The organism is Serratia proteamaculans (assembly GCF_946227095.1).
GTDB lineage: Bacteria > Pseudomonadota > Gammaproteobacteria > Enterobacterales > Enterobacteriaceae > Serratia > Serratia proteamaculans_E.
Genome location: NZ_CAMISV010000006.1, coordinates 115,343 through 173,013 on the forward strand (window position 1 = coordinate 115,343; position 57,671 = coordinate 173,013).

Sequence of the window (57,671 nt, forward strand, 5' to 3'; positions counted from 1 at the left end):
CAGCTCACCACCAGTACGGCGTGAGATGATGTCGGTGGATTTGTCTTTCGCCAGCGTAGCGAAATCGCCGCCTTTTTTCAGTTCATCCAGTACCGCATTGGCTTCCGCCTCGGTTTTCAACTGGATCACGCTGTAGTTCTTGCGCTCAGGCTGGCCGTAGCTGCTTTTGTGCTGGTCGTAGTAGGCGCTGATATCCGCGTCGGCTACCGTTACCTTGTCCTGCATGGAAGCGGCGTCCATTGGGATATAGCTTACTTTGACCTGTTCTGGCGCAATAAAGCTGTTCTTGTTCTGGCTGTAGTAGTCTTTCAGCTCGTCGTCGGTCACGGTCTGCTTGGCCTGCAACGCTTTCAGATCCAGCGTCGCCAGACGCACATCGCGCTGTTGCAGCACCAGTGCCGTCATGTCCTGAGCTTCGGCAGGCAGAATGAAGCCTGAACCGCCGAAGGCCTGGATCACCTGCTGGTTAACCAGCTGCTGACGCATGGACTGCGCAAAGTTGTCGGCGGTGTAACCCATGCGGCTAATCAGATCGAGATATTTGGCGTTATCGAACTGGCCGTCAGTCTGGAAGTAAGGCGCTTTGCGGATAGCGTCTTTTACCTGATCGTCGCTGACGCTCAGGCCTAATTTCTTAGCATATTGGTCCAGCAGCATGTTGTCGATCAACTGTGACAGCGCCTGGTGACGCATCTGCTGCATATAGCCTTCGTTGCCCGCCAATGCGGAGAACTGGTCACCCAGCTGTTGCTGCATGCGGCTGCGTTCGCTTTGGAAAGCCTGTTCCAGCTGAGCGCGCTCGATCACCTGACCATTTACTTTCGCTGCATAATCGCCGGAACCGCCGATCAGGTAGTTACCCACCCCGGTCAAAATAAATGACAAGATGATCAGGGCCAGGATGATTTTGAGCACGACGTTATTAGCTGCCGCGCGTAAATTGTCCATCATAGTGTGACAACACTCCGCTGTGATGTGGATTAAAAACACCCTTGCGCAGGCGCGTTCCCTGCGACAAAAATAAAAAAAGCGCATCAATCTGATGCGCCTTATATCTTACCTTACCAGCACCGTTGCGTCAGGTGATTGTTTATTACAAAGCCCTGTAACGCTAAACGGTTAGACGCAAACAATCAGTTTACTGCGTCTTTCAGAGCTTTCCCTGCACGGAAGGCCGGAACTTTGGCTGCCGCGATGGCGATCTCTTTACCGGTTTGCGGATTACGGCCAGTACGGGCCGAACGCTCACGCACGGTGAAGGAACCGAAACCTACCAGGGCCACATCATCCCCTTCCTTCAAGGATTCAGTAACAGATGCAATCACTGCATCTAAAGCACGCCCAGCTGCCGCTTTGGAAATATCAGCACCTGCGGCAATTTTGTCGATCAGTTGTGACTTATTCACTCTATCATCCCCTCTAGAATTCAATCGTCGCACCGAAAAATCCCTACGGCGCGACAGCGCAGCTGTTATATCAATCCCATCGTGCCTTGGCAAGCCACCGAAAGCGTGACAAAACGCGGGCCGACAGCTGTCTAACTTAGCGGTACAAAAAAAGACTGGCAAGTCCGAAATGACTTGCCAGCATAAGTTTTATCAATGGTTTTTGCGATACGTCACTATTTTGCCGCTACCGGCAGTGCGCCGAAGGCCGGATTCAGCAACGCAAGGTTCAAAACTTCATCAATTCGTTGTACCGGATGAATATCCAGATCGGCGATAACATTCGCCGGGATCTCTTCCAGATCGCGCTTGTTTTCATACGGGATCAGCACGGTTTTGATACCGCCGCGATGGGCCGCCAGCAGTTTCTCTTTCAGGCCACCAATCGGCAGTACCTGACCACGCAGCGTGATCTCGCCGGTCATCGCCACATCGGCGCGAACCGGGTTGCCCGTCAGACAGGAAACCAGCGCGGTACACATCGCAATACCGGCGCTCGGGCCATCCTTCGGTGTAGCGCCTTCCGGCACGTGCACGTGGATGTCACGCTTCTCGTAAAAATCAGGGTTAATGCCCAATTTATCCGCGCGCGCACGCACTACGGTCAATGCAGCCTGAATCGATTCCTGCATCACTTCACCGAGCGAGCCGGTGTAGGTCAGCTTACCTTTGCCCGGTACGCAGGCGGTTTCGATTGTCAGCAGATCGCCACCCACTTCCGTCCACGCCAGGCCGGTAACCTCACCCACCCGGTTTTCGGTATCCGCACGGCCGTAGTCGACACGCTGTACGCCTAGGTAGTCTTTCAGGTTGTCGCCGTTGATCTCAATATGCTTGATCTTCTTGTCCATCAGCAGCGTTTTCACCGCTTTACGGCACAACTTGGAGATTTCACGCTCCAGGCTACGCACCCCAGCTTCACGGGTGTAGAAGCGGATAATGCCGGTGATGGCGCTATCGTCGACCGTCAGCTCACCTTTCTTCAGGGCGTTACGCTCAAGCTGCTTCGGCAACAGGTGCTGCTTGGCAATGTTAAGCTTCTCGTCCTCGGTGTATCCAGACAGACGGATCACTTCCATACGGTCCAGCAGCGGCGCAGGAATGTTCATCGAGTTCGAGGTAGCCACGAACATCACGTCAGACAGATCGTAATCCACTTCCAGATAGTGATCGTTAAACGCCACGTTCTGTTCCGGATCCAGTACCTCAAGCAGTGCAGAGGCTGGGTCACCGCGCATGTCGGAAGACATCTTGTCGATCTCATCCAGCAGGAACAGCGGGTTTTTCACCCCAACCTTGGCCATTTTCTGGATCAGCTTGCCCGGCATGGAACCGATATAGGTACGACGGTGACCGCGAATTTCCGCTTCGTCACGCACGCCACCCAACGCCATACGCACGTACTGGCGACCGGTCGCTTTGGCGATCGACTGACCCAGCGAGGTTTTACCTACGCCAGGAGGCCCTACCAGACACAGGATAGGCCCTTTGATTTTGCTGACACGGCTCTGTACTGCGAGATACTCAAGAATACGGTCTTTGACGCGCTCCAGGCCGTAGTGATCGATATCGAGCACTTCCTGCGCCTTGAGCAGGTCTTTCTTAACCTTGCTGCGCGCATTCCACGGCACCTGCAGCATCCAGTCGATGTAGCCGCGTACCACGGTGGCTTCCGCAGACATTGGCGACATCATTTTCAGCTTTTGCAGTTCCGCTTCGGTTTTTTCACGCGCGTCTTTCGGCATTTTCGCCGCTTCGATCTTGCGCTTCAGCGCTTCATGCTCGTCTGGCGCATCGTCCATCTCGCCCAGTTCTTTCTGAATCGCCTTCATCTGCTCATTCAGATAGTACTCGCGCTGACTTTTTTCCATCTGTTTTTTGACGCGGTTACGGATACGTTTTTCAACCTGCAGCAGGTCGATTTCCGATTCCATCATCGCCATCAGGTATTCAAGACGTTCAGTGATATCGAACATCTCCAGTACCGACTGCTTGTCGCTGAGTTTCAGCGGCATGTGCGCAGCGATGGTATCCGCCAGGCGTGCAGCATCGTCGATGCTGTTCAATGACGTCAGCACCTCCGGTGGAATTTTCTTGTTCAGTTTGATGTAGCCTTCAAACTGATTGATTGCAGTGCGCACCAGCACTTCTTGTTCACGCTCATCAATCGCAGGTGACTCAAGATATTCGGCCTGGGCAGCAAAATGCTCTCCGCTGTCGGAAAGCGTAGTAATACGCGCCCGCTGCAGCCCTTCGACCAGCACTTTTACCGTGCCATCAGGCAATTTCAGCATTTGCAGGATCGACGCTACGGTGCCGACAGAGAACAAATCATTAATGCCAGGTTCATCCGTTGAGGCCTCTTTCTGTGCCACCAGCATGATCTTCTTATCATGATCCATTGCTGCTTCGAGGCACCGAATTGATTTTTCCCGGCCAACAAATAACGGGATCACCATGTGCGGATAAACCACCACGTCGCGCAACGGCAAGACGGGGATTTCTATGCGTTCGGAACGCTCAGGGTTCATAGAGCTCTCTCTTAAGTTTAACTTCCGCCAGGTTGAGGGGGAATCTCATGAGACGCAAGCATCAAACGTTTCATAAAATCTGGTTAATGAGTATATGGGGATGAATCTCTTACATTCAACGGCAGAATGCAGGAAATAAAAATGGGGGATAAAATCCCCCATTTTGACATTAACTTTCTGGTTTGACTGGCGAATTATTCGCCTGAAGCCTGTGCTTCCGGTTTGCCGTAAATCAGCAAGGGTTTGGACTGGCCGGCGATGACCGACTCGTCGATCACCACTTTGTCGACGCTGTCCATTGATGGCAGGTCATACATGGTGTCCAGCAGCGCGGCTTCAACGATAGAACGCAGACCACGTGCACCGGTTTTACGCTTCATGGCCTTCTTGGCGATGGCGTTCAGTGCTTCTTCGCGGAACTCCAGCTCCACACCTTCCAGATTGAACAATGCCTGATACTGTTTGGTCAGGGCATTTTTCGGCTCTTTCAGGATCTGGATCAGCGCATCTTCGCTCAGCTCACTCAGCGTGGCCACTACCGGCAGACGACCGATGAACTCAGGGATCAGACCAAACTTGATCAGATCTTCCGGCTCGGCTTGCAACAGCAGTTCGCCTTCGGTCGCTTTCTCAGCCTCACCCTTCACGGTGGCGCCAAAACCAATACCGGAACCGGTATTCACGCGCTGACCGATCACCTTATCCAGGCCGGCAAAGGCGCCGCCACAGATAAACAGGATTTTCGAGGTATCAACCTGCAGGAATTCCTGCTGTGGATGCTTACGGCCACCCTGCGGCGGAACGGCGGCAATGGTGCCTTCGATCAGCTTCAACAGCGCCTGCTGCACGCCTTCACCCGAAACGTCACGGGTAATCGACGGGTTGTCTGACTTACGAGAAATCTTATCGATTTCATCGATGTAGACAATGCCGCGCTGGGCTTTCTGCACGTCGTAGTCACACTTCTGCAGCAGCTTCTGGATAATGTTTTCCACGTCCTCGCCCACATAACCGGCTTCGGTCAGCGTGGTGGCATCGGCCATGGTGAAAGGCACATCCAGGAAGCGTGCCAGCGTTTCCGCCAGCAAGGTTTTACCGCTACCGGTAGGCCCAATCAGCAGAATGTTGCTTTTGCCCAACTCGATACCGTTGCTGGTATCGCCGTTGCGCAGGCGTTTGTAGTGGTTATACACCGCGACTGCCAGCACTTTCTTCGCCGGTTCCTGACCGATGACGTAGTCATCCAGGTGATGGCGGATCTCGTGCGGCGTCGGTAGCGCACTGCGCTCACGATGCGGTGAAACTTCTTTAATCTCTTCGCGAATAATGTCGTTACACAGGTCAACACATTCATCGCAGATATACACTGACGGACCGGCAATCAGCTTACGCACTTCATGCTGGCTTTTGCCGCAGAAAGAGCAGTACAGCAGCTTTCCTGAACCGTCTTTGCGCTTATCTGTCATCAGTAAACCTCTTCTTTAGTCTTTGTCCCGCAGGAAAATCACGGCGGCCGTGCGCCCCGAATTCATACCGGGAATGCCGATAATGCTCACCAGAGCGAGCCACGCCCGCTCTGATTACTATAGTCTATCGGCTCGCACAATTATCTCGCCAGCCGCGTGGTGTTACTTGCGGTGCGTCAGAATACCGTCAACCAGACCATATTCTACCGCTTCTTCCGCGGTCATAAAGCGATCGCGCTCGGTATCGCGTTCGATCTGCTCCAGTGTCTGGCCGGTGTGTTCTGCCATCAGCTCATTCATACGCGCCTTCACCTTCAGGATTTCACGCGCATGGATTTCGATATCCGTCGCCTGGCCCTGATAGCCGCCCAGCGGCTGGTGGATCATCACGCGTGAATTCGGCAGACAGAAGCGTTTGCCCTTGGCACCGGCAGTCAGCAGGAAGGAGCCCATCGAGCACGCCTGGCCCATACAAATGGTGCTGACGTCCGGCTTGATGAACTTCATGGTGTCATAGATTGACATGCCTGCGGTGATCACGCCACCCGGGGAGTTAATGTAGAGGAAAATGTCTTTTTCCGGGCTTTCTGCTTCGAGGAACAGCATCTGCGCCACAATCAGGTTGGCCATGTGATCTTCGACCTGGCCGGTCAGGAAAATAATGCGCTCTTTCAGCAGGCGGGAATAAATGTCGTAAGAACGCTCCCCGCGTGAAGTCTGCTCTACCACCATCGGCACCAGGGCCATGTTAGGTGCAAATTGATCTCGTTCGCCACTGTATGACATTACCGTCTCCTAATAGAAATTGCCTTGGCGGCCAGGGTTACACCCTATTACACCGATTCTACTTGAGAACGGTCATGATGACTATGCTCAAGCATTCGACCCACGCCACACGTACCCGACGGTTTATCTTATCCCGCGCACTCTGGCAAACAGCCTAAATATATACATTTTACAGATTGGGGCCACTGTCAGAATTTCAAGCCCGGCGGCGTATTTTTAGCGGTTATCCTGCACACCTTCGCGGCGGGTGATAACCATCATGCCAGACTGTTACAAGATCAACAGTGTAAATATAGTGCATATTGTCACGCTTAACCTGAGATTAATCAGCAACGTGGCAAAAAGAAAAGCCCGCAACCGAAGGTTACGGGCTTTTTTAACGCCGGGACCGACCAGGCGGCCCCGAGAGCGCAACGAGTTGCGCCCTGGCGTACAGACATTACGCCTGTTGAGTCTGGTTCATCAGCTCGCTGAAGGTAGTGGCTTTCTCAGTCACTTTCGCTTTTGCCAGCAGGGCTTCAACCGCTTGTTCTTCCAGAGCAACGTTGCGCATATTGTTCATCAGCTCTTTGTTTTTGCTGTAGAACTCAACAACTTCACTTGGATCTTCGTAAGCAGAAGCCATTTCTTCGATCAGCGTTTTAACGCGATCTTCGTCAGCTTTCAGATCGTTGGTGCTGATCACTTCGCCCAGCAGCAGACCGACAACGACGCGACGCTTAGCCTGCTCTTCGAACAGTTCGCGTGGCAGTTCCAGCGCTTGCTTCTCGTTGCCGCCGAAACGCTGTGCAGCCTGACGGCGCAGAACGTCAACTTCGCCGTCGATCAGCGCAGCAGGAACGTCGATTTCGTTAGCGCTGACCAGGCCGTCGATTGCCTGAGTCTTGATGCGGTTACGCACTGCGCCTTTCAGCTCGCGCTCCATGTTTTTACGCACTTCAGCACGCAGGCCTTCGGTAGAACCATCAGCCACGCCGAAACGCTTGATGAATTCTTCAGTCAGCTCTGGCAGTTCACGCTCTTCCACTTTCTTCAGAACGATGTCGAACTTAGCCGCTTTACCCTTCAGATTTTCAGCGTGATAATCTTCTGGGAAGTTAACGTCGATAGCGAATTCTTCACCGGCTTTATGACCGACCAGACCTTCTTCAAAGCCTGGGATCATGCGGCCCTGGCCCATGGCCAGTACGAAATCAGAGGCTTTGCCGCCTTCGAATTCTTCACCGTCGATAGAGCCTGAGAAGTCAACGGTCACACGGTCTTCAGCCTGAGCTGCGCGATCGGTCTCTTTCCAGGTCGCCTGCTGCTTGCGCAGGGTGTCCAGCATGGTGTCAACGTCAGCGTCGTTAACTTCAACCACTGGCTTCTCAACTTCGATGCCATCCAGGCCTTTCAGCTCAACTTCCGGATACACTTCGAACTCAACGGTGAAAGTGAAATCTTCACCTTCTTTGTACTCGCCCGGCACGTAGTTTGGTGCGCCAGCCGGATTGATCTTTTCTTTGATGATCGCATCAACGAAGCTGCGTTGCATCGCATCGCCCAGTACGTCTTGACGAACGGAAGCGCCATAACGTTGCTCAACGATGTTCATCGGTACATGGCCTTTACGGAAGCCATCGATACGAACGCTTTTTGCAGCGTTGATCAGCTCTTTTTTAATAGCCTGCTTGATTGTATCAGCGGGTACAGTAATAGAGAGACGGCGCCCAAGGCCTTGAGTGGTTTCTACTGAAACTTGCATCTTGTTACCTCAAAAAAATCACAGTGCTCGGTCAACTCCGTTCCAAGAACCAGGACGGCTACATTACAGAACCGAGTTTCCTGATGACAGAAGCGTCCCGAAACCATTCCGGAAAAATAAGACGCGACATTATAGCGGCGCATGCGGAGCGAGTCGAGGAAAGCAAGGCGGCGGCGGCGCGCTAAAACTCACACTTTTGCCGATTTGATCGCCAAAAGGCCGCCGAAGCCGACCCGGCCTTGGCTGCATTGCGCATCGGCTGTGTCGTCGTCAAAAACAGAAACGGCCCGCAGGCCGTTCCAAAATTCGTCTGTAGTAATACCCCAAATCGTGGTCAAAGTTCCACTGATACCGCAAATTTAGCCATCAGGCCAGGGTACCGGCCCCACGACAAGGGGGAGAAGCCGGCACGGTATCCTGCAACCCTTCCCACTCTTTCAGGGTATAGGTGTGCAGCGCCAGCGCATGCACGCCATCGGACAACTCTTCCGACAGGACGCCGTAAATCGAGCGATGTCGTGTCAGGAAACGTTCGCCGACGAAGCGATCGCTGACCAACACCACCTTGAAATGGCTTTCTGAACCCGCCGGAACGTTATGACGATAGCTTTCATCAACGACTTCCAGATACGCGGGCTCAAATGCCGCCCTTAACTTTGCTTCTATTTGCTCGCGAATCATAGGATCTCCTTACTACACCGGCAGAGGACCGTCCCCATCTATTTCAATATTAGCCGCTTTCTCCCCGTTTAGACCATTCCTCAGCTAAATTTCTCTTCTTTGCGGGCAAAAAACGGCCAACATCCGTCGCCGCTTGAGGTTTTTCTGATTGAGACGCTCAAAAAAGCATGTTTTTATCAACGGCAGGTAAAAATTTGTCACTCCGGTGCGTTCTGCGCTTCCTCCGGCCGGCGGCGATGCTATGATGTCGACAATTTGTTGTTGGCTATCCCGCTCTGATTATTACAGAAAGCTTGCTCAAATCGGCCTCTCTGTCATGGGCTGTTTGCGTCGGCTTAAAATCCATCGAGAATGAGACAGTAACTATGTTAAAGAAACTTTGCCTTCCACTGTTGGCCGCATTGATGCTGGCCGGCTGTGCTACCAGCAGCAACACCCTGAACGTCACGCCGAAGATCGTCTTGCCACAGCAGGATCCGACGCTGCAAGGTGTGACCATCAGCATTAACGGCGCGGATCAGCGCCAGGACCAGGCACTGGCGAAAGTGAACCGCGACGGCCAGTTGGTGACCCTGACCCCATCCCGCGATCTGCGCTTCCTGCTGCAGGAAGTGCTGGAGAAACAAATGGGCGCACGCGGCTATATGATCGGTGCTGACGGTGCCGTTGACCTGCAAATCGTGGTCAATAACCTGTATGCAGACGTCTCCGAAGGCAACCTGCGCTACAACATCACCACCAAGGCCGATATCTCTATCACCGCCCAGGCGAAGAACGGCAACAAGCAGGTGAAGAACTACCGCTCAACCTATAACGTGCAGGGCGCCTTCACGGCGACCAACGAGAAAATCACCAACGCGGTTAACACCGTTCTGGGTGACGTTATTGCCGATATGGCGCAGGACACCAGCGTCAACGACTTTATCAAGCAAAACGCACGTTAAGCCACGAACGCCTTGTGCCGCCCAAACCATCGGGCGGTGCAGACAGGGAACTCATGTCGAAAAACTATCTGAATATCTTCACCCAGCGTAACTCCGCTATCCTCCTGCTGCTGGGCTTTGCGTCGGGTCTGCCGCTGGCATTGACCTCCGGCACGCTGCAAGCCTGGATGACCGTCGAAAACATCGATCTGAAAACCATCGGCATCTTTTCGCTGGTCGGTCAGGCCTATGTGTTCAAATTCCTGTGGTCACCCTTTATGGACCGCTACACCCCGCCATTCCTTGGGCGGCGGCGCGGCTGGCTGCTGATCAGCCAATTGCTGCTGGTGGTGTCGATTGTGGCGATGGGCTTTATGCAACCGGCGCAGCACCTGTGGTGGTTGGCGGCGCTGGCGGTGCTGGTGGCGTTCTGTTCTGCGTCGCAGGATATTGTTTTCGACGCCTATAAAACCGATCTGTTGAGCGCTGAAGAACGTGGCACTGGCGCTGCGGTCTCGGTTCTGGGTTACCGGCTGGCGATGCTGGTGTCCGGCGGGCTGGCGCTGTGGCTGGCGGATCGCTATTTCGGCTGGCAGTCTACCTACTGGCTGATGGCCGGGTTGATGCTGATCGGTATCGTCGCCACCCTATTGGCACCGGAGCCGGACAACAGCATTCCTGCACCGCGCACCATGGAGGAGGCAGTCGTCGCCCCGCTGCGTGATTTCTTCGCACGTAACAACGCCTGGCTGATCCTACTGCTGATCGTGATGTACAAGATGGGCGATGCCTTTGCCGGCAGCCTGAGCACCACTTTCCTGATCCGCGGCGTCGGCTTCGATGCCGGGGAAGTCGGGCTGGTGAACAAAACTCTCGGCCTGTTTGCCACCATCGTCGGTGCGCTGTTTGGCGGCGTACTGATGCAACGCCTTAGCCTGTTCCGTGCCCTGATGCTGTTCGGCATCCTGCAGGCGGTCTCCAATCTCGGTTACTGGATACTGGCGGTCACCGATAAAAACATCATGACCATGGGCAGCGCCATCTTCCTGGAAAACCTGTGCGGCGGCATGGGCACCGCTGCCTTCGTCGCGCTGCTGATGACGTTGTGTAACCGGTCATTTTCCGCCACCCAGTTTGCCCTGCTGTCGGCGCTGTCGGCGGTCGGACGCGTCTATGTTGGCCCGATTGCCGGCTGGTTTGTCGAAGCACACGGCTGGCCGCTGTTCTATTTATTCTCGATTGCCGCTGCCTTGCCTGGTCTGCTGCTGTTGCGCCTGTGCCGTCAGACGCTGGAATACACGCAGCGCACCGATAACTTCATGCCACGCACCGAATTTCGCCAGTTTTACCGCTGGGCATTGCGCATGCTGACCCTGGGCTGCTCACTGCTGGGGCTGTGGTTGATTCTGCTGATCACCAACGCGCTCGACTGGAGTGCCTTGCCGAACCTGGCCGATCGGTTGTTGCAGATGGGTGCCGCGTTAAGTCTGGTCGGCATTGTGATGGGCAGTTTGCTGGACTATCTGGCACTGCGCCGCACTAAACTTGCCTGATATCGTCGGCCGGTGGTCACACCGGTCGGCAAAAATGCATCAGCGTGATGAGTTTATTTCGGATAAAAGAACATAAATGGCGGAAGGATTATTTTTTTATCCGACTAAAGCACTCGGAAATAAAATTAAATTCACCTTAAATACACAATTATTTTACATTAAATAAACCTTTCCAGCGTATTTAAAAACGGCAGCTAAATCTGCCAAACTCAGCATACCTTTAGTTTTCCTTAACATAGGGGATGCTCGTCACGATTCAGCGAGCCAACGCTTTGTTGCCATTAGTAAATTGTCACGCAACGTGACATCTGTGACCCCCTTAACAGAAAGTGTCAACAAGGCGCTGACACTCCCTTAAGCATGTTTACAGTACTGCAACCTTCCCGTAAAATGCCCTCACACATGAAACGACAATATAGAGCCTTTGTAATTGGGGTCGTTAGATGAGACTTAAGAAATACAATAAAAGTATTGGGATGTTGTCATTAATTGCTTCCACTGTAATGCTCAGCGGTTGCAATATGGTATTGATGAATCCCAAAGGAGCAATTGGTGTTGAGCAACGGACACTGATTATCACTGCAATCGCCTTGATGTTGATCGTGGTGGTGCCAGTCATCTTTATGGCGTTCGCCTTTGCCTGGAAGTACCGTGCTTCCAACAAAGATGCCAAATACAGTCCGAACTGGTCACACTCCAACAAAATCGAAGCGGTCGTCTGGACCATTCCTATCATTATCATCGCCATCCTTGGCACCATTACCTGGAAGACTACCCACGAGCTGGATCCGTTCAAGCCGATTGTCACTGACAAGAAGCCGATGACGATCGAAGTGGTGTCGCTTGACTGGAAATGGCTGTTTATCTACCCAGAACAAGGCATCGCAACGGTTAATGAACTGGCTTTCCCGAAAGATGTTCCAGTTGAATTCAAAATCACCTCTAACTCGGTAATGAACTCGTTCTTTATTCCTCAGTTAGGTGGGCAGATTTATGCGATGGCCGGGATGCAGACCAAACTGCACCTGATCGGCAATGAAGCAGGCAAATACGACGGTATTTCCAGCAGCTTCAGCGGTCGCGGGTTCTCCGGCATGAAATTCACCGCCATTGTCACCCCAACCGAAGGCGACTTCGATCAGTGGGTTGCCAAGGTGAAAGCATCGTCGACTAACCTTAACGCCACCAGCGACTTTAACAAACTGGCAGAGCCGAGTGAAAATAACCCGGTCGAGTACTTCTCCAGTGTCAAACCTAATTTGTTCAAAGAAACTATTGGCAAATTCATGGGCGATATGAACATGCACAAGGGCGCTACCACGCACGAAGGTATGGACATGAGCCAGGGTATGGACATGGGTGAACATGCTGCTCACGCCGGAGCCGAGGAATAAAACTGATGTTGGGAAAATTAACGATTGATGCGGTTCCGTACCACGAACCGATCATCATGGTCACCGTTGCTGCAATTGTTATCGGGGGCCTGGCTCTGCTGGCGCTGATAACCTATTTCGGCAAGTGGAAATGGCTATGGAGCGATTGGCTGACTTCGGTCGACCATAAAAAAATTGGTATCATGTACATCATCGTGGCAATGGTTATGTTGCTGCGTGGTTTTGCCGATGCCATCATGATGCGTAGCCAGCAGGCGCTTGCGTCCGCCGGCGAGGCCGGATTCCTGCCGCCGCACCACTACGACCAGATATTTACCGCCCACGGCGTAATCATGATCTTCTTCATGGCGATGCCTTTCGTGGTCGGCCTGATGAACGTGGTTGTCCCCTTGCAAATCGGTGCGCGTGATGTTGCCTTCCCGTTCCTGAACTCCCTGAGTTTCTGGTTCTTCGTGGTGGGTGTCGTACTGATCAACATCTCTCTGGGGGTCGGTGAGTTTGCGCAGACCGGTTGGTTGGCGTATCCGCCGCTGTCGGGCAAGGAATACAGTCCTGGCGTCGGGGTCGATTACTGGATCTGGAGTCTGCAGATTTCCGGTCTGGGTACCCTGTTGACCGGTGTGAACTTCTTCGCCACCATCATGAAGATGCGTGCTCCTGGCATGCCTCTGATGAAGATGCCGGTGTTCACCTGGGCGGCGCTGTGTACTAACGTCCTGATCATCGTTTCTTTCCCAATTCTGACTGTTACCATCGCGTTGCTGACCCTGGATCGCTACCTGGGCTTCCATTTCTTTACCAATGATATGGGCGGCAACATGATGATGTACATCAACCTGATTTGGGCCTGGGGTCACCCAGAGGTGTATATCCTGGTTCTGCCAGTGTTTGGTGTGTTCTCTGAAGTCACCGCGACCTTCTCAAGAAAACGTCTGTTCGGCTATACCTCACTGGTATGGGCAACCATCGCGATTACCGTTCTGTCGTTCATCGTATGGCTGCACCACTTCTTTACCATGGGGTCCGGCGCGAACGTTAACGCCTTCTTCGGTATCGCCACCATGATCATTTCCATCCCTACCGGGGTGAAAATCTTCAACTGGCTGTTCACCATGTACCAGGGCCGCATTCAGCTCAACTCCGCAATGCTGTGGACCATCGGCTTCATCATCACCTTCTCCGTGGGTGGGATGACCGGCGTTCTGCTGGCAGTACCGGGCGCGAACTTCGTGCTGCACAACAGTCTGTTCCTGATTGCCCACTTCCATAACGTGATTATCGGCGGTGTGGTGTTCGGTTGCTTCGCCGGCCTGACCTACTGGTTCCCTAAATCCTTCGGCTTCACGCTGAACGAAACCTGGGGTATCCGTGCGTTCTGGTTCTGGATCATCGGTTTCTTCGTGGCCTTTATGCCGCTGTATGCTCTGGGCTTTATGGGTATGACTCGTCGTATCAGCCAGAACATCAACCCAGAGTTCCACCCACTGCTGCTGGTAGCGGCTGGCGGCGCGGCTCTGATTGCCTGCGGTATCCTGTGCCAACTGATTCAGATCTACGTCAGTGTGCGTGACCGTGAGCAGAACCGTGATCTGACCGGTGACCCATGGGGCGCTCGTACGCTGGAGTGGTCTACTTCGTCTCCACCGCCGTTCTATAACTTTGCCGTAGTGCCACAGATTCATGACCGTGATGAATTCTGGGACATGAAAGAAAAAGGCAACGCTTATAAGAAACCGGCGAAATACGAGCCGATTCATATGCCGAAAAATACCGGTGCCGGTGTGATTATTGCTGGCTTCAGCCTGGTATTTGGTTTCGCGATGATCTGGGATATCTGGTGGATGGCGATCGCTGCCTTCGTAGGTATGATCGTGACCTGGATTGCCAAGAGCTTCGATCAAGATGTTGATTACTATGTGCAGGTTGATGAAATCGAGCGCATTGAAAACCAACACTATGAACAAATCAGCAAAGCAGGCGTGAAACATGTCAACTGATACTCTGACTAAGCATGATGCAGCCCATGCAGAGCATGGGCACCACGACGCAGGAGAGACCAAAGTCTTCGGATTCTGGATCTACCTGATGAGCGACTGTATTTTGTTTGCGAGCTTGTTCGCGACTTATGCAGTACTGGTGAACGGGACCGCTGGCGGTCCCTCTGGCAAAGACATCTTCGATCTGAAGTTTGTTCTGGTTGAGACCTTCCTGCTGTTGTTCAGCTCCATCACCTACGGTATGGCGATGATCGGCGTGAACAAAGGCAAGGTTGGCAGCGTGAATACCTGGCTGTTCCTGACCTTCCTGTTTGGTCTGGGCTTCGTAGCGATGGAAATCTATGAGTTCCATCACCTGATCGTTGAAGGCTATGGCCCGGATCGCAGTGCGTTCCTGTCCGGCTTCTTCGCACTGGTTGCTACCCACGGGCTGCACGTGACTACCGGTCTGGTTTGGATCGTTATCATGATGATTCAGGTCAGCAAGCGCGGCCTGACTTCAACCAATAAAACCCGTCTGATGTGCCTGAGCCTGTTCTGGCACTTCCTGGACGTGGTTTGGATCTGCGTATTCACCGTTGTTTACCTGCTGGGGGTTATGTCATGAGTCATTCATCCCATGAAACTTCTCACGGCGGCGCAAGCCACGGTAGCGTCAAGACCTATCTGATCGGCTTTATTCTGTCGATCATCCTGACGGTGATTCCATTTGCGATGGTGATGAGCGGCACCGCCTCTCACTCAACTATCCTGGCGGTTGTAGTCGGCATGGCGGTGATTCAGGTGGTTGTTCACCTGGTTTACTTCCTGCACATGAATACCTCATCGGAAGAGCGCTGGAACCTGGTGGCATTGCTGTTCACCGCTATGATCATCGGTATCGTTGTTGTGGGTTCACTCTGGATTATGTACAACCTCAACATCAATATGATGGTCGATTAAGAGCAGAGCTGGACGTGATGATTAAGCAATACCTGCAAGTAACTAAACCAGGAATTATTTTCGGCAATTTAATTTCTGTCGTCGGGGGGTTCCTGCTCGCCTCTAAAGGGAGCATCGACTATCCCCTGTTTCTCGCCACCCTGGTGGGTGTCTCGTTGGTTGTCGCTTCGGGCTGTGTGTTTAACAACTACATTGACCGCGACATCGACAAGAAAATGGAGAGAACGAAGAATCGGGTGCTGGTTAAAGGCCTGATCGCGCCGAGTGTAAGCCTGGTTTACGCTACCGCTCTGGGTATTGCGGGCTTTGCGTTGCTGTATATCGGCGCCAACCCGCTGGCCATGTGGCTGGCGGTGATGGGCTTTGTGGTTTATGTCGGCGTCTACAGCCTGTACATGAAACGCCACTCGGTCTATGGCACGTTGATCGGCAGCTTGTCGGGCGCTGCGCCGCCGGTTATCGGTTATTGCGCAGTCACCAACGAGTTCGATGCCGGTGCGTTGATCCTGCTGGCTATCTTTAGCCTGTGGCAGATGCCGCATTCCTATGCGATTGCCATCTTCCGCTTTAAAGATTACCAGGCAGCCAACATTCCGGTCCTGCCGGTAGTGAAAGGCATTTCGGTGGCGAAGAACCACATCACGGTCTACATTGTGGCGTTTATGATTGCCACCCTGATGTTGACCCTAGGCGGCTACGCCGGCTACAAATACCTGATTGTCGCTGCGGCAGTAAGCGTATGGTGGCTGGGTATGGCGCTGCGTGGTTACAAAACCGAAAATGACAGCGTCTGGGCACGTAAGCTGTTTGTGTTCTCGATTGTTGCCATCACTTCGCTGAGCGTAATGATGTCTATCGACTTCAGTGCGACAGCCGCGCCGGAAGCGCTGATGACGTACGTCTGGTAAGCCAAATCGTCTGTGAATGGGCCGCTTTAGCGGCCCATTTTATTTGTCTCGCCAAAAAGCCGACGAACTGTAATATCTGTTAAACAACATTAGATTTACCCCCCCTGCCCTTCACACTAAAATGACGCAGCTTTGACAGAAGCTATCCCCTCAGGCGCTATCACCGATAGCCTGACGGAATGGCTTTTAATGAGGTTTTAATGAACGATAATGCAATGACCCCGCTGGAACGACGAGCGACCTGGGGATTAGGAACCGTATTCTCACTGCGCATGCTGGGCATGTTTATGGTGCTGCCGGTACTGACCACCTACGGTATGGCGTTGAACGGCGCCAGCGAAACGCTAATCGGTATCGCCATCGGTATTTATGGACTAGCGCAGGCGGTGTTCCAGATCCCCTTCGGCCTGATCTCCGATCGTATCGGCCGCAAGCCGCTGATTGTCGGCGGCCTGCTGATCTTTGCGCTGGGTAGCGTAATTGCCGCCGCGACCGACTCCATCTGGGGCGTGATCCTTGGCCGAGCATTACAGGGCTCCGGCGCTATCGCCGCGGCGGTGATGGCACTGCTGTCCGACCTGACCCGGGAACAGAACCGCACCAAGGCGATGGCGTTTATCGGCGTCAGCTTCGGTATTACCTTTGCCATTGCCATGGTGGTGGGCCCGATCGTCACCCACGCCTTTGGCCTGCATGCGCTGTTTTGGATGATTGCAGTGCTGGCATTGGCCGGCATCGTGATCACTCTGGCGGTGGTCCCTTCTGCCAGCCACCACGTGTTGAACCGTGAATCCAGTATCGTGCGCGGCAGCTTCAGCAAGGTGTTGAGCAACTCCCGCCTGCTAAAGCTGAATTTCGGCATCATGTGTCTGCATATCCTGCTGATGTCCAGCTTCGTGGCGCTGCCGCTGGCGATGGAGAAAGCCGGTTTGGCCCCGAGTGAGCACTGGATTGTCTATCTGGTCACCATGCTGGTTTCTTTTGCCGCCGTGGTGCCGTTTATCATTTATGCCGAGAAAAAACGCCGTATGAAGCAGGTCTTCATGGGTTGCGTAGCGGTGTTATTCTGCGCTGAAGTGCTGCTGTGGCTGTCTGGTGCACACCTGTGGGGCATCATTGCCGGCGTGCAGCTGTTCTTTATGGCGTTTAACGTGATGGAAGCGATCCTGCCTTCGCTGATCAGTAAAGAGTCTCCAGCTGGCTACAAAGGGACGGCGATGGGGGTTTACTCCACCAGCCAGTTTATCGGCGTGGCGATCGGCGGCAGCCTGGGTGGCTTGCTGTATGGCCTGCAGGGTGCAGGACTGGTGTTTATTGCCGGGGCGGTATTAGCTGCCGTTTGGTTCCTGGTCAGCAGCACCATGCAAGAACCGCCTTACGTCAGCAGCCTGCGTATTACGCTGTCGGAACTGGCAGTGAAAGATTCGGCGTTGGAAAGCCGCCTGAAAGCCCAGCCGGGCGTGGCAGAAGCGATAGTGGTGCCGGAAGAGCGCAGTGCCTACGTCAAGGTCGATACCAAACAAACCAACCGCGGCCAATTGGAAGCGCTGGTGAATTCACTGTAAAGAAAAGGGCCAGCAAGCTGGCCCACGTTTGATAACAAAGTTGTTTTTAGCCCGCGATACCCGGGCCTAGCGCACCGAGGGGCGCTCCGGCAACTAAAGTTGCTACGACCCCTTCGGCACGCTCTCCCTAATAACTGGCTTTGTCAGTAGTTAGATAAACCTTAATCGCGGAAGTTCTTGAACTGGAAGGGCTGTCCCAGATCGGCACCGCGCACCAGCGCCATCACGCCTTGCAGATCGTCACGTGACTTGCCGGTTACCCGCACTTCATCACCCTGAATCTGAACCTGGACCTTCAGCTTGCTGTCTTTGATCAGCTTGACGAGTTTCTTCGCCTGGGCACTTTCAATCCCCTGCTTCAGCTTGGCGTCCACACTGTAGGTTTTACCGCTGTGAGTCAGTTCGTCCGGGATCTCAAGCGCGCTGCCTTCGATGCTGCGTTTGCTGAGTTTTTCACGCAGAATATCGAGCAACTGCTGCACCTGGAAATCAGACTCGCTGGCGACTTTAATGCTTTCGTCTTTTTCGTTCAGCTCAAAGCTGGCCGGTACGTTACGGAAATCCCAACGGGTGCCAAGATCGCGCGTGGCGTTCTCGACGGCGTTACGCACTTCCTGCATATCAATTTCGGAAACAATGTCGAAAGATGGCATACTTCTTCCTCCTGAATGAGAGCCTAATACGATAGGCGATTTCGATGCCGAGCATGATAACCGCTTTAGCGTCTCAGACAAAATCTGCTGAAGCTACCGGTGGATAAGCCGTCGAACAGCAGAAAAGTCTATAATTATAAGACCGTCATTGAGCGATATTCCCGTTACCCCCAGGAGTCTGGATGAAAATAACTATTCTTGGTTGCGGTGCGCTCGGACAACTGTGGCTCTCCCGGCTTTATCAGCAGGGTCACGATGTTCAGGGATGGTTACGGGTGCCACAACCCTTCTGCGCAGTGAACGTGATTGAGCCGGAAGGCGCCTCGTTCAACCGTAATTTACCCACCAACGATCCCGAACATTTAGCCCAGAGCGAACTGCTGCTGGTCACCTTGAAAGCCTGGCAGGTATCCAGCGCGGTCAGTACGCTGCTGCCTAAGCTAAACCCGCGTTGCGCCATCCTGCTGCTGCACAACGGCATGGGCACTCAGGATGAACTGCCTGCGAACAACCAACCGATTCTGCAGGGCACCACCACCCATGCGGCGCGCCATGACGGCAGCACTATTATCCATGTCGCCGGTGGCACCACCCATATCGGCCCGACCTCCCCGGCGGCGCAATCCCTTAGCCACCTGGCGGAAGTGTTGCATCAGGCCCTGCCTGACGTCGCCTGGCACAACAATATTGCCTCGGCGAACTGGCGCAAGCTGGCAGTCAACTGCGTGATCAACCCGCTAACGGCGTTGTATAATTGCCGTAATGGCGATTTACAACGCTATCCGGAGCAAATCGAGGCCCTCTGCCGCGAGGTCGCCAGCATCATGGAAATGGAGGGCTACCACACCTCATGCGAGGGCTTGCTGCAATATGTCATGGAGGTGATCCAAAGCACCGCAGACAACATCTCTTCGATGCTGCAGGACATCCGCACCCAGCGGCACACCGAGATCGACTACATTACCGGCTACCTGCTGCGCCGCGCGCGTAGCCACGGCGTGACTCTGCCAGAGAACGCACGACTGTTTGAATTGATTAAGCGAAAGGAAAATGAATATGAGCGTATCGGCGCTGGTCTGCCTGGCACCTGGTAGCGAAGAAACCGAAGCCGTCACCACCATCGATCTGCTGGTGCGGGCGGGTGTCAAAGTCACCACCGCCAGCGTGGCCGGCGATGGCGACCTGACTATCGTCTGTTCACGCGGGGTAAAACTGCTGGCCGATGCGCCGCTGGTGTCGATTGTGGACGATCCCTTTGACGCTATCGTGCTGCCCGGTGGCCTGAAAGGCGCCGAATGCTTCCGTGACAGCCCGCTATTAGTGGAGAAAGTGCGTCAGATGCACCTGCAGGGCAATATCGTCGCAGCCATCTGCGCGGCACCGGCACTGGTGCTGCAACAGCACGATCTGTTCCCCATCGGTAATATGACCGGGTTCCCGGGGCTGAAAGAACAGATCCCGGCCGACAAATGGATAGAAAAACGTGTGGTGTTTGATCCGCGCGTTAACCTGCTCACCAGCCAGGGGCCGGGAACCTCGATGGAGTTTGCGCTGAAGCTGATTGATTTGCTGCTGGGTAAAGCCAAAGCGGCAGAGATTGCCGCTCAGTTGGTGTTGATACCGGGGATGTACGATTTCCGCGACTAAGTCAGGGGGCGGCATGCCGCCCCCTGACTTAATTATGGACGGTAGACCTTCACGTTGGTAAAGCCCTGCTCCAGCAAATACAGCGCCTGCAGGCGGCTCATCACGCCACGCTCACAGTACAGCAGGTAGGTTTTGCTCTGATCCAAATCGCCAAACTGGCTGCTGAGCTTGTAGAACGGCAGCGGTTTCACCTCAACCTGCTCCAGCTTCAGCGGCTTGTCTTCCTGCTCATCGTTAGAACGAATATCCAGGATCACCTGGTCAGCGTCAAACTCCGCCACGGTTTCCACTTCGGCAACCTGCTCCTGCGCCTGTTCGGCGATGGTGCGGATATCCACGTTCTTGGCTTCGCTAACCACGCGATCAAGAATGCTGAAATCAAAGTGGCCTTCTTCCTCTTCGATCTTGGCTTTAATCGCCTTCACCGTCGGGCTTTTCGAGATCACGCCGCAGTATTCCGGCATGGTCTTGGCAAAGTCTTCGGTGCCAATCTCACGTGCCACTTTGATGATGTGCTCTTTGTCGTGAGAGATCAGCGGACGCAGGATCAGCGTATCGGACGCGTTGTCGATCAAGCGCAAGTTAGTCAGCGTCTGGCTGGAGACCTGCCCCAACGCCTCACCGGTCACCAGTGCCTGCACGCCATAACGTTCGGCTATCTGTGAAGCAGCACGCACCATCATGCGTTTAAGCACCACGCCCATCTGGCCGTCTTCAACCTTTTCCAGGATCTCGCCAACCACAGGTTCAAAATCGATCGCGATAAAGCGCACCTTGTGCGAACTGGCAAAGCGGTTCCACAGGTAATGAGCCACCTGCCGCACGCCAATTTCATGCGCGGCGCCGCCCAGATTGAAGAAGCAATAATGCACGCGGCAACCGCGGCGCATCAGCATATAGCTGGAAACGCCCGAGTCGAAACCGCCGGAAATCAGCGACAGCACGTCTTCCTGAGTCCCTACCGGGTAACCGCCGATGCCTTCACGGCGAGCTTTAACCAGCATCAGTTTGTCGTCTTCGATCTCCAGGTTGACCGTCACCTGCGGATGCGACAGCTTAACGCGCGCGCTGGCAATGTGCTGGTTAAGACCGCCGCCGACGTAACGTTCTACGTCCTGCGAATTGAAGTCCTGCTTGCCGCGGCGCTTAACGCGCACACAGAAGGTTTTGCCTTCCAGTTGCTCGCGATAGGCTTCCAGCGTCTGCTCAAAAATGTGGTGCATATCGGTATAGTCGCGATCTTCCACTTCCAGGATGTGGTGGATGCCAGGAATGCGCGTCAGCGCGTCGGCAATCACCGGTCGCTGGTTTTCATCTTTGGCGCGAACTTCGATATGATCCCAGTGACGGACAACCGCCAGTGTTTCATCATACTGCTTCAGGACGTTGCGAATACTGGTCGAGAGGATCTTGATAAAGCGCAAGCGCACAGATTGGCTCTTGATGGTGATTTCCGGGAACAATTTAATGATAAACTTCATGGCGGTCTTTATTGTCAGAATTACGAGGGAAAAGGATTTACAATGTATATGCGATTGATAAAACCAACGGGGTTGCCGAATGTTTTATCAATCGCATTTGCGGCGCAGAGTATACCACTATCTGGTGGGGCTCGGTGCACAAAACCACACATGCGCGCCATGATTTGCTAATCAAGATCCGCTAGGATAGGCTCTGGCGCCACTGTTCACATGATGATGTAAAAAGAAAATTATGCCAAAAAAACCTGCACAATCAGACAGTACAGAGCAAAGCGTCAGCTTTGAAAACTCCCTCAGCGAGTTGGAAAACATCGTGACGCGTCTGGAATCGGGTGAGCTACCGCTGGAAGACGCGCTGAATGAATTCGAACGCGGCGTACAGTTGGCGCGTCAGGGCCAGCAGAAATTGCAGCAGGCGGAGCAACGCGTACAGATTTTGCTTAACGACAGCGCCGATGATGCCGCGCTGGCGCCTTTCACACCGGATGCCGAGTAATTACCATGTCCGAAACTGTCCAACAGACCGCTTTTTCTGACCAGTTGCAGGCCTTGCGCCAGCGGGCCGACCGCACGCTGCTGGATTTTATCGCGCCGCTGCCGTTCAACGATGGCAATATGGTGGCGGCAATGCGTCATGGCGCGCTGCTGGGCGGTAAACGCCTGCGTCCGTTCCTGGTGTACACCACCGGGCAGATGTTTGGCGTATCACTGAATAATTTGGATGCGCCCGCCGCTGCGGTAGAATGCATTCACGCCTATTCACTGATCCATGACGACTTGCCGGCCATGGACGACGACGACCTGCGTCGCGGTCAGCCGACCTGCCACATCAAATTTGGTGAGGCCAACGCCATTTTGGCCGGCGATGCACTGCAGACGCTGGCATTTTCCATCCTGGCCGATGCCGAGATGCCCGACGTGGCTCTGCGCGATCGGCTGGCGATGGTCTCCGAACTGGCAACCGCCAGCGGTGTTGCCGGCATGTGTGGCGGCCAGTCGCTGGATCTCGAAGCCGAGGGTCGACAGATTGGTCTGGAAGCGCTGGAGCAGATCCACCGCCACAAGACCGGCGCGTTAATTCGCGCAGCCGTTCGCCTCGGGGCGTTAGCCGCCGGTGAACCTGGCCGAGCCGCGCTGATGCAGCTTGACCGCTACGCCGCCGCGATTGGCCTGGCGTTCCAGGTACAGGATGATATTTTGGACGTGGTCGGCGAAACCGAAAAAATCGGTAAACGCCAGGGGGCGGACCAGCAACATGGAAAGAGTACCTATCCAGCTTTGCTCGGGCTTGACAGCGCGAAAGCAAAAGCGTGGGATCTCTATCAGGAAGCTTTAGCTGCATTAGACACTTTGGCAGCGCAATCTTATAACACAGCGCCATTGCGAGCGTTAGCCAGCTTCATTATTGAACGCGACAATTAACGTGTGACGTTAACTCCTCTGATATGAGTATCGAATGAGTCTTGATATAGCCAAATACCCGACCCTGGCGCTAGCGGAAAATCCCGATGAACTCCGTTCGCTGCCAAAAGAGAGCCTACCGAAGCTGTGTGACGAACTTCGGCAATACCTGCTGGACAGCGTTAGCCGCTCCAGTGGCCACTTTGCCTCCGGGCTGGGTACCGTTGAACTGACGGTGGCGTTGCACTATGTGTACCAAACCCCCTTCGATCATCTGGTCTGGGACGTTGGTCACCAGGCTTACCCGCATAAAATCCTGACCGGGCGTCGCGATAAAATCGCCACCATTCGCCAGAAAAATGGCCTGCACCCTTTCCCGTGGCGTGCAGAAAGTGAATATGACGTTCTGTCGGTTGGTCACTCATCCACCTCGATCAGTGCCGGTCTCGGCATGGCGGTAGCCGCAGCGCGTGAAGGCAAAAATCGCCGCACGGTCTGCGTGATTGGCGATGGTGCCATCACCGCAGGTATGGCGTTTGAAGCCATGAACCACGCCGGTGACATCGATCCGGATATGCTGGTGGTGCTGAACGATAACGAAATGTCGATTTCGGAAAACGTCGGCGCGTTGAACAATCATTTGGCGCAATTACTGTCCGGCAAGCTCTACTCCACCCTGCGTGAGGGCGGTAAAAAAGTGTTGTCCGGCCTGCCACCAATCAAAGAGTTGGTCAAACGTACCGAAGAGCACCTGAAAGGCATGGTGGTACCGGGCACGCTGTTCGAAGAGCTGGGCTTTAACTACATCGGCCCGGTCGACGGCCACGATGTCCAGGGGCTGGTCGCCACGCTGAAAAACATGCGTGACCTGAAAGGCCCGCAGTTGCTGCACATCATGACCAAAAAAGGCCGGGGTTATGCCCCGGCGGAAAAAGACCCAATCAGCTTCCACGCGGTGCCAAAATTCGATCCGGCCAGCGGTACCCTGCCGAAAAGTGCCGGCGGCCAGCCGACCTATTCAAAAATCTTTGGCGACTGGCTGTGTGAAACCGCCGCCAAAGACAGCTCGCTGATGGCCATCACCCCGGCCATGCGCGAAGGCTCGGGCATGGTGCAGTTCTCCCGCGACTATCCACAGCAGTATTTTGACGTGGCGATTGCCGAACAGCATGCGGTGACCTTCGCCGCCGGCCTGGCGATTGGTGGCTATAAGCCGGTGGTGGCGATTTACTCCACCTTCCTGCAGCGCGCTTACGATCAGTTGATCCACGACGTCGCCATTCAAAAACTGCCGGTGATGTTTGCCATCGATCGCGGCGGTATTGTTGGCGCTGACGGCCAGACTCACCAGGGAGCCTTCGATCTGTCATTCATGCGTTGCATCCCAACCATGGTGATCATGACGCCAAGCGATGAGAATGAGTGCCGCCAAATGCTGTACACCGGCTATCACTATAACGAAGGCCCAAGCGCCGTACGCTATCCGCGTGGTAACGGTACCGGGGCGTCGCTGGAACCTCTCAGTGCACTGCCGGTCGGTAAAGGTATTGTCCGTCGTGAAGGCGAAAAGCTGGCGATCCTGAACTTCGGCACTCTGTTGCCGGAGGCTGCGCAGGTAGCGGAAAACCTCAACGCCACGCTGGTGGATATGCGCTTCGTGAAACCACTGGATGAACAGTTGGTACTTGAACTGGCAGCCAGCCACGACACGCTGGTCACGCTGGAAGAAAACGCCATTATGGGGGGTGCCGGCAGTGGCGTGAACGAGCTGCTGATGGCCAAGCGCCGCGTAGTTCCGGTGCTGAATATCGGCCTGCCAGACTACTTTGTCTCCCAGGGTAGTCAGGAAGAGGTCCGTAGCGATCTGGGCCTGGACGCTGCCGGTATACAGCGGCAAATTGAGGTCTGGCTGGCGCAATAATCCTCGCGCCGGAAGTGGTGTTCAAGGGCGCAGTATTGAACTGCGCCCTTAATTATCAGAACAACCCAAGCGGCCAGTGGTGGCCAATCAGGTAGATAATACCGGCGGAAAACACCCCGGCGACGATGTCGTCGACCATGATCCCCATACCGCCATGCACATTGCGATCAAACCAACGGATTGGCCATGGCTTCCAGATATCCAAAATACGGAAAATCACGAAGCCCGCCGCGACCCACTGCCAGTCATTGACCGGCAACGCCATCAGCGTGATCCACATACCGACAAATTCGTCCCAGACGATGCTGCCGTGGTCGTGCACCTTCATGTCTTTGGCAGTCTGGTGGCACAGGTAGACACCAATACAGATGCTGAACATCACCAACAGCGAATACAGTTGCCATGGCAATTGGATCAGCAGCAGCCAGAACGGGATCGCCGCCAATGACCCCATGGTGCCCGGCATCACCGGCGACAAACCACTGCCGAAGCCGGTGGCCAACAGGTGCCACGGATTGCTCATCCGCAAGCGGCGTTTAGCTTCATCCATGTTACGCCTGCCCTTCACTGAAATGATCGAAACCCTGCCATGGCAACTCTACCACTTCATCGTTGCGGTAGAACTTGATGCCTTCGGACAGCGGGCCAATCTGACCAATACAAGTGTAGTCAGCACCCAGATGACTCAGCGCCACTTCCAGCGCGCCGCGGTTGATTTCCGGCACGGTGAAGCACAGTTCGTAATCCTCACCGCCGGTCAACGCCCAGCGCAGTGCCTGATCAGCGTCTGTATGGCTGCTTAACGCCTGCGACAGCGGCAGCTCATCCAGATTGATGCGCGCTCCGCAATCGGAAGCTTTCAGCACGTGCTTCAGATCGGAAATCAGGCCATCCGAAATATCAATCGCCGAGCTGGCCAGATCGCGCAACGCCTGCCCCTGCAATACCCGTGGCTGCGGCCGCAGATGGCGGCCAAGCAGGTAATTGCGTGCTTCGGCATCTGTCACCTGCAAACGGTCCTGCAGCACAGCCAGGCCCGCGGCGCTGTCACCCAGCGTCCCTGTGGTGTAGATCCAGTCACCGATGCGCGCGCCGCTGCGGGTCAATGCCCGCCCGGCCGGGATCAGGCCGTGAATGGTTAACGTCATGCTTAACGGACCGCGAGTGGTATCGCCGCCAATCAACTGCATGCCGTAATAATTAAGTTGCTCGAACAGGCTGTCGCTGAACGCCTTCAGCCAGGGCTCATTCACATCCGGCAGGGTTAGTGCCAGTGAAAGCCAGGCGGGATCGGCGCCCATGGCCGCCAGGTCGCTAAGGTTAACTGCCAGTGCTTTGTAGCCGAGATCGGCGGGATCGATATCCGCCAAGAAGTGAACGCCCGAAACGAGAGTGTCGGTACTGACGGCCAAAAGCTGTTTTTCTGCCACTGTCAGAAGTGCGCAGTCATCTCCAATGCCCAACTGTACATCCCGGCGCAGACTCTTAAACCGGTCAAAATAGCGGGCAATGAGGTCAAATTCGCCACATGCCATGGTCGATATTCCAATAGAAGAAATTAAGGCCGGGGATACCGGCCTTAATTTTTTATTTTTTCTTGCGGATGCTTGGTGCCACTTTATCCAGCACGCCATTCACAAACTTGTGGCTGTCTTCAGCGCCGAAGGTTTTCGCCAACTCGATCGCTTCGTTGATTGCCACCTTGTAAGGCACATCCTCACGCATTTTCAGCTCGTACAGCGCAATGCGCAGAACGGCCCTTTCTACCTGTCCCAGCTCTTCGAGCTGACGCGACAGGACAGGTGCCATCAGGCTATCAAGCAGACCTGCATTCACCGCCACGCCGGACAGCAGCTCCCGAAAATAGGCGATGTCTGCATCTTTGACATCTTGCTCCGACAGGAACTGGTGTTCAACATCGGCAATGTCATTTTTAGACAACTGCCAAGAGTAAAGCGCTTGAACAGCGCACTCACGAGCGCGGCGACGAGCAGCAGGTTTCACGGAATTCCCCTTAACTAAATTCAGGCTTTAATAGCTTTGATAACATTAATCATTTCAAGTGCGGTCAGAGCCGCTTCAGCGCCTTTGTTGCCCGCTTTGGTGCCGGCACGCTCGATAGCCTGTTCGATGCTTTCGGTCGTCAACACGCCAAAGGCAACCGGGATTTCAGTGTTCAAAGAAACACTGCCCAGGCCGGAGCTGGCTTCGCCCGCGACAAATTCGAAGTGCGCGGTGCCCCCACGGATAACCGTGCCCAGTGCGATCACTGCATCGTATTTGCCGGTGTTAGCCAGCACGCGTGCAGTCAACGGCAACTCGTAAGCGCCCGGGACCCAGACAACGGTAATGTTGTCGTCAGCAACCTGACCAATGCGCTTCAGTGCGTCGATGGCACCTTGCAGCAGGCTGTCATTGATGAAATTGTTAAAACGTGCAATTGCAATCGCCACACGGGCATTTGGAGTAGCAACAACACCTTCGATAACTTTCATGGGCTTTCCTTAAAAATGGGTTCAATACCCCGCAGGGGGGCGGATTCTATCACATTCTTTACCTGCCTGCGCGGGCGGTTTTGTAAAACGATAACCGACCCGGCAAGCGGACGTTACATTCAGTATTTTGCCTTCAATCGCAGCCGTAAATCAGGGCCGACTTGCCGTACTTCGCTGAAGACAAACTCCGGTGCGTCAGCCAGGCGCTCAAGGCCCGGCAGGTGACACAGGCCGCGGCCATTATCACCCAACAATTTTGGCGCGATATACAAAATGAGCTCATCGACCAACCCGGCCTGCAGCAAGGCACCGGCCAACTGCGCGCCGGCCTCGACCCAGATGGAATTCACCTGACGTTTCGCCAGTTGCATCATCATCACCACCAGATCGATCCCGCCACCGTGCGCCGGGAAGGTCAATTGCTCGACATCCTGCGGCCAAACTTGCTGATCCGGCTGCAGGCGTGCCAGCCAGGTGGATCCCGGCTGTTGCACTACCCGATGCTGTGGGGTAACGCGATTTTGGCTATCCAGAATAATACGCAGCGGTTGACGCAGGTTTTCACGCGGATAAATGCTTTGCGTCTCAGCGTCCAGCTCATCCCAACGCACCGTCAGTGACGGATCGTCCGCCAACACGGTGGTACTGGTGCTGAGAATAGCGGCGCTTTGCGCCCGCAGACGCTGTACGTCCTGACGTGCCTGCGGTGAGGTGATCCATTGGCTTTCGCCGGAAGCCATCGCCGTGCGGCCATCCAGTGAAGCGCCGAGCTTGAGTTGTACATAAGGAAAGCCGGTGCGCATCCGTTTGAGGAAGCCCAGATTCACCGCTTCGGCCTCCGCCAGCATCAAACCGTGGCGAACATCCAGCCCCGCCTGCTGCAATTTATACAGCCCACGACCGGCAACTTCCGGGTTGGGATCCTGCATCGCCGCCACAACCCGGGCTACGCCGGCAGCCACCAGCGCATCGGCACAGGGTGGCGTGCGGCCATGATGGCTACAGGGTTCCAGCGTGACATAAGCGGTGGCTCCACGCGCCTTTTCGCCCGCCATGCGCAGCGCATGCACTTCCGCATGCGGTTCACCGGCGCGCAGATGGTAACCCTCACCAACGATTTCGCCGTCGCGCACGATAACGCAGCCGACATTGGGATTCGGTGCGGTAGTAAAACGGCCCAAGCGCGCCAGTTCAAAGGCGCGTGCCATATACAATTCGTCGTTATGCATCAAAGCCCCTTTAGTCCTGCAGACGGGCGATCTCTTCGCCGAATTCGCGGATATCTTCAAAGCTGCGGTAGACCGAAGCAAAGCGAATATAGGCCACTTTATCCAACTTTTTCAACGCGTCCATCACCAGGTTGCCGACCAGTTTAGTCGGCACTTCACGCTCGCCGGTGGCGCGTAACTGGGATTTAATGTGGTTGATCGCATTCTCCACGTCGTCGGAACTGACCGGGCGTTTTTCCAACGCCTTCAGCATGCCGCGACGTAGCTTGTCTTCGTTGAAAGGCTCACGTACTTCATCGCTTTTGATTACCCGCGGCATCACCAGTTCAGCCACTTCAAAGGTGGTGAAGCGTTCATTACAAACCAGACACTGGCGGCGACGGCGCACCTGCGAACCATCACCCACCAGACGGGAATCAATGACTTTGGTATCAACGGCGGCGCAGAAAGGGCAATGCATAACACGTCCTGATAAACGTTTTCATAGTTAAGAACAGTTTACCCCGAAGTGCGGTTACAACAAAGGCCGTCGGTTATTTGTTGCGGGGCCCCGTTCTCAACGGCGGCCAAAACGGGGGCTAACATGACTTTCCCGGCCAGGCGGGCTAAGCTGATAACAGGAGATGTTGAATAGGAAATCCCCGCCATGACAACCCGTTACCCCAAGATTTTACTGCTCAGTACACTGGTACTGTTGGCTGGCTGCGCGCAAACTCGCGAAGTGCCAAAGCTGCATAATCAGGTGGTTGCACTGAATCAGCAATTAACCACCCTGACTAACCAGGCTACGGCGCTGGAGCAGCAAAACCAGTTGAACCAAAACTCCACCAGCGGCGTTTATCTGCTGCCAGCGGCCAATAATGGCGCTCGCTTGCACAGCAGCCTCGGTGAACTGAGCGTGTCACTCAGCCACGTGAAGAGCGAGGCTAACGGCACCCAGGCCATGCTGCACGTCCGCACGCTTTCGCAAGCCTCCCTGCCGGCGTTCAGGGCCATTGTGGAATGGGGCCCATTGGATGCGACCACCGGCAAGCCGCTGACGGCCGACGCGCTTTCCCAGCCGATCGCCAGTGCGGACTCGCTGCTACCCAAAACGGAGCACAGTTTTGAGCTGCGTTTCAGTGGCCTGACGCCAGATCAACTGGGCTATGTTCGACTGCACAGCGTAGAACCCACTGCAGCGGCAGCCGCAGCAAACTAAGCAGGCCAGGCCCACACTCAACCCTTCACGAGAGTGGGCCATCAGCTTAACCCAGCCGTTGCAGCCTGGCCGGTAGCCCCTGGCGCACCGCTGCCCCGCTGACCCAGTCAAGCCAGCTATTGCTGATTTCTCTGGTTGGATCGGGCAATCCAAGGTCGTTTAAGTTGATACCGGCGGCAATGCGCGCATCGGCTGCCAGCGGCTGACCATCCAGCAGGTGCGCACGCGCCCCCATCTCGCGATGGCCATAACCGTGCTCAATAGCAATCACGCCGGGCATCACGCCATCCAGCAAACTGATCTGCGCCTCAACGCTGCCGCCCGGGGTCTGCAACCGCACCCGATCGCCATGCTGTAGAGCATAACGCTCAGCATCGGCCGGATTAAGCGCCACCAGATTAACCGGTTTCACCGCGCGCAGGCGATCGATCGGCGCCGTTGAGCTGCTCATCAGGTGCGACTTAAACGACATCAGGCGGAACGGCCATGCCTGTGCTGGATAGTGCTCCCCGACGTCGGAACCGTCGGCAAAGCGTGGCGGATAATAGGTCGGACAGCCGCTATAACGTTCTCCGGTCATGGCATGGCGATGGCGCGCCACCTCTTCATTCCAGATATTCAGCCCTTTCTTCCACTGCGGTCCGGTTTCATTTCCTCGCCAGGCTTGTTCATAAGGCGCGAAGCGCCCACCCCGCGCCAGCATATAGCCGACCCGCAACCGCTCATCCGTCTTCAAGATCCTATCCAACGCCGGTTGCAGGCGATCCACCCCGGTCAGCCGCAGCTCGCTTTCCGTCGCTTCCGGCAGTGGCTCACCGGCAAAGGCCACGTTGGCCGCAGCACGCAGATAATAATCTTCGGCGTTGTGCAATCCGCAGGCATTCCCCTGCGCATCCTGCAAAGCGGCATCGCCAAACCCCGGCAACTGCATCGCCTTCGACAACGCAATAACAAAGCTTTCCAGTGCCACCGGCTGACCGTCCGCCGTGGTCGCAGTCCGCGACGCAACCACTGGCCACCGCGCGGTGCTTGCCCGCACCATCACGCCGGACCAGGGCGCGGTAAAGCCCCAGCTCTCGAAGTTATGAGTGTCCGGCACGATGTAATCCGCCAGGGCGCTGGTCTCGTTAATAAAGGCGTCGATCGCGATAAACAACGGCAACTGCCGGGGATCTTTCAGCCGGCTTTCGACCACCTCGCGCAGACCGGCAACGCCGTACAGCGGGTTGCCCATATGGCTGATCCAGGCCTTCAGCGGATAAGGGTATCCCATCAGCGCCGGGGCCAGTTGCTCAGTGAACTGGCCCGCGACAAACGGGTACCAGGGCCCGCGCGCCGGATAAGGTTTTTCACCCCGCTCAAGTTTGCGGCGATATTCGTCCGATTGCTCATACGCCTGTTTGCTGCGCGACAGCACCAACCCTTTCGGTTTCACCATGCCGGGGAAGCTCTTCAGGTTATAGCGGGGCCCATCGGCAAACTCCTTGAACTTACCGCCACCGACCGAGACGCCGCCCTTAAGATTCAGGTTACCGATCAGCGCATTGAGCATCATCACCGCCCAACTGTTATAGAAGCCGTTGCCGCTCATCATGCCACCATGGGCGATCACCGCCGCTTGCCGCTGATAGGAGGTAAACTCTTTGGCCAGCGCGGCAATGGTCTCGGCACTGACGCCACAGCGGGTGCTGTACTCAGCCAGCGTGAAGCGCTCAGCCGCCCGCTGCAGACAGAGAAAGCTCGAACGGACCTGGACCTGTGAACCGTCGGCCAGCCGCAGCTGTTGTTCCACCCGCAACGCGCCCCGTAGCGCCTGGTCGGCCGACACCGGTTCAGCCCGCTGCGTATCCCAGACCAAAGGCGGGCTTTCGGCCTCTCCGGTTGTGCCGCCGTCCAAATGTACCTGGCGCAAAAACTGGCCGCACAACGGATGATCGTCATTCATCACCACCAGATGTGTGGCATTGGTCCAGCTCTTTTCACCGGCTGCCTGCATGGCTGTCTCGCCGGGCAGTGCCAGGTAGTCAGCGTTATAACGCTCCTGTTCGATGATCCAGCGGATCATGCCCATCACCAGCGCGGAATCGGTACCCGGCAACACCGGGACCCAACGGTTGTGATCGTTGGCCATCGTGGTGGTTAATGGCAACGCCGGTGCCACCACCACGTAACGGAATTCATCGCGCAGACGGGCGTTGGCCAACTGACGCCCCTGGCGTTTGAACGGATTGCCGGACTGCGCCGGCGAGGTACCGAGAAACAGTCCAAAACGTAAATGGTCCCAATCCGGTTTAACGTGCGCATTGGTTTCCAAATCGCCCATTAATGCCCCGGATCCCGCCCGGTAGGCCAGTCCGCAATAAGCGCCATGATGGCCGAAGTTACGTGTCCCAAAGGCATTCTGCGCAAAACGTTTGATAAAAGCGTCCCGCCCTTCATCACCGGCGTTGGTGACCAGCAACTGATTAGCCTTTGGCCCCAGCGAAGGTTGCTCAGGGTCGAGCGGCGTTTCGAGATCGCGGATCGCTCTCAGCCCCTCAACCGGCCCCTCGCCGAACAGATCGCCGCCCTCGACCACTTCGTGGATCAACTGTTCAAAACTGATGCGTTGCCACTGCCCGCTGCCGCGTGGCCCTACCCGCTTCATCGGCTCCAGCACGCGATAGGGGCTGGTCAGCCCTTCCAGCAAGGTCGCGCCACGGGCGCAGGCGGTGGAACGCTGTTCAAGACCTTCATCGCCCCCCAGACGGTTGAGTGCATCACTCACCGGTAAAGAGTAGGGAAAGTGGTGGTCGTGAGACAGCGGATGATAAGGGTTGCCCGCCACGCGCAAGATCTGATTGCTGTCGCGATCCACCCTGACCCGCAGGCCGCAAAGCGTCCAGCAGCCAAAACATTGGGTCATGGACACCGCCTGCTGTGGATTGGCCTGCCAGCCATCCGGGTGCCGACAGCCTTCTGTCGGCAACGAGTTGGCGCTGATTCGATCAAGCGTCAGTTTGCCGCTGCTGCCGTCGCGCAGGTCGGTAAACACTTTCTGCACCATCTCACTGTAACTGGCTCCAAACAGGGTCAATCCGCCCAGCGCGAGCCCCCCCTTCAACCACTGACGCCGCGTTGACTTAGCCATAGTGTTTTTTCTCCATCAGCCCATGCTGTAGTTCACGAATTCCAATGATTAAAGCTATCCACAAGCCCAGGGTGCCCAGGATCGCCAACAGCCCTTCGCTGCCGAGGGGTAACACATAGGGATTGGTTAATACGTTGAACTTGGGCAGCGTTTGAGTTTGCATCAGCAACATCCAGCGCACGCCCCAGCACAGCAGCAACGCTGCAGCGCACTGCACCCGTAGCCCATTCGAGCCCAACACCTGAGTGCGTGCTCGCCATGCCAACGCCAACAGCAACAGGGTCAAGCCGACAAAAGCGATACCTGCCCAGAGCCAGACGGCCCCCTGAGTCGCCAGCGAATGCAATGCGACGGAAGACCTGCTGCCATCCAGCCACCAACCAAGAGCCGAGAGACACAGCAACAGCAGGCTGATGATCTGATAGCGAGCCAGGCGCGACTGCCATTGCGGCTCCTGACGCAGCCAATAAGCCAACAGCGACGGAACGGCCTGGATGGCGGTCAGTAACAGTAGCCAGGGTAACCAGAGGCTGTACCACAGCGGCTGCGCCCGCAGCACCGAAACCTCACGCCCGGTATAGAGCAGGATGCTGAACGCCGAAAGCAAAGTGGCCAATGCCACCCCGCGCAGCCATTTATCTTCACGCCATGCCGGCCGGAACTGTAGCCAACGCGCCCACAACGGCAGGCTTTTCGTGCGCAGTTGCCCTCGTAACAGCAGAACGAAATAGCTGACCACCAGCAGGGTAAACAGCGGTAAAAACAGTGAGCCGAGCGACATCCACGACCAGGGGGTAAAGTAGGCGTAAAAATGCCAGATGCGAGCGGGCTGATGTAAATCTGCGCTCAGGGCCATCGGTGCCACGGTGCCGCTCACCAGCGCCAACGAGACGGCGGCCAGTTCCAGCCGTGACGTATTCTGCGGATCGCGCCAGCGCAGCCAAAAGGCAATCATGATGCTGCCGCAGGCCAGACCGATAAAGAAAAAATACTGTACCGCCCAGGGCAACCAGGCGATCTCCTGCGGGCGGGCCATAATTTCGCGGATCATGGGTGTACCTCCTGCCACAGCGCCGGTTGTCCCCGGACGTGACTGACAAAAGCCTCATCCAGCCCCAGATAGAACACCTGAGGGTGGGTCCCCTGTTCGGGTTTCAATACCTTGAGCTGCGCCTGATGCTCATCCAAAGCACGCCTTAATGCACCTTGCCGATCGTTGAGATCGCCGATCATCCGGGCGCCACCAACACAGGATTCAACACAGGCGGGCAGCAGCCCGGCATCCAGCCGGTGCACGCAGAAAGTGCATTTGTCGGCGGTCTGGGTTTCGTGGTTGATAAACCGCGCCTCATAAGGGCAGGCCTGCACGCAATAGGCACAGCCGACGCAGCGGGTGTTATCGATCACCACGATGCCGTCCTGACGCTGAAAGGTCGCCTGCACCGGGCAGATCGGTACGCAGGGCGGATTGTCACAGTGATTGCACAGCCGGGGTAACAACACGTTGGTGGTCGAATCCTGCCCCGTCAGGCTGACCTGATATTGCTGTACACTGGTGCGGAATTGCCCCTGTGGCAGCCGGTTTTCCACCGCGCAGCTGACCGTACAAGCCTGACAGCCGATGCAACGACGCAGGTCGATCAACATAGCCATGCGCTTTTTGCTGTCACCTTCCCGCCGGGCCGGTTGCAACTGCCACCCTGACTGCGCTAATGGCACCAAAGCGGCACCGGCGGTCAGCGCACCGAGTCGTTGTAAAAACTGCCGTTTCCCACTGTCCATTGATTTCTCCCAATAAGTATCCGCCGGGGAACTGATACAAAGGAGTGTAAAAACGACGACCGACCGCCAATATTGTGGTTTACCACATTCCCGACGGCGGCTTGATCCAGGACAATTCAACCCGGTGATGTGGATCATAAAAGCGGAGACGATGTGAAAAGAGCAGTGCTAATTCTGTTGCTGGGCGGTTGGTTAAACACGGCCTGGGCAGGACAGTGGACCATTGCGGTGCTGGCGCTACGCGGCGATGCCCATGCACTGGCCCAGTGGCAACCCTTGGTCGACCACCTCAATCGCCAGTTTCCCGACGACCATTTCCAACTGTCGCCGCTCAGCCTGACCGGCATCGATGACGCGGTCCGTAACCAACGCGTGGATTTTTTGCTCACCAACCCGGCGCAATATGTTCAGTTGGATAACCGCTACCCGTTGCGCTGGCTGGTTTCACTGCGATCCGCCCAACAGCCGCAACAGGCCTCAGGCAACGTGGTCGGCAGCGTCATACTGGTGCGCCACGACAGTCCAGTCACCACGGCCAGCCAGTTACTCGGTAAAAAGGTTGGTGCCGTCGCCGCTGACGCCTTTGGCGGCTACCTGCTGGGGTATAAAGAACTGCTTGGTGCCGGCCTGCAGCCGGAGAAAGACCTGCAACTGCACTTCAGCGGTTATCCGGCGGATGCCCTGCTTTATCAGTTGCGCGATCGGGCGCTGGATGCGGTGATAGTACCGGTTTGTCTGTTGGAGAAAATGCAGGCGGAAGGCTTGCTACAGGCCAGCGATTACCGCGCCCTGTTGGCGAAGCACAGTGACCAGCGCTGCCTGACCAGCACCGAGCTGTATCCCAATTGGTCATTTGCCGCCTTAAACCACGTCCCGGATCGGCTGGCAGATGAGTTAACCCGTCAGTTACTGCAGATAAAGGCTCCCGGCCTGCCGGTTTGGGGTGCCCCGGCGTCATCCCGCCAGGTTAATCAACTCCTGAGCGATTTGAATATCCACCCAACCCAGCGATCGCTCTGGCAAGAGGTGTCCCTTTGGGCGCAGCAACACCTGCTGCTGCTCGGTGCCATTTTCGGCGGAATGCTGCTGCTTGGTACTAACCATCTGTGGATTGGTCATCTGGTCCGCCGTCGCGGGCGTCAGCTCGAACAGATGCATCAGACGCTGCGCGCCAGGGAAACCGCCCTGGCCCAGGCGCAACGCCTCAGTACCCTGGGGGAGATGGCTTCCGGCTTTGCTCATGAGCTCAACCAACCGCTGGCGGCGATCCGGCATTATGCGGAGGGTTGCCGCATTCGTCTTGAGCGCAGCGATCGACAGCATGAACTGCTGCCGATCCTCGAACAGATTGGTCAACAGGCACAGCGTGGCGCGGAAAGTATTGTCAATTTACGTCGCTGGGCCAGCAAGACTCCGCACCATGAAAACGCGCAGCCCCTGTTATTGCGACCGCTGGTGGAACACCTGATTAAACTGATGCAGATAGAACAGCAGTACCCGCAGTGCCAGATAACCCTGGCCATCCCGGACCAAAGCCAGTTGTATAGCCAGACGACGTTATTGGAGCAGGTGCTCGCCAATTTGCTGAGTAACAGTCTGCAAGCGGGTGCCCTACACATCACCCTGCGACTGGAAACCGACTCCCATCAGCAACGGCTGATGGTTGAAGATGACGGCGGCGGTCTGAACACCGAACAGCTGACACTGCCGTTCGTGCCGTTTCGCAGCAGCAAGCAGGAAGGCCTCGGCCTGGGGCTGGTGATCTGCCAGCGGCTACTGAAGAACCAGGGCGGTGAGCTGACACTGGAAAATTACTTTTCCACCCCTCAACGACAGGGGCTGCGCGTGACTCTGCACTTCCCCGTGATCCAAAAGGAAACCCGCCATGGCGCTAATACATCTGGTCGATGACGACTTAGCCGTCACCGACGCCTGTCGCTTTTTACTCGAGGGACTTAACTATCGGGTGCAGATCTGGCACGACAGCCAAAGGTTCGTCGATCAAGTCAGTCTTTATCAATGCGGTGTGGTGATGCTGGATATTCGGATGCCGGGCATGGACGGACAACAGGTTCATCAGCAACTGCGCCGACAGGAAAGTACGCTGGCGGTGGTGATTGTCACCGGTCACGGCGATATTGCCATGGCCGTGGCGGAGATGAAGCTGGGGGCCGTGGATTTCTTGCAGAAACCTATTGCTGCCGCGCCGCTGATCGAAGCGCTGGATCGCGGGATCGCCCATTCTCAATGCCGGCTGGAACGCCACCAGTTGCAGCAGCGTTTCAGTGCGCTGACGCCGCGTGAACGCGAGATAGCCCGCGCCGTGGCCGCCGGAATGACCAATAAGCTGATTGCCGATCGTCACTTCATTGCGGTGCGTACCGTTGAGGTACATCGGGCCAGAGTGATGGAAAAAATGCAGGCTGACAGCCTGGCAGAGCTGGTGAACTCACTCAACCAATTGACGTTAACCGAACGCCCGGAGAGTGAAGTCAGCCGCCTATAGGCAAAAAAATGCCGGTCGGGATAAGCCGACCGGCATGATATTTTCAACTTACGGGCAAATCACGGCATAATCGAGGGCTGATCTGCGCCCTCTTTTTCCACTTTCTGCTGCAGCATGTGTTCGCGTTTCATACCCAGTTTCAACGCCAGCGCGGACGCCACGTAGATAGAAGATATGGTACCGATAGACACACCAATCAGCATAGCCAGAGAGAAGCCGTGCAGCATCGCGCCGCCGAAGATGTACAGCATCAGAACCACCATCAGGGTGGTACCGGATGTCATCAAGGTACGGCTCAGCGTCTGGGTCAACGACACGTTCATGATTTCGTAAGGCGTCCCGCGGCGGATCTTGCGGAAGTTCTCACGAATACGGTCGGAAACCACGATGCTGTCGTTCAACGAGTAACCGATAACCGACATCAATGATGCGACGATGGTCAGGTCAATCTCGATACGGAACAACGACAGCACGCCCATGGTGATAATCACGTCGTGCGCCAACGCGATAACCGCCCCCAGCGCCAGGCGCCATTCGAAGCGGAAACCGACGTAGATCAGAATACAGATCAACGCCACCAGCAGCGCCATGCCGCCGTTTTGCGCCAGTTCGGTGCCCACGCTCGGGCCGACGAACTCAATCCGCTTCACGGTGGCGTTTTTATCCACCGTGTCGTTGATCACGCCGATCACTTTGTTACCCAGTTCCTGGCCTGCGGTGCCGATCGCCGGTGGCATACGCACCATCACGTCACGGCTGCTGCCAAAGTTCTGAATCACCGGGTCCTGGAACCCGGCTTTTTCTAGCGTATCGCGCATCAGATCGAGGTTGGCCGGTTGTTCCAGGCTGATTTCAATGACGGTACCGCCAGTGAAGTCCAGACCCCAGTTAAAACCACGCACCGACATAATGGCGATTGACGCGATCAGCAGCACCAGCGAGATGCCGAAGGCCACGTAATCCCAGCGCATAAAGTCATAGACTTTACGGCCGTAGTTGAGTTGTTCAACAGTATAATCCTGTGCCACAACGCACTCCTCAGATAGACAGCTTGTTAATGCGTTTGCCGCCGTAAAGCAGGTTGACGATGGCACGGGTACCGACAATCGCGGTGAACATGGACGTCGCCACACCGATTGCGGTGGTAATCGCAAAGCCTTTAATCGAACCGGTGCCTACTGCGTACAGAATAATCGCGGTGATCAGGGTGGTGATGTTGGCATCAACGATACTGGAGAACGCGCCTTTATAGCCCTCATGGATCGCCTGCTGAACGGAACGTCCGTTCTTCAGCTCTTCCTTGATACGTTCATTGATCAGTACGTTGGCGTCGACCGCCACCGCCAGCGTCAGCACGATACCGGCAATACCCGGCATGGTCAGCGTCGCCCCCGGCAGCAGGGACATCACGCCGACAATCAGCACCAGGTTGGCGACCAGCGCCGTGGTCGCGATCATGCCGAACTTACGGTACCAAACCACCATAAACACGATGGATGCCACCAGGCCCCACAAACAGGCTTCCAGGCCTTGGGTGATGTTCTGTTGTCCCAAGGTCGGACCGATAGTACGCTCTTCCACGATCTGGATAGGCGCAATCAGCGCACCGGCGCGCAGCAGCAGCGAGAGCTGGCGTGCTTCGTTCGGGTTGCCGATACCGGTAATACGGAAGCTGTTGCCCAGACGCGACTGAATGTTCGCCACGTTGATCACTTCTTCCTGTTTCACCAGGATTGCACGGCCGTTAGCGTCTTTCTTGCCGCTGTCCTTGTACTCCACAAACAGGGTCGCCATCGGCTTGCCGATATTGTCCTTGGTGAAGTTGGACATTGCGGTACCGCCGGCACTGTCCAGCGAGATATTAACCTGCGGCTGGTTATATTCGTCGGTGCTGGAGGTGGAGTCGGTAATGTGGTCACCGGTCAGGATCACTCGCTTGTACAGCACAACCGGCTGGCCATCACGGGTGTCTTTTACTTCGGAGTCGCCCGGCACGCGGCCGTTGGCTGCCGCAGTGGTATCCGCGTTGGTGTTAACCAAACGGAATTCCAGAGTCGCAGTGGCACCCAGAATCTCTTTGGCGCGTGCGGTATCCTGAATACCCGGCAGTTCGACCACGATGCGGTCAGAACCCTGGCGTTGTACCAGCGGTTCGGCAACGCCGAGCTGGTTAACACGGTTACGCAGGATAGTGATGTTCTGCTGCACCGCATACTCACGCGCTTCGCTCAGGCGGGCATCCGTCAAGCTGGCTTTCAGAGTATTGGTGCCATTGGCCGAGAGCACCATATCGCGCTGACGCGAGCTGATGTAGCTGATGGCCTGATCGCGGGCAGCATCGTCACGGAAACGCACTTCCACGCCGTTGTTGTCCAGCTTGCGGATAGACGCATAAGGAATGCCCTTTTCACGCAGTTCACTGCGCAGGGTGTCCATGGTCTGTTCCTGCAGCTTGCTCAGTGCAGTGTCCATGTCCACTTCCATCAGGAAGTGCACACCGCCACGCAGATCCAGACCGAGTTTCATCGGTTCGGCGCCCAGCATGGCCAACCAGGTCGGCGTTGCCGGGGCCAGGTTCAGTGCCACCACGAACTTGTCGCCCAGTTCTGCCATCAAGGCTTCACGGGCGCGCAGCTGAATATCAGGATTGCTAAAGCGAGCCAGGATGGCGCCATTTTCCAGCGCAATCGACTTGCTCGCGATCTTGTCTTTTTCTAATACGGTACGGACTTGGTCCAGCGTAGTTTCACTGGCGGCGACACCGCGCGCGCCAGTGATTTGTACAGCCGGATCCTCACCATAGAGGTTGGGAAGCGCATAAAGCAGACCGACGAGGATCACGACGATCAGCATCAGATACTTCCACAAAGGATAACGGTTTAGCACGGCAATTCCCTTCGGGAAAACAAAATTACAGGGCCTTCATGGTACCTTTCGGCAGAACGGCCGCCACGAAGTCACGCTTGATCATCACTTCCGTGGTGTCGTTCAGCGCAATAGCGATAATGCCGGTGTCAGCCACTTTGGTCACGCGGCCAATCAGGCCGCCGGTGGTCAGCACTTCATCACCCTTGCCGATCGAGTCCATCAGTTTCTTGTGCTCTTTAGCGCGTTTCTGCTGTGGACGCAGGATCATGAAATAGAAAATCAGGCCAAAAACCACCAGCATAATGATCAGAGAGTACGGGCTTCCCTGAGACGGAGCTCCTGCGGATGCGACGGCGTCAGAAATGAAAAAGCTCATTGAAATTCCCTCATTAAGTTATCAATTATTAATTCAAGCGTTTAAAGGTGGAATCGGTTTACCGATCCGACCGTAGAAATCCGCAACAAACAGCTCTAATTTACCCTGTTCAATGGCCTCGCGTAAACCCGCCATCAGGCGTTGGTAGTGACGCAGGTTATGAATGGTGTTCAATCGGGCACCCAGTATTTCGTTGCAACGATCGAGATGATGCAAGTAGGCGCGGCTGTAATTGCGACACGTGTAGCAATCACAGTCTTTATCCAGCGGAGAAGTATCATCCTTGTGCTTGGCATTACGGATTTTTACCACACCGTCAGTCACGAACAGATGACCGTTACGGGCATTACGCGTTGGCATCACGCAGTCGAACATATCGATACCGCGACGCACGCCTTCAACCAGATCTTCCGGTTTGCCCACGCCCATCAGGTAGCGTGGCTTATCTTCCGGAATTTGCGGGCAAACATGTTCAAGAATGCGATGCATATCCTCTTTTGGCTCACCGACTGCCAAGCCGCCCACAGCGTAACCATCAAAACCGATATCCACCAGCCCTTTTACTGATACATCACGTAAATCTTCGTAAACACCGCCCTGAATAATGCCGAATAAAGCGTTCTTATTATTCAGTTCGTCAAAACGCTGACGGCTGCGCTGCGCCCAGCGCAGGGACATTTCCATCGAGCTCTTGGCGTAGTCCCAGTCTGCCGGGTACGGCGTACATTCGTCGAAGATCATGACGATATCGGAACCCAGGTCATACTGGATTTCCATCGATTTTTCCGGGCTGAGGAACACTTTATCGCCGTTAATCGGATTACGGAAATGAACGCCTTCTTCTTTAATCTTGCGCATCGCGCCCAGGCTGAACACCTGGAAGCCACCGGAGTCGGTGAGGATCGGGCCATGCCACTGCATGAAATCATGCAGATCGCCATGCAACTTCATGATCTCCTGCCCTGGGCGCAGCCACAGGTGGAAGGTGTTGCCCAGCAGGATCTGCGCACCGGTCTCTTTCACTTCTTCCGGCGTCATACCCTTTACCGTGCCGTAGGTGCCGACCGGCATAAAGGCTGGGGTTTCCACCACGCCACGTTCAAAGATCAGGCGGCCACGGCGAGCGCGGCCATCGGTTGTGTCTAATTCGTACTTCACAAAGCCTCCAGCATCAGAGAAACAGTCTGATGTCGTTAAAACAGGGTTGCGCCAGATGCGCAGCCCAGGAAATCAGGCGCCTACGGACTCTTGCTCCGCCTGCGGGTTACGGCTGATGAACATCGCATCGCCATAGCTAAAGAAACGGTACTGCTCGGCCACCGCCTGCTGATAGGCATGCATGGTGTTTTTATAACCGGCAAAAGCGGAAACCAACATAATCAGCGTCGACTCCGGCAGGTGGAAATTGGTCACCAGCGCGTCGATCACCTGATAGTGGTAACCCGGGAAAATAAAGATGCTGGTATCGCCGAAGAACGGGGCAATTAATGCCTCTTTGCTGGCGTTGGCGGCGCTTTCCAGCGATCGCACCGAGGTGGTGCCTACTGCCACCACACGTTTACCACGCGCTTTACAGGCTAAAACTGCGTCAACCACGTCCTGCGGCACCTCTGCGTATTCGGCATGCATGACGTGTTCTTCGATAGTTTCCACCCGCACCGGCTGGAAGGTGCCCGCGCCCACGTGCAGGGTGACAAACGCCATCTCAATACCCTTATCACGCAGCGCTGCCAGCAGCGGCTCATCGAAGTGCAGCCCGGCGGTCGGTGCCGCCACGGCGCCCGGTTTCTCGCTGTAGACCGTCTGATAAAGCTCACGGTCGGCGTCTTCGTCAGGACGGTCGATATACGGCGGCAGCGGCATATGGCCGACGGCATTAAGGATAGTGAAGACGTCGCGCTCATCGTTAAAGCGCAGTTCGAACAGCGTATCGTGGCGCGCGACCATGGTCGCGGCGATGCTTTCGTCGTCGCCCAGCAGCAGATCGGTGCCCGGTTTGGGAGCCTTCGAGGCACGAACGTGCGCCAGCACCCGGTGGTCGTCCAGCACCCGCTCGACCAGCACTTCAATCTTGCCCCCGCTGACCTTGCGGCCAAACATGCGCGCCGGGATCACCCGGGTGTTGTTGAACACCAGCAGATCGCCGGCTTCCAGGTTATCCAGCAGATCGGTGAATACGCCATGCTTAAGCTCCCCGCTCGGCCCGTCCAACTGCAGCAAGCGGCAAGCGCTGCGCTCTGGTTGAGGGTAGTGGGCAATCAGGGACTCGGGAAGTTCAAACGAAAAATCGGCGACGCGCATGGCTCTATTCACTTCTTCAATATAGGACGGGTTGGTAAAAAACAGGCGGCCTAGTCTAAAGCTGCGGGCGGTCAGCGGCAAGAAATAAGGAGGATTTGCATGACTTCAGGTATAGTTGCCGGATGAATTTTCTCGCTCATCTCCATTTGGCCTCGCTGGCGGAAAGCTCGTTGCTGGGCAATCTGTTGGCCGACTTCGTGCGCGGCAACCCCGCAGGCGAGTACGATCCCGCCGTGGTGGCCGGCATTATGATGCACCGCCGCATCGACGTCCTGACCGACAGCCTGCCGCAGGTAAAGGCCTGCCGCGCGTATTTCTCTGATGAGCACCGGCGCGTGGCCCCCATCACGCTGGACGTGGTGTGGGATCACTTTCTGGCGCGCCATTGGCAACAACTGGAGCCCTCTCTCAGCCTGCAGGGGTTTACCCAGCACGCCCGCAGCCAGATCGTGCCGCATTTAGCGCTGACGCCGCCGCGTTTTCAGAATTTGAACGGCTATTTATGGCCGGAACGCTGGCTGGAGCGCTACGCCGAGCTGCCGTTTATCGGCAACGTGCTGGCAGGTATGGCCAGCCGTCGTCCGCGCCTTGCCGCACTGGCCGGTTCTTTCGCCGACGTGGAGCGCAACTATCATCAGCTTGAAACACAATTCTGGCAGTTTTACCCACAGATGATGCAGCAAGCCAAAGACAAGCAGCTGTGAGGCCAAGCCAAAGCCTTTGAAAATGCGATGCTTTACAAGAAATTGCTTTTTAACCCTTGCCCTTTTATGGGAAAAGGTTATTTTTAAAGACTGCTAAATTTAATCACCGACTTTGATAGGTGAAAGCTATCTCATTGATTGGTCTTTTACCCTTTCTTCACCAAGTCGTGGCCCCTATACTGGCCCTTGCTTTTACATCAACCCCTTAACACCTATTACAGGAGTAATTATGGTCCTGGTAACTCGTCAAGCCCCTGACTTCACTGCAGCTGCCGTGCTCGGCAGTGGCGAAATCGTTGAAAACTTCAACTTCAAGAAGCACCTGAACGGCAAACCAGCCGTACTGTTCTTCTGGCCGATGGACTTCACCTTCGTATGTCCTTCTGAGCTGATCGCTTTCGATCACCGCTATGAAGAATTCCAGAAGCGTGGCGTTGAAGTGGTTGGCGTTTCATTCGACTCAGAATTTGTCCACAACGCATGGCGTAAAACCCCAGTCGAGAATGGCGGCATTGGGGAAGTGAAATACGCAATGGTTGCTGACATTAAGCGTGAAATTCAGAAAGCTTACGGCATCGAGCACCCAGAAGCGGGCGTTGCCCTGCGTGGTTCTTTCCTGATCGACAAAGACGGTGTGGTTCGCGCTCAGGTTGTTAACGACCTGCCAATCGGCCGTAACATCGACGAAATGATCCGTACCGTTGACGCGCTGCAATTCCACGAGCAACACGGCGAAGTTTGCCCGGCTCAGTGGGAAAAAGGCAAAGCAGGTATGGGCGCATCACCGGACGGCGTAGCTAAATACCTGTCTGAGAACGCTTCCAAGCTGTAATTTCAGCCTGCAAGTGTATCAACCGGCCCTCACGGCCGGTTTTTTTTGCCCTTTTTTAGGGCAGCCGCCTCCATTATGTGCTTCATTTCCTTGTTTCCGCTCACATTTACCTGGCTGTTCTCCGCGCTATCCCTGAACTCTGACTAGTATCAATAACGCTGGCCCGCTCTTTGCACAGCTGGAGAGGCAAGCCAAACACAATAAGAAAACTGACAGGGTAGGAATAACTATGTTTTTACAAAAATGGAGCAAACCGCTGACCATGGCGGCGCTGCTGGTCAGCAGCAGCCTGTATGCCGCATCCAATCCGGCGGTCGAAGCCAAAAACGGCATGGTAGTGACATCGCAACATCTGGCCTCGCAGGTCGGCGTGGATATATTGAAACTGGGCGGCAATGCGATTGATGCCGCCGTAGCCGTCGGCTATGCACAGGCAGTAGTTAACCCTTGCTGCGGCAACATTGGCGGCGGTGGTTTTATGACGGTGCACCTGGCCGACGGCACCGACACCTTTATCAACTTCCGTGAAACCGCGCCAGCAGCGGCCAGTGCCAATATGTATCTGGATGCCGCAGGCAACGTGAAGAAAGGCGCCAGCCTGTACGGCTATCTGGCTGCGGGCGTGCCGGGCACCGTGTTGGGCATGGAAACCGCACGCAAAAAATACGGTAAACTGAGCCGCGAGCAGGTGATGGAGCCGGCGATCAAACTGGCACGCGAGGGCTTTGTTTTGACCCGTGCCGATACCGATATCCTCGATACCACCATCGCACGCTTTAAACAGGATCCGGAATCTGCCCGGATCTTCCTGCGCCCGGACGGCACGCCGTTACAGCCGGGCGATCGCCTGGTGCAGAGCGACCTGGCCAATACGCTGGAGGCCATTGCCAAAAACGGCCCGGATGCCTTCTATAAAGGCAAAATTCCACAGGCGGTTGAGGCAGCCGCCAAACAGGGCGGAGGCATCCTGACCGCAGCCGATTTCGCCAATTACAAAGTCACCGAAACCCCACCCATTACCTGCAGCTATCGCGGTTATAAATTTGTTTCGGCCCCGCCACCCAGCTCCGGTGGCGTGACGCTGTGCGAAATCCTCAACGTGGTTGAAGGTTACGATCTAAAAAGCATGGGCTTTAATTCGGCAGCGGCCATCCACACCATGACCGAAGCGATGCGCCACGCCTATATGGACCGTAATACCTACCTCGGCGACCCGGAGTTCATCAAAAACCCGATCGACAGGCTGGTCAGCAAGAGCTATGCCGAAGAGATCCGCAAGAAAATCGTCGCGGATAAGGCCACACCGTCAGAGAACGTGCAGCCCGGCATGGAACCCCACGAGAAGCCGGAAACCACCCACTATTCGATTGTCGATCATCAGGGTAACGCCGTTTCCACCACCTATACCGTCAACGGTCGTTTTGGCGCGGTGGTGATCGCCCCGGGCACTGGCTTCTTCCTCAACGATGAAATGGACGATTTCACCGTCAAAGTGGGTGAGAAAAACCTCTATGGGCTGGTGCAGGGAACCGCCAACAGCATTGCCCCCGGTAAGCGCCCACTATCGTCAATGAGCCCGACACTGGTGACCAAAGACAATAAAATCTTTATGGTACTCGGCTCACCGGGCGGATCACGCATCATCACCATCACGCTGCAGACCGCACTGAACGTGATCGACCACGGCATGGCACCGCAGGAAGCTGTCGATGCGCCGCGCATTCACCATCAATGGCTGCCGGATGAGGTTTATTACGAACAACGTGGGGTTTCTGCCGATACGTTGAAAATTCTCAGCGGTATGGGTTACAAAATGGTCGAACAAACACCCTGGGGCGCCGCCGAACTGATTCTGGTTGGCCTGCCAGGTGCGGCAGGCGTCAGTCCGGCTAACTCAGGCAATGACTCTGCGGTGTCCGGCAAGGTGCGCGAAGGCTACCTGTACGGTGCCAACGACGTTCGTCGCCCGGCAGGTTCCGCCGTAGGCTATTGATCTGACTGGGCGTGTAAACGCCTACTAACTTATCCAGGGGCCGGAAAATCGGCCCCTGTCAGCCTTACCCTACCCGCCGCCACAGACTCACCGATTCCTCGCCCAACAGCAGCGAGATCGCGTTCAGCTCATTATTCAACTCGCCGTCCCCTTCCAGACGTTGCCATTGGCCTTTGGCCAGCAGTGGGCTGTGCGGCAAGGTCACTTTGCCGCTCCCGCCACGCTGTAACGCCACCAACACCTGTTCCTGCTGATAGAGACGCACAAATATCAGTGTTTCTGCCGCAGCATGCAACACCTGACAGCCGCCGCGACGCAGTGCCAGGCTCTGTTTACGCAGTGCTGCCATACGCTGGCACAGGGCCAACAGGCTGTGATCCCACTGGCTTTCGTCCCACGGGAAAGGCTTGCGGCAGAACGGATCGTTGGCACCATCCAGGCCAATCTCGTCGCCGTAATATAAGCAAGGCACGCCGATCCAGCTCATCAGCCACACCGCCGCCATGCGCATCCGCGCCTGATTGCCCTGCAGCAGTGTCAGAAAGCGCGCAGTGTCATGACTGTCTAGCTGGTTGAACTGAATCAACTGGCGGCCATGCGGCAACCCGGCCCGGTAGCCATCCATCCACTGGGCACAGTCCGCCGCATCCATCTGCACCGGGTGGTGCGCCACGTCCAGCCCGGCGAGGAATCCCCGCACCGGCAGGGCAAAGCCCATGTAGTTCATCGCGGCATCTTCCACACCGGCATGCAGCCAGCGACGCGCGTCGCCAAAATGCTCGCCCAGCACGTAAGCCTGCGGGTTTTCCTGTTTAACCGCCTGATAAATGCCCGCCAGATGTTGCAGGTTGCCGGTGGCACCGCCGTTTTCACCCAGCATATGCACCACGTCCAGCCGCCAACCGTCAATGCTGTACGGCGGCCGCAGCCAGTGACGCACCACGCTACCGTCGCCGCGATAAATCGCCTCTGCCACCTGTGGCTCGGCAAAATTGAGCTTCGGCAGGCTGGCATTGCCCTTCCAGTCGAGCGCGCGGCCATCGGGGTAGAAATTGAACCAGCCGCGGTACGGTGAATCCGGGTGATGGCAAGCGCCGTTATCACCCTGCTGGTGACGGTCAAACCAAGGATGCGAATCACCGGTATGGTTAAATACCCCGTCCAGCACCAGTTTCATTCCCACCTTGTGAGTACTCACTCGCAAACGCTGCAGGGCGGTGTTACCACCGAGATAGGGATCGACCTGGTAATAGTCTTCGGTATCGTATTTATGCACGCTGGGTGCGGTGAAAATCGGATTCAGATACAGCGCCGTCACGCCCAGCTGCTGTAGATAAGGCAGTTTTTGGCTAATACCCTCCAAATCGCCACCGTAGAAGGTGGACGCGGCATGGTGGTCTTCCAGCGGATGCTGCCAATCGTGGCGCACCACATCGCAACCGGCCGCATGATGACGATAGCTGCCGCTCTGAATGCCATATTCCCCCCCGCTACTGGCAAAACGGTCGGGGAAAATTTGATAGAAAACCTGATCCGCCACCCAGGCTGGGCTGCTGTCGGGCATATCAACAGCAAACTGTGCCAGTTGCCCCGGCGGCGTCACCGACCAGCCCTGGGGGCCGAACCATTGCTGACGATCGGCCCAAACCAGCTTGAAGCAGTAACGGCGGGTCGGCTCGCCCTCATTCAGCGTCAGGCTGGCCTGATAGCGATGCAGCCCGTCAATCTGCTGCACTTTCATCGTCAGCAGCCATTCTTCATTATCCGGTTCGGCACGTAAAAATACCCGTTCGGGCACATCATCCCCCTGTAACCACAACGTGATATCAAGGCGCTGCCCCTTCTTCACCACGAAGGGCGGGACCGGTTGATGCCAGGCGTTAAACATGACTTTCCTCCTGCTGTACAAAACGAAATCGACGACGTTATTCAATGCCACGAACAATGCCACGTTGAGTGCCAGTCCCCCTCCTCTCTGGCCGGTAAACTCGGGGAGGAGCCGGGGGGTGGAGATAGTCAGTCAGCGGCAAGCCTATGTAAAAAAGGGTAAAAAGACGCACATTATGGCCCGCAGCCATTAGGCTAACCTGTTTTGAGTCTATTGGATATTTTTTGCACATTTTTTAAAGGAGCGGCAATGCAACAACAGATAACCCTGTGGCTGGAGAAGTTCGGGCTGGAATTTAGCGGGGTGATGTCCCTGCTGATGGTGCTGGGACTGATCGTCCTGATTTCTGTGGTGATCCATCTGGTGCTGCACCGCGTGGTACTGAAGGCGATCCAGCGCCGTGGTCAGCAATCGCAGCGCGTATGGCAACAGGCAATCACCCAGTACAAGCTGTTCCAGCGCATGGCGCTGTTACTGCAAGGGGTGATCATTAATCTGCAGGCCGTGCTGTGGTTGCACGCCGGTGGCCAGACCCAGGCAATTATCGTCACCGCCGCCCAGGTGTGGATCATGGGCTTCGCGCTGCTGTCGTTGTTTTCCCTGCTGGATACATTGTTGGCGATGCTACGCCAAAGCCCGATTTCAAACCAGTTGCCGTTGCGCGGGATTTTCCAGGGGCTGAAGCTGGTCGCGGCCATTCTGATTGGCATCATGATCGTCTCCCTGCTGATGGGTAAGTCACCCCTGCTGCTGCTCAGCGGCCTGGGTGCGATGACCGCCGTACTGATGTTGGTGTTTAAAGATCCGATCCTCGGCCTGGTGGCCGGTATTCAGCTGTCCGCCAACGATATGCTGACCATTGGTGACTGGCTGGAGATGCCGAAATACGGCGCGGACGGCGCGGTCACCGACATCGGCCTGACCACGGTAAAAGTGCGCAATTGGGATAATACCGTCACCACCATCCCGACCTACGCCCTGATCTCCGACTCCTTTAAGAACTGGCGCTCAATGTCCGAATCCGGCGGACGCCGCATTAAGCGCAGCATCAATATCGACACCACCAGCGTGCATTTCTTGTCGGATGAAGAGCAGCAACGGCTGAACCGCAACCCGCTGCTGCAACGCTATCTGAACGATAAAACGCAGGAGCTAAGCCAACATAACCAGCAGATTGCCGTCGATCTCAGTTCTCCCCTCAACGGCCGCCGCCTGACCAACCTGGGTACGCTGCGCGCTTATCTGGTGGCGTATCTGCGCGCCCACCCGAATATTCATCAGAATATGACGCTGATGGTGCGCCAGCTGGCACCGCTGCCGGAAGGATTGCCACTGGAGATTTACGCCTTCACCAACACCACGGTGTGGGCCGAATACGAAAGTATTCAATCGGATATTTTTGACCATATTCTGGCGGTGATTAACGAATTCGATCTGCGGGTGCACCAAACGCCAACCGGCAACGACATGCGCAGCATGCTTAGCCAAATGCGACAGACGGCGGAGATTTCCTGACGCAGGCTGACGTAACTGTTTCAGCCGGTAATGACTATCAACCCAGGGGCAACGGATGTCTCGGCCCGCTTCTCTTTCGGCCTAAAAACAGCGTTAATGCATTGATTATCGCCCGCTGAAGGAAAAGAGGATTGCTGAAACCATTACGCCACCGGCTGTTTGCTCTGTTGGCCGCCCTGATGTTTATCGGCTGCTTGCACAATGCTTCACTGGACGAAAGCCGTATGAGTCAGACCTTGCAGCCGGCACTGAGTACCCTGAGCCGCAACATGCAGGATATCCGCGAGATGCTGGCGCGCGCAGCAGGTGAAGAGAAGGAAGATCAGTTGAATGACGGCAGCCTGCGTATCGAAGCCCGAGCCTCCGGCGACGATGAGCCCGAGGAAAAACGTTAAACGAAAGAGGTTACAAAACAGTCAAATTCATTGCGTCATACGCGGCACAGAACTATGATGCGTATAGCGCAACACCCAAGGAGCCTTCAGGATGATAAAAAGCTTCAGGCATAAAGGACTAAAGAAATTTTTTGAAACCGGTTCAACGGCGGGTATCGATACCAAACAGGCGAAAAAAATCAGCCTCCGTTTGAGCGTGCTGGACCTGGCCAAGGAAATCAATGATGTAGATCTCCCTGGTTTCTTTTTGCATTCGTTAACAGGCGATCGAAGCGGGCTCTGGTCAATAACTGTAACCGGTAACTGGCGAATCACTTTTGAGCTGACAGAGGGTGACGTCTATATCGTTAACTATGAGGATTACCATTAATGACTCAAATGTTTAACCCGCCGCATCCCGGAGAGCTGATAAAAGAAACCATGGAGACATTAAACCTCAGCGCTCGTGGTCTGGCTAAAGCGCTGGACGTAGCGCCATCAACGGTACAGCGCCTTATTACCGGCAAATCAGATATTTCCCCAGAGATGGCTATCCGTTTGTCGATAGTCATTGGCAGTTCAGAACGGGTATGGATGGGAATGCAGGATGCTTACGACCTTTGGCACGCCAGGCAAACTATCGATGTATCAAAACTACGTAAACTGGATTTTGCGTAACGGGCACGATTGAACTTACGATAAAAAAACACCGGCGCATGGCCGGTGTTTTTATTTTTAATCCTGCTGCTGCGCCAGCACCGCCAGCTTCTTCTGGTGGTTAAGCTTGAAGTAGTAACCCGCCAGCAACACCACGACCCAGACCAGACCGGCGTACAGTGATACACGGGTGGTCGGGAAGTAGCCAATCAGACCGATGATAAACACCAGGAAGATGATCGCCACCACCGAGGTAAATACGCCACCGCGCAATGGGAAGGCCAGGTTTTTCACCTGCTCTTTGCTCAGGCTGCGACGGAAGGCAATCTGTGAGAACAGGATCATGATCCATACCCACACGGTGGCGAAGGTTGCCAGGGAGGCAATCACCAGGAACACGTTTTCCGGCATGATGTAGTTGAGATACACCGCCAGCAGCAGTGCCAGCATCATCACCACTACCGTGACCCACGGAATACCGCGTTTGGAGACCTTGCTGAACATCTTCGGCGCGTGGCCCTGTTCGGCCATACCGTGCAGCATGCGGCCAACGCCAAATACATCGCTGTTAATCGCGGACAGTGACGCGGTAATCACCACAAAGTTAAGGATACCCGCCGCCACGGTAATGCCCATGTGCTGGAAGGTCAGCACGAACGGACTGCCGCTGGTGCCCACCTGATTCCACGGGTAAATCGACATGATGACGAACAGCGTACCGACGTAGAACACCAGGATGCGCCAGGGTACTGAGTTGATGGCCTTGGGAATCGAGATTTTCGGATCCTTGGCTTCACCGGCGGTGATACCGATAATTTCGATGCCACCGTAGGCAAACATCACCAACTGCAACGACAGGATCATGCCGATAAAGCCGTTACTGAAGAAGCCGCCGTTAGACCACAGGTTATGGATACCGGTCGGCTGACCGCCGTTGCCAATCCCCCAAATGATGATGCCGATACCGGCAGCAATCATGATGATGATGGTGGCCACTTTAAAGAACGAGAACCAGAACTCCAGCTCACCGAACACCTTCACGCTCATCAGGTTGATGGCACCAATCACCAGCACCACGCTCAGTACCCAAATCCAATGCGGTACCTCAGGGAACCAGACGCCCATATAGATACCAAAAGCGGTCACGTCGGCAATGGCGACAATCAGGATCTCAAAACAGTAGGTCCAGCCGGTGATATAGCCGGCCATCGGGCCAAGGTAGTCCTGCGCGTAGCGTGAAAACGAACTGGCCTGCGGGTTGTTGACCGACATCTCGCCCAGCGCACGCATAATGATAAAGGCGACGATGCCGCCAATCAGGTACGCCAGCAAAACGCTTGGACCGGCCATTTTAATCGCGTCCGCCGAGCCATAGAACAGACCGGTGCCGATAGCCGAGCCCAAAGCCATAAAGCGAATGTGACGCGTGCTGAGACCGCGTTTCAGCTTATTGGCCGCGGGAGCGGCGGGTGACTGTTGTTGCATGAAAATAACCCGTGGTTTTTAAACGTAAAAAAGCCACGGACAAGTCCGTGGCCCAAAATTTAGCCGGGGAATCAGGAGTGCGCGGTCACTTCGGAGCGCGTACAAACCCGGTCATAAATCGCGACCAGCACCAGCATCAACAGCGACGGCGGCAACCATGCCAGTCCCTGACTCGCCAATGGCAGGTGATTGGTCCACTCCGGCAAGAAGTGCTGGAAGGTAGACGCTTTCACTGCGTCAAGGATACCAAACAACAGGCTGACTAACATCACCGGCGCAATGATGCGCGGTGCGCTGTTCCACCAACGCAGGGTGAAACTCAGCACCACCAGCACGATGCACGGCGGATAAATCGCGGTCAGCACCGGGATGGAGATCTGGATCAGATGGCTCAAGCCCAGGTTGGAGACCAGCATCGAGAACAGCCCCAGGATGAACACCAGCGTCTTGTAAGAGAACAGCAGGTATTGGGCAAAGAACTCGGCGCAGGCGCAGGTCAGGCCGACCGCAGTTACCATACAGGCGATGAAGATCAGCGCCGCCAGGAAGAAGCTGCCCAGCCCACCGAAGGTATTCTGTACATAAGCATGCAGGATCACCGCGCCGTTGGTTGCATCAGGCACCAACACGCCGCTGCCGGAACCCAGCTTGAACAGGCTCAGGTAAACCAGCGTCAGGCCCACACCGGCGATCAATCCCGCCAGAATGGTATAACGCGTCAGCAATTTGGCATCCTTCACGCCACGGGAACGCGCGGCGTTAACGATGACGATGCCGAATACCAGCGCGCCCAGCGTATCCATAGTCAGATAGCCATTAATGAAACCGGTAGAGAATGGGACGTTCTGATAAATCTCGGTCGCCGGAATTGGCGTACCTGCAGGCCAGGCCAGCGCGGCGATGCCGAGCGCGCCCAGCGCAACAATTTTCAGCGGTGCCAATACGTGGCCCACGGTATCGAGCAGGCGGCCCGGATACAGAGAAATGCCGATCACCAGAGCGAAGTACACCAGACTGTAAATAAACAGTGGCATGGCACCATCACCGGTCAGCGGTGCAATCCCCACTTCGAAGGAGACGGTCGCGGTACGCGGGGTGGCGAACAGCGGGCCGACAGCCAGATAGCAGACGGTCGCCAGCAGCAGACCGGCGCGACGGCCAATCGGCGTGCTCAGGGCGTCAATACCGCCACCGACGCGTGCCAGCGCAATCACGGTCATCACCGGTAGACCGACGGCGGTGATCAGGAAGCCGATAGCTGCGGTCCAGACGTGACCACCGGACTGTAAACCGACCATCGGCGGGAAAATGATATTCCCGGCGCCGACGAATAAGGCAAAGGTCATAAAACCCAATGCGATAATATCTTTTGACGTTAAACGATGACTCATACGATGTCGTGTTGCCTGTTCAAATGAAAAAAAGTGCCCGATGCGTGGTGGCGTTATGCCCCACCCGGTTGCCGGCTTGCCATTTCATCGCGAGACCAATAAGAGCAGAAAACGCATAACGTCCGGCGTTTTGTCCTTATTCGAAAGTGACCACTCATGATGATGGGCAGAGTTTTAAGAGTTATAAATGGAGGTTTAGTCCGACAACGGAGGCTAAGTTAAACGTTTATAGCGTTGAAAGGCAAGGCGCATGACAAAAAGCAGAGTTATAGACCAGATAATCTTTCGGGGCCAGTCGATCGTAGTGGCTATCAATAAATATACAATACATGATTTGTATCATTTTTGAGCGACACATTCACAAAACGTGAATCCTAAGGTGAATGACCGCGCGAAAACGCCAACAAACAGCCAATTTCCGCGCGGTCTGGACGGTTTTTTCGCCGCTACCAAACCTGCCGGGCGATGCTCACCACGCTTTGCAGTTTATTCCACTGCTGTGATTCACTCAGGCTGTTACCCTCTTCGGTCGAAGCAAAACCGCACTGGGTGCTGAGGCAAAGTTGGCGGCGATCGACAAATTGCGCGGCCTCCTCAAGACGCTGTTTCACCTACTCAGGATTTTCCAGCTCGCCGTTTTTGGTGGTGATCAGCCCCAGCACCACCTGCTGTTTACCCGGTTTGATAAAACGTAACGGCTCGAACCCGCCGGAGCGCTCATTGTCGTACTCCAGGAAGAAGGCATCGATATTCACCTGACCAAACAAGATCTTCGCCACCGGCTCATAGCCGCCTTCGGAGATCCAGGTGGAGCGGAAATTACCGCGGCAAACGTGCAAACCAATGGTCAGATCGTCCGGCTTGTCGGCGATCGCCGCATTCAACACATCCGCGTAAATACGCGCCAGACGATCCGGATCCTCTCCGCGCTCGCGGATCTGCCGCCGTTGATCGTCCGAGCACAGATAGGCCCAAACGGTGTCATCCAGTTGCAGGTAGCGGCAGCCGGCGTCATAAAACGCCTTGATCGCATCGCGGTAGGTCTGCGCCAGATCGCCAAAATAGGCGTTCAGATCCGGGTACACCTGGCTGTCGATGGCCTTGCGCCCGCCGCGAAAGTGCAGCACGCTCGGGCTGGGAATGGTCATTTTCGGCACCGCATCACCGGCGGTCGCCTTCAGGAAACGAAAATCGGCCAGCATCGGGTGTTGCGGGTTAAAGCCCAGCTTGCCGACCACCTTGATACTGCGCGCCCGGGTTTGCACACCGTTAAACTGGATCCCCTGCTCCGCGTCATAGCCTACCACACCGTCCAGCCCTTCCAGAAAATCAAAATGCCACCACGCCCGACGAAATTCCCCGTCGGTCACCACCGCCAGGCCGAGATCTTTCTGTTTGGCCACCGCCAGACGGATCTGCTCGTCTTCCACCGCGCGCAGTTGGTCAGCATTAATTTCATCCCGCTGGAACTGTTGGCGAGCGGTTTTCAGCGCCTCAGGGCGCAACAGGCTGCCGACAACGTCAGCGTGAAAAGCGTGGTTGCAATCGCACATATTTATGACTCCCGGTAGCAGGCAAAAGATCGGGCCTTTGCCGCAGTAATTGACAGTTTGAATTATTACGCCAGGTTACAATGGACATCCAGACGTCTAAAACCAATGAGCAGCATGCTGTCATACCGACTGCCGGGCAGCAATAGAAGAAATTTCATCGGTAGTGAGAGAAATTCATGTTGGGCGCGTTGTCGCACCCGGGAGAAGTTTATTTCAGGCCCAATGCCAGGCGGGTTTTCTGCAGGGTAGCTGACGGCAGCGGCAAATAGCCGTCGTGGTTCACCAGGTTTTGTCCGGTATCAGACAGCACGCGATCGAGAAATGCCGCGGTCAGCGGCTCCAACGGCTGGTTGGGGGCTTTGTTGATGTAAATGTACAGATAGCGCGACAACGGGTAACTGCCGTTACGCACGTTAGTATCGTTGGGGATAACATAATTCTCGCCGGACTCTGCCAGGGGCAACAGCCGCACGCCGCTGGCACGAAAACCGATGCTGGCGTAGCCAATACTGTTCAACGAACCGGCCACCGCCTGTACCACCGAGGCCGAGCCGGGCAGCTCATTGACCCGTGGCATAAAATCACCGCCACACAGCGCACGCAGTTTGAAATAACCGTAGGTGCCTGATGCCGAATTGCGACCAAAGCGCTGCAGAGTGCGCTGCTGCCAATCGCCACTTAGCCCCAGTTCCCCCCAGCGCGTCAATGGCCGGTTTTCGCCACAGCGTAGAGTCGCGGAGAAAATCCGGTCAAGCTGCTGCAGGTTAAGACCCCGCAGCGGGTTGTCCTGATGCACCAGTACCACCAGCGCATCCACAGCAACCGGTACTGCCAGCGGTGCATAGCCATAACGGTGCTCGAAAGCCGACACCTCCGCCGCTTTCATCGGGCGGCTCATGGGGCCAAGCTGCGCGGCACCTGCCGCCAATGCGGTAGGTGCGGTCGAGGAACCCGCAGCCTGGATCTGCAAATTAACGTTGGGGTAATGCTGACTGAAGTCCTGCGCCCACAGCGCCATCAGATTGGCCAGCGTATCGGAACCGACGCTCGACAGGTTGCCGGACAGCATGCCATCCGGCTGTGCTAACGCGCCACGGCTCGCCAGCAGCGCCAGGCAAAGCAACAGCCCTCGGATCATTCGGTTCATACCAGCCTCTCCGCGTTAATTTTTCACCGCATTCTCTGACAAAGCTGCGGGAACAATCAACCGGTTAGGCAAGGTAAAGATGAATCGGGTGCCGATGCCCTGCTCACTGAGGATCTCCAGCCGCGCGTCGTGGTGGCTGAGGGCATGCTTGACGATCGCCAGCCCCAACCCACTGCCGCCGGTCTGGCGTGAACGGGCCTTGTCGACGCGATAGAAGCGTTCCGTCAGGCGCGGAATATGTTCGGCAGCAATACCCGGCCCATTATCACTGACCTGGAACTGCGCTCCATTTGGCGTCTGTTGCCAGCTCACCTCAATATTGGTGCCGTTCGGCGTATGATTGACGGCGTTATACACCAGGTTTGATACCGCACTGCGCAGTTGATCATCGTTACCGAAGACCTTGAGCTGCTCGTTTACCCGGAAAGTAATCTCATGGTTGCCCCCGCTCAGCGACTGAGCTTCACGTTGCAGCACCCGTAACATCAGCGGAATATCGACCCGTTCGTTCATTTCGACATTAGGCGCTGCCTCAATCCGCGACAGCGTCAGCAACTGCTTGACCAGCCCGTCCATTCGTCGGGTCTGCTCCTGCATGGTACCCAGCGCCTTGCCGCGCAGCGAGCCATCCAGCTCTTCGTCGCTCATCATCTCCAGATAGCCCTGCAACACCGTCAACGGAGTGCGAAGCTCGTGGCTAACGTTAGCGAAGAAGTTGCGTCGCGCACCTTCCAGTTGGCGCATCTGGGTGACATCACGTGCCACCATCAGCAACTGCCCTTCGGAATAAGGCATCACACGAAATTCGACGTAATGTTCATTGTTCAACTGCAAGGTTAACGGCCGGGAGAACTCCTGCTGTTGCAGATAGTGACTGAATTCCGGGTAACGCAGCAGGTTAAGGATGTGCTGACCATTGTCTTCCGGCCAGCGGAAACCCAGCAGATGCTGCGCCAAACCGTTACACCAGAAGATATTGCCTTCGACGGTGGTCATCACCACCGCATCGGGCAGCGATTCCGCCCCGCTGCGGAAACGTTTGATCAACAGCGCCAGCTCACGACGCCGGCGACGGTTGCGCTGCTGCATCTGGTACAGGCCGTAAAACAGCGGTTCCCAGCTCCAGCGGCCAGGGGGGGGCGTCATGCTGCGGTCGACCCACAGCCAGTGGGAAAGTTTGAGTTGGTTGTAGAAATTCCATACCAG

The 57,671-nt window shown here is 55.7% G+C and carries 52 protein-coding genes and 1 pseudogene (2 of these 53 running past the window's edge); 23 read left to right on the plus strand and 30 right to left on the minus strand.

Going from position 1 to position 57,671, the window contains the following annotated elements:
- The 8 genes from ppiD to bolA form a co-directional block, all read right to left on the minus strand.
- Window positions 1–951 carry the 5' portion of a peptidylprolyl isomerase gene (ppiD, locus tag OC597_RS13930; RefSeq protein WP_261251700.1) on the minus strand. Its footprint begins 936 nt before the window's first position, so only the first 951 of its 1,887 coding nucleotides appear in the window; it begins with the start codon at window positions 949–951; its stop codon lies off the left edge, out of view.
- A gap of 182 nt (window positions 952–1,133) precedes the next feature.
- On the minus strand, window positions 1,134–1,406 hold the full coding sequence (gene hupB, locus OC597_RS13935) for a nucleoid-associated protein HU-beta (RefSeq protein WP_085115462.1): 273 nt from the start codon (window positions 1,404–1,406) through the stop codon (window positions 1,134–1,136).
- Between the two features lie 215 nt (window positions 1,407–1,621).
- Complete coding sequence (gene lon, locus OC597_RS13940) at window positions 1,622–3,976, minus strand: endopeptidase La (RefSeq protein ID WP_085115461.1); 2,355 nt, start codon at window positions 3,974–3,976, stop codon at window positions 1,622–1,624.
- A 194-nt stretch (window positions 3,977–4,170) separates the two neighbouring features.
- Window positions 4,171–5,442, minus strand: a complete 1,272-nt coding sequence (clpX, locus tag OC597_RS13945; protein WP_085115460.1) for an ATP-dependent protease ATP-binding subunit ClpX — start codon at window positions 5,440–5,442, stop codon at window positions 4,171–4,173.
- 162 nt (window positions 5,443–5,604) lie between these two features.
- Window positions 5,605–6,228 carry an ATP-dependent Clp endopeptidase proteolytic subunit ClpP gene (gene clpP, locus OC597_RS13950; RefSeq protein WP_012005535.1) on the minus strand — a complete coding sequence of 208 codons (624 nt, stop codon included), beginning with the start codon at window positions 6,226–6,228 and terminating at the stop codon, window positions 5,605–5,607.
- 439 nt (window positions 6,229–6,667) lie between these two features.
- Complete coding sequence (gene tig, locus OC597_RS13955; protein WP_099062283.1) at window positions 6,668–7,972, minus strand: trigger factor; 1,305 nt, start codon at window positions 7,970–7,972, stop codon at window positions 6,668–6,670.
- 188 nt (window positions 7,973–8,160) lie between these two features.
- Window positions 8,161–8,310 carry a hypothetical protein gene (locus OC597_RS13960; protein ID WP_153857822.1) on the minus strand — a complete coding sequence of 50 codons (150 nt, stop codon included), beginning with the start codon at window positions 8,308–8,310 and terminating at the stop codon, window positions 8,161–8,163.
- 28 nt (window positions 8,311–8,338) lie between these two features.
- A complete protein-coding gene (bolA, locus tag OC597_RS13965; RefSeq protein ID WP_012005533.1) occupies window positions 8,339–8,653 on the minus strand; it encodes a transcriptional regulator BolA in 315 nt (104 codons plus the stop codon).
- Window positions 8,654–9,018: 365 nt separating this feature from the next.
- On the opposite strand from bolA, the gene OC597_RS13970 reads away from it, so the two are divergent.
- From OC597_RS13970 to OC597_RS14005, 8 genes are all read left to right on the plus strand, one after another.
- Window positions 9,019–9,597: a lipoprotein gene (locus tag OC597_RS13970; RefSeq protein WP_006319785.1), complete on the plus strand. Its 579-nt coding sequence runs from the start codon at window positions 9,019–9,021 to the stop codon at window positions 9,595–9,597.
- 53 nt (window positions 9,598–9,650) lie between these two features.
- Window positions 9,651–11,129, plus strand: coding sequence for a muropeptide MFS transporter AmpG (ampG, locus tag OC597_RS13975; protein ID WP_262209165.1), 1,479 nt, complete (start codon window positions 9,651–9,653; stop codon window positions 11,127–11,129).
- A gap of 443 nt (window positions 11,130–11,572) precedes the next feature.
- Window positions 11,573–12,523: a cytochrome o ubiquinol oxidase subunit II gene (gene cyoA, locus OC597_RS13980; protein ID WP_037424327.1), complete on the plus strand. Its 951-nt coding sequence runs from the start codon at window positions 11,573–11,575 to the stop codon at window positions 12,521–12,523.
- Window positions 12,524–12,528: 5 nt separating this feature from the next.
- Window positions 12,529–14,520, plus strand: coding sequence for a cytochrome o ubiquinol oxidase subunit I (cyoB, locus tag OC597_RS13985; protein ID WP_085115455.1), 1,992 nt, complete (start codon window positions 12,529–12,531; stop codon window positions 14,518–14,520).
- Window positions 14,510–15,127, plus strand: coding sequence for a cytochrome o ubiquinol oxidase subunit III (locus OC597_RS13990; protein ID WP_261251697.1), 618 nt, complete (start codon window positions 14,510–14,512; stop codon window positions 15,125–15,127). Before cyoB ends, OC597_RS13990 begins: the two co-directional genes overlap by 11 nt.
- Window positions 15,124–15,462, plus strand: a complete 339-nt coding sequence (locus OC597_RS13995) for a cytochrome o ubiquinol oxidase subunit IV (protein ID WP_085115453.1) — start codon at window positions 15,124–15,126, stop codon at window positions 15,460–15,462. The genes OC597_RS13990 and OC597_RS13995 overlap by 4 nt, the downstream gene beginning before the upstream one ends.
- 17 nt (window positions 15,463–15,479) lie before the next feature.
- Window positions 15,480–16,370, plus strand: a complete 891-nt coding sequence (gene cyoE, locus OC597_RS14000; RefSeq protein WP_012005526.1) for a heme o synthase — start codon at window positions 15,480–15,482, stop codon at window positions 16,368–16,370.
- Window positions 16,371–16,570: 200 nt separating this feature from the next.
- On the plus strand, window positions 16,571–17,935 hold the full coding sequence (locus OC597_RS14005) for an MFS transporter (protein ID WP_112347699.1): 1,365 nt from the start codon (window positions 16,571–16,573) through the stop codon (window positions 17,933–17,935).
- A 161-nt stretch (window positions 17,936–18,096) separates the two neighbouring features.
- On the opposite strand, the gene OC597_RS14010 is transcribed toward OC597_RS14005, so the two are convergent.
- Window positions 18,097–18,588, minus strand: coding sequence for a YajQ family cyclic di-GMP-binding protein (locus OC597_RS14010; RefSeq protein ID WP_085115451.1), 492 nt, complete (start codon window positions 18,586–18,588; stop codon window positions 18,097–18,099).
- A gap of 182 nt (window positions 18,589–18,770) precedes the next feature.
- On the opposite strand from OC597_RS14010, the gene panE reads away from it, so the two are divergent.
- Together panE and yajL are read left to right on the plus strand one after the other, a co-directional pair.
- Window positions 18,771–19,682, plus strand: coding sequence for a 2-dehydropantoate 2-reductase (panE, locus tag OC597_RS14015; protein WP_261463011.1), 912 nt, complete (start codon window positions 18,771–18,773; stop codon window positions 19,680–19,682).
- Window positions 19,645–20,235: a protein deglycase YajL gene (yajL, locus tag OC597_RS14020; protein ID WP_262209168.1), complete on the plus strand. Its 591-nt coding sequence runs from the start codon at window positions 19,645–19,647 to the stop codon at window positions 20,233–20,235. The genes panE and yajL overlap by 38 nt, the downstream gene beginning before the upstream one ends.
- 32 nt (window positions 20,236–20,267) lie before the next feature.
- Here yajL and thiI read toward each other — a convergent pair whose 3' ends face one another.
- On the minus strand, window positions 20,268–21,716 hold the full coding sequence (thiI, locus tag OC597_RS14025; protein WP_099062289.1) for a tRNA uracil 4-sulfurtransferase ThiI: 1,449 nt from the start codon (window positions 21,714–21,716) through the stop codon (window positions 20,268–20,270).
- A gap of 232 nt (window positions 21,717–21,948) precedes the next feature.
- On the opposite strand from thiI, the gene xseB reads away from it, so the two are divergent.
- Genes xseB through dxs form a run of 3 tightly spaced genes read left to right on the plus strand, consistent with a single transcriptional unit; the run spans window position 21,949 to window position 25,038 of the window.
- Window positions 21,949–22,212 (plus strand): exodeoxyribonuclease VII small subunit, encoded by a 264-nt coding sequence (gene xseB / locus OC597_RS14030; protein WP_099062290.1) that lies wholly within the window; start codon window positions 21,949–21,951, stop codon window positions 22,210–22,212.
- Between the two features lie 5 nt (window positions 22,213–22,217).
- Window positions 22,218–23,138: a (2E,6E)-farnesyl diphosphate synthase gene (gene ispA, locus OC597_RS14035; RefSeq protein WP_261251692.1), complete on the plus strand. Its 921-nt coding sequence runs from the start codon at window positions 22,218–22,220 to the stop codon at window positions 23,136–23,138.
- 34 nt (window positions 23,139–23,172) lie between these two features.
- Entirely contained in the window at window positions 23,173–25,038 is a 1,866-nt protein-coding gene (dxs, locus tag OC597_RS14040; RefSeq protein WP_262209169.1) for a 1-deoxy-D-xylulose-5-phosphate synthase, read from the plus strand.
- A gap of 55 nt (window positions 25,039–25,093) precedes the next feature.
- On the opposite strand, the gene pgpA is transcribed toward dxs, so the two are convergent.
- The 6 genes from pgpA to nrdR all read right to left on the minus strand — a co-directional run bounded on the left by pgpA (window position 25,094) and on the right by nrdR (window position 29,222).
- Window positions 25,094–25,588 carry a phosphatidylglycerophosphatase A gene (pgpA, locus tag OC597_RS14045; RefSeq protein ID WP_085115444.1) on the minus strand — a complete coding sequence of 165 codons (495 nt, stop codon included), beginning with the start codon at window positions 25,586–25,588 and terminating at the stop codon, window positions 25,094–25,096.
- A 1-nt stretch (window position 25,589) separates the two neighbouring features.
- Window positions 25,590–26,573, minus strand: a complete 984-nt coding sequence (thiL, locus tag OC597_RS14050; RefSeq protein ID WP_261251690.1) for a thiamine-phosphate kinase — start codon at window positions 26,571–26,573, stop codon at window positions 25,590–25,592.
- A 52-nt stretch (window positions 26,574–26,625) separates the two neighbouring features.
- Window positions 26,626–27,042 (minus strand): transcription antitermination factor NusB, encoded by a 417-nt coding sequence (gene nusB, locus OC597_RS14055; protein ID WP_085115442.1) that lies wholly within the window; start codon window positions 27,040–27,042, stop codon window positions 26,626–26,628.
- Window positions 27,043–27,062: 20 nt separating this feature from the next.
- Window positions 27,063–27,533 carry a 6,7-dimethyl-8-ribityllumazine synthase gene (ribH, locus tag OC597_RS14060; protein ID WP_099062296.1) on the minus strand — a complete coding sequence of 157 codons (471 nt, stop codon included), beginning with the start codon at window positions 27,531–27,533 and terminating at the stop codon, window positions 27,063–27,065.
- Window positions 27,534–27,652: 119 nt separating this feature from the next.
- Window positions 27,653–28,762, minus strand: a complete 1,110-nt coding sequence (ribD, locus tag OC597_RS14065) for a bifunctional diaminohydroxyphosphoribosylaminopyrimidine deaminase/5-amino-6-(5-phosphoribosylamino)uracil reductase RibD (protein ID WP_262209170.1) — start codon at window positions 28,760–28,762, stop codon at window positions 27,653–27,655.
- A gap of 10 nt (window positions 28,763–28,772) precedes the next feature.
- Entirely contained in the window at window positions 28,773–29,222 is a 450-nt protein-coding gene (nrdR, locus tag OC597_RS14070; protein WP_004949256.1) for a transcriptional regulator NrdR, read from the minus strand.
- Window positions 29,223–29,408: 186 nt separating this feature from the next.
- On the opposite strand from nrdR, the gene OC597_RS14075 reads away from it, so the two are divergent.
- On the plus strand, window positions 29,409–29,963 hold the full coding sequence (locus OC597_RS14075) for a SadB/YajI family lipoprotein (protein WP_262209171.1): 555 nt from the start codon (window positions 29,409–29,411) through the stop codon (window positions 29,961–29,963).
- Window positions 29,964–30,009: 46 nt separating this feature from the next.
- On the opposite strand, the gene ttrA is transcribed toward OC597_RS14075, so the two are convergent.
- From ttrA to ttrB, 3 genes are read right to left on the minus strand one after another with little or no spacing between them, the layout of a single operon-like run.
- The gene (gene ttrA, locus OC597_RS14080) at window positions 30,010–33,093 is read right to left on the minus strand and encodes a tetrathionate reductase subunit TtrA (protein ID WP_262209172.1); all 3,084 of its coding nucleotides are present in this window, start codon (window positions 33,091–33,093) and stop codon (window positions 30,010–30,012) included.
- On the minus strand, window positions 33,086–34,144 hold the full coding sequence (gene ttrC, locus OC597_RS14085) for a tetrathionate reductase subunit TtrC (protein WP_262209173.1): 1,059 nt from the start codon (window positions 34,142–34,144) through the stop codon (window positions 33,086–33,088). Before ttrC ends, ttrA begins: the two co-directional genes overlap by 8 nt.
- On the minus strand, window positions 34,141–34,875 hold the full coding sequence (gene ttrB / locus OC597_RS14090) for a tetrathionate reductase subunit TtrB (protein WP_262209174.1): 735 nt from the start codon (window positions 34,873–34,875) through the stop codon (window positions 34,141–34,143). Before ttrB ends, ttrC begins: the two co-directional genes overlap by 4 nt.
- A gap of 153 nt (window positions 34,876–35,028) precedes the next feature.
- Here ttrB and ttrS point away from each other — a divergent pair, with 153 nt between their 5' ends.
- Both ttrS and ttrR read left to right on the plus strand, forming a co-directional pair.
- Window positions 35,029–36,786 carry a tetrathionate respiration histidine kinase TtrS gene (gene ttrS / locus OC597_RS14095; protein ID WP_262209175.1) on the plus strand — a complete coding sequence of 586 codons (1,758 nt, stop codon included), beginning with the start codon at window positions 35,029–35,031 and terminating at the stop codon, window positions 36,784–36,786.
- Window positions 36,761–37,381 carry a tetrathionate respiration response regulator TtrR gene (gene ttrR / locus OC597_RS14100; protein WP_261251683.1) on the plus strand — a complete coding sequence of 207 codons (621 nt, stop codon included), beginning with the start codon at window positions 36,761–36,763 and terminating at the stop codon, window positions 37,379–37,381. Before ttrS ends, ttrR begins: the two co-directional genes overlap by 26 nt.
- A gap of 59 nt (window positions 37,382–37,440) precedes the next feature.
- Here the strand turns inward: ttrR and secF are convergent, their stop codons facing one another.
- From secF to queA, 5 genes are all read right to left on the minus strand, one after another.
- The gene (secF, locus tag OC597_RS14105) at window positions 37,441–38,409 is read right to left on the minus strand and encodes a protein translocase subunit SecF (RefSeq protein ID WP_085115433.1); all 969 of its coding nucleotides are present in this window, start codon (window positions 38,407–38,409) and stop codon (window positions 37,441–37,443) included.
- A gap of 10 nt (window positions 38,410–38,419) precedes the next feature.
- On the minus strand, window positions 38,420–40,267 hold the full coding sequence (secD, locus tag OC597_RS14110; RefSeq protein WP_261251682.1) for a protein translocase subunit SecD: 1,848 nt from the start codon (window positions 40,265–40,267) through the stop codon (window positions 38,420–38,422).
- A 25-nt stretch (window positions 40,268–40,292) separates the two neighbouring features.
- The gene (gene yajC / locus OC597_RS14115; RefSeq protein ID WP_012005503.1) at window positions 40,293–40,625 is read right to left on the minus strand and encodes a preprotein translocase subunit YajC; all 333 of its coding nucleotides are present in this window, start codon (window positions 40,623–40,625) and stop codon (window positions 40,293–40,295) included.
- 33 nt (window positions 40,626–40,658) lie between these two features.
- Window positions 40,659–41,783 carry a tRNA guanosine(34) transglycosylase Tgt gene (gene tgt, locus OC597_RS14120; RefSeq protein ID WP_085115431.1) on the minus strand — a complete coding sequence of 375 codons (1,125 nt, stop codon included), beginning with the start codon at window positions 41,781–41,783 and terminating at the stop codon, window positions 40,659–40,661.
- A gap of 72 nt (window positions 41,784–41,855) precedes the next feature.
- Window positions 41,856–42,926, minus strand: a complete 1,071-nt coding sequence (gene queA, locus OC597_RS14125) for a tRNA preQ1(34) S-adenosylmethionine ribosyltransferase-isomerase QueA (RefSeq protein WP_262209176.1) — start codon at window positions 42,924–42,926, stop codon at window positions 41,856–41,858.
- 122 nt (window positions 42,927–43,048) lie between these two features.
- Between queA and OC597_RS14130 the strand changes: the two genes are divergently transcribed.
- The 3 genes from OC597_RS14130 (at window position 43,049) to ggt (ending at window position 46,455) form a co-directional block, all read left to right on the plus strand.
- Complete coding sequence (locus OC597_RS14130; RefSeq protein ID WP_261425483.1) at window positions 43,049–43,630, plus strand: ACP phosphodiesterase; 582 nt, start codon at window positions 43,049–43,051, stop codon at window positions 43,628–43,630.
- A 229-nt stretch (window positions 43,631–43,859) separates the two neighbouring features.
- Window positions 43,860–44,462, plus strand: coding sequence for a peroxiredoxin C (locus tag OC597_RS14135; RefSeq protein ID WP_012005499.1), 603 nt, complete (start codon window positions 43,860–43,862; stop codon window positions 44,460–44,462).
- A gap of 229 nt (window positions 44,463–44,691) precedes the next feature.
- Complete coding sequence (gene ggt, locus OC597_RS14140) at window positions 44,692–46,455, plus strand: gamma-glutamyltransferase (RefSeq protein WP_262209177.1); 1,764 nt, start codon at window positions 44,692–44,694, stop codon at window positions 46,453–46,455.
- 64 nt (window positions 46,456–46,519) lie between these two features.
- Here ggt and malZ read toward each other — a convergent pair whose 3' ends face one another.
- Window positions 46,520–48,343: a maltodextrin glucosidase gene (gene malZ, locus OC597_RS14145; protein WP_262209179.1), complete on the minus strand. Its 1,824-nt coding sequence runs from the start codon at window positions 48,341–48,343 to the stop codon at window positions 46,520–46,522.
- 249 nt (window positions 48,344–48,592) lie between these two features.
- Between malZ and OC597_RS14150 the strand changes: the two genes are divergently transcribed.
- From OC597_RS14150 to OC597_RS14165, 4 genes are all read left to right on the plus strand, one after another.
- Window positions 48,593–49,858, plus strand: coding sequence for a mechanosensitive ion channel family protein (locus OC597_RS14150; protein WP_099062309.1), 1,266 nt, complete (start codon window positions 48,593–48,595; stop codon window positions 49,856–49,858).
- A 131-nt stretch (window positions 49,859–49,989) separates the two neighbouring features.
- The gene (locus OC597_RS14155) at window positions 49,990–50,253 is read left to right on the plus strand and encodes a hypothetical protein (RefSeq protein ID WP_262209181.1); all 264 of its coding nucleotides are present in this window, start codon (window positions 49,990–49,992) and stop codon (window positions 50,251–50,253) included.
- 91 nt (window positions 50,254–50,344) lie between these two features.
- Window positions 50,345–50,623: a type II toxin-antitoxin system RelE/ParE family toxin gene (locus tag OC597_RS14160; protein WP_099062311.1), complete on the plus strand. Its 279-nt coding sequence runs from the start codon at window positions 50,345–50,347 to the stop codon at window positions 50,621–50,623.
- Window positions 50,623–50,910 carry a HigA family addiction module antitoxin gene (locus tag OC597_RS14165; protein ID WP_085115422.1) on the plus strand — a complete coding sequence of 96 codons (288 nt, stop codon included), beginning with the start codon at window positions 50,623–50,625 and terminating at the stop codon, window positions 50,908–50,910. Before OC597_RS14160 ends, OC597_RS14165 begins: the two co-directional genes overlap by 1 nt.
- Window positions 50,911–50,967: 57 nt before the next feature.
- Here the strand turns inward: OC597_RS14165 and proY are convergent, their stop codons facing one another.
- From proY to phoR, 5 genes and pseudogenes are all read right to left on the minus strand, one after another.
- A complete protein-coding gene (gene proY, locus OC597_RS14170; RefSeq protein ID WP_262209186.1) occupies window positions 50,968–52,374 on the minus strand; it encodes a proline-specific permease ProY in 1,407 nt (468 codons plus the stop codon).
- Between the two features lie 71 nt (window positions 52,375–52,445).
- On the minus strand, window positions 52,446–53,765 hold the full coding sequence (brnQ, locus tag OC597_RS14175) for a branched-chain amino acid transport system II carrier protein (protein WP_262209187.1): 1,320 nt from the start codon (window positions 53,763–53,765) through the stop codon (window positions 52,446–52,448).
- A 446-nt stretch (window positions 53,766–54,211) separates the two neighbouring features.
- Window positions 54,212–55,318, minus strand: a pseudogene (locus OC597_RS14180) (cobalamin-independent methionine synthase II family protein).
- 208 nt (window positions 55,319–55,526) lie between these two features.
- Window positions 55,527–56,465, minus strand: coding sequence for a PstS family phosphate ABC transporter substrate-binding protein (locus OC597_RS14185; RefSeq protein WP_261251674.1), 939 nt, complete (start codon window positions 56,463–56,465; stop codon window positions 55,527–55,529).
- A 15-nt stretch (window positions 56,466–56,480) separates the two neighbouring features.
- Window positions 56,481–57,671, minus strand: the 3' portion of a protein-coding gene (gene phoR / locus OC597_RS14190; RefSeq protein WP_085115417.1) for a phosphate regulon sensor histidine kinase PhoR. 126 nt of this gene lie beyond the right edge of the window; 1,191 of the gene's 1,317 nt are visible here — the last part of the coding sequence; its start codon lies beyond the right edge, outside the window; the stop codon is at window positions 56,481–56,483.

Coding starts and splice junctions, on each gene's coding strand:
- lon (WP_085115461.1), bottom strand. CDS start 3,976: ATGAACCCTGAGCGTTCCGAACGCATAGAAATCCCCGTCTTGCCGTTG.
- clpX (WP_085115460.1), bottom strand. CDS start 5,442: ATGACAGATAAGCGCAAAGACGGTTCAGGAAAGCTGCTGTACTGCTCT.
- clpP (WP_012005535.1), bottom strand. CDS start 6,228: ATGTCATACAGTGGCGAACGAGATCAATTTGCACCTAACATGGCCCTG.
- tig (WP_099062283.1), bottom strand. CDS start 7,972: ATGCAAGTTTCAGTAGAAACCACTCAAGGCCTTGGGCGCCGTCTCTCT.
- bolA (WP_012005533.1), bottom strand. CDS start 8,653: ATGATTCGCGAGCAAATAGAAGCAAAGTTAAGGGCGGCATTTGAGCCC.
- OC597_RS13970 (WP_006319785.1), top strand. CDS start 9,019: ATGTTAAAGAAACTTTGCCTTCCACTGTTGGCCGCATTGATGCTGGCC.
- ampG (WP_262209165.1), top strand. CDS start 9,651: ATGTCGAAAAACTATCTGAATATCTTCACCCAGCGTAACTCCGCTATC.
- cyoA (WP_037424327.1), top strand. CDS start 11,573: ATGAGACTTAAGAAATACAATAAAAGTATTGGGATGTTGTCATTAATT.
- cyoB (WP_085115455.1), top strand. CDS start 12,529: ATGTTGGGAAAATTAACGATTGATGCGGTTCCGTACCACGAACCGATC.
- OC597_RS13990 (WP_261251697.1), top strand. CDS start 14,510: ATGTCAACTGATACTCTGACTAAGCATGATGCAGCCCATGCAGAGCAT.
- OC597_RS13995 (WP_085115453.1), top strand. CDS start 15,124: ATGAGTCATTCATCCCATGAAACTTCTCACGGCGGCGCAAGCCACGGT.
- cyoE (WP_012005526.1), top strand. CDS start 15,480: ATGATTAAGCAATACCTGCAAGTAACTAAACCAGGAATTATTTTCGGC.
- OC597_RS14005 (WP_112347699.1), top strand. CDS start 16,571: ATGAACGATAATGCAATGACCCCGCTGGAACGACGAGCGACCTGGGGA.
- OC597_RS14010 (WP_085115451.1), bottom strand. CDS start 18,588: ATGCCATCTTTCGACATTGTTTCCGAAATTGATATGCAGGAAGTGCGT.
- panE (WP_261463011.1), top strand. CDS start 18,771: ATGAAAATAACTATTCTTGGTTGCGGTGCGCTCGGACAACTGTGGCTC.
- yajL (WP_262209168.1), top strand. CDS start 19,645: ATGAGCGTATCGGCGCTGGTCTGCCTGGCACCTGGTAGCGAAGAAACC.
- thiI (WP_099062289.1), bottom strand. CDS start 21,716: ATGAAGTTTATCATTAAATTGTTCCCGGAAATCACCATCAAGAGCCAA.
- xseB (WP_099062290.1), top strand. CDS start 21,949: ATGCCAAAAAAACCTGCACAATCAGACAGTACAGAGCAAAGCGTCAGC.
- ispA (WP_261251692.1), top strand. CDS start 22,218: ATGTCCGAAACTGTCCAACAGACCGCTTTTTCTGACCAGTTGCAGGCC.
- dxs (WP_262209169.1), top strand. CDS start 23,173: ATGAGTCTTGATATAGCCAAATACCCGACCCTGGCGCTAGCGGAAAAT.
- pgpA (WP_085115444.1), bottom strand. CDS start 25,588: ATGGATGAAGCTAAACGCCGCTTGCGGATGAGCAATCCGTGGCACCTG.
- thiL (WP_261251690.1), bottom strand. CDS start 26,573: ATGGCATGTGGCGAATTTGACCTCATTGCCCGCTATTTTGACCGGTTT.
- ribH (WP_099062296.1), bottom strand. CDS start 27,533: ATGAAAGTTATCGAAGGTGTTGTTGCTACTCCAAATGCCCGTGTGGCG.
- ribD (WP_262209170.1), bottom strand. CDS start 28,762: ATGCATAACGACGAATTGTATATGGCACGCGCCTTTGAACTGGCGCGC.
- nrdR (WP_004949256.1), bottom strand. CDS start 29,222: ATGCATTGCCCTTTCTGCGCCGCCGTTGATACCAAAGTCATTGATTCC.
- OC597_RS14075 (WP_262209171.1), top strand. CDS start 29,409: ATGACAACCCGTTACCCCAAGATTTTACTGCTCAGTACACTGGTACTG.
- ttrA (WP_262209172.1), bottom strand. CDS start 33,093: ATGGCTAAGTCAACGCGGCGTCAGTGGTTGAAGGGGGGGCTCGCGCTG.
- ttrC (WP_262209173.1), bottom strand. CDS start 34,144: ATGATCCGCGAAATTATGGCCCGCCCGCAGGAGATCGCCTGGTTGCCC.
- ttrB (WP_262209174.1), bottom strand. CDS start 34,875: ATGGACAGTGGGAAACGGCAGTTTTTACAACGACTCGGTGCGCTGACC.
- ttrR (WP_261251683.1), top strand. CDS start 36,761: ATGGCGCTAATACATCTGGTCGATGACGACTTAGCCGTCACCGACGCC.
- yajC (WP_012005503.1), bottom strand. CDS start 40,625: ATGAGCTTTTTCATTTCTGACGCCGTCGCATCCGCAGGAGCTCCGTCT.
- queA (WP_262209176.1), bottom strand. CDS start 42,926: ATGCGCGTCGCCGATTTTTCGTTTGAACTTCCCGAGTCCCTGATTGCC.
- OC597_RS14130 (WP_261425483.1), top strand. CDS start 43,049: ATGAATTTTCTCGCTCATCTCCATTTGGCCTCGCTGGCGGAAAGCTCG.
- OC597_RS14135 (WP_012005499.1), top strand. CDS start 43,860: ATGGTCCTGGTAACTCGTCAAGCCCCTGACTTCACTGCAGCTGCCGTG.
- ggt (WP_262209177.1), top strand. CDS start 44,692: ATGTTTTTACAAAAATGGAGCAAACCGCTGACCATGGCGGCGCTGCTG.
- malZ (WP_262209179.1), bottom strand. CDS start 48,343: ATGTTTAACGCCTGGCATCAACCGGTCCCGCCCTTCGTGGTGAAGAAG.
- OC597_RS14150 (WP_099062309.1), top strand. CDS start 48,593: ATGCAACAACAGATAACCCTGTGGCTGGAGAAGTTCGGGCTGGAATTT.
- OC597_RS14160 (WP_099062311.1), top strand. CDS start 50,345: ATGATAAAAAGCTTCAGGCATAAAGGACTAAAGAAATTTTTTGAAACC.
- OC597_RS14165 (WP_085115422.1), top strand. CDS start 50,623: ATGACTCAAATGTTTAACCCGCCGCATCCCGGAGAGCTGATAAAAGAA.
- proY (WP_262209186.1), bottom strand. CDS start 52,374: ATGCAACAACAGTCACCCGCCGCTCCCGCGGCCAATAAGCTGAAACGC.
- brnQ (WP_262209187.1), bottom strand. CDS start 53,765: ATGAGTCATCGTTTAACGTCAAAAGATATTATCGCATTGGGTTTTATG.
- OC597_RS14185 (WP_261251674.1), bottom strand. CDS start 56,465: ATGAACCGAATGATCCGAGGGCTGTTGCTTTGCCTGGCGCTGCTGGCG.